42 protein-coding genes (1 of these 42 running past the window's edge) are annotated in these 47,929 nt (G+C 34.9%); 20 read left to right on the forward strand and 22 right to left on the reverse strand.

Annotated features, from left to right (window positions below):
• The 3 genes from AC061C_RS00530 to AC061C_RS00540 all read left to right on the forward strand — a co-directional run.
• Positions 1–224, forward strand: the end of a protein-coding gene (locus tag AC061C_RS00530; RefSeq protein ID WP_478289575.1) for a bifunctional aconitate hydratase 2/2-methylisocitrate dehydratase. Its footprint begins 2,548 nt before the window's first position; only the last 224 of its 2,772 coding nucleotides appear in the window; its start codon lies off the left edge, out of view; its stop codon occupies positions 222–224.
• Positions 225–365: 141 nt separating this feature from the next.
• The gene (locus AC061C_RS00535; RefSeq protein WP_478289576.1) at positions 366–2,633 is read left to right on the forward strand and encodes an aconitate hydratase; all 2,268 of its coding nucleotides are present in this window, start codon (positions 366–368) and stop codon (positions 2,631–2,633) included.
• Positions 2,634–3,344: 711 nt separating this feature from the next.
• Entirely contained in the window at positions 3,345–4,799 is a 1,455-nt protein-coding gene (locus tag AC061C_RS00540) for a LysM peptidoglycan-binding domain-containing protein (RefSeq protein WP_478289577.1), read from the forward strand.
• A gap of 63 nt (positions 4,800–4,862) precedes the next feature.
• On the opposite strand, the gene AC061C_RS00545 is transcribed toward AC061C_RS00540, so the two are convergent.
• Positions 4,863–5,372, reverse strand: coding sequence for a pyridoxamine 5'-phosphate oxidase family protein (locus AC061C_RS00545; RefSeq protein WP_309755710.1), 510 nt, complete (start codon positions 5,370–5,372; stop codon positions 4,863–4,865).
• A gap of 366 nt (positions 5,373–5,738) precedes the next feature.
• Entirely contained in the window at positions 5,739–6,818 is a 1,080-nt protein-coding gene (locus tag AC061C_RS00550) for a glycosyltransferase family 9 protein (RefSeq protein ID WP_478289578.1), read from the reverse strand.
• A 380-nt stretch (positions 6,819–7,198) separates the two neighbouring features.
• Between AC061C_RS00550 and AC061C_RS00555 the strand changes: the two genes are divergently transcribed.
• The gene (locus tag AC061C_RS00555; protein WP_478289579.1) at positions 7,199–7,426 is read left to right on the forward strand and encodes a CDGSH iron-sulfur domain-containing protein; all 228 of its coding nucleotides are present in this window, start codon (positions 7,199–7,201) and stop codon (positions 7,424–7,426) included.
• Between the two features lie 117 nt (positions 7,427–7,543).
• On the opposite strand, the gene AC061C_RS00560 is transcribed toward AC061C_RS00555, so the two are convergent.
• From AC061C_RS00560 to AC061C_RS00570, 3 genes are all read right to left on the reverse strand, one after another.
• Positions 7,544–8,410 (reverse strand): NAD(P)-dependent oxidoreductase, encoded by an 867-nt coding sequence (locus tag AC061C_RS00560; protein WP_478289580.1) that lies wholly within the window; start codon positions 8,408–8,410, stop codon positions 7,544–7,546.
• Between the two features lie 797 nt (positions 8,411–9,207).
• Positions 9,208–9,393 (reverse strand): hypothetical protein, encoded by a 186-nt coding sequence (locus tag AC061C_RS00565; RefSeq protein WP_478289581.1) that lies wholly within the window; start codon positions 9,391–9,393, stop codon positions 9,208–9,210.
• A 359-nt stretch (positions 9,394–9,752) separates the two neighbouring features.
• Positions 9,753–13,613: a PAS domain S-box protein gene (locus AC061C_RS00570; protein ID WP_478289582.1), complete on the reverse strand. Its 3,861-nt coding sequence runs from the start codon at positions 13,611–13,613 to the stop codon at positions 9,753–9,755.
• Between the two features lie 653 nt (positions 13,614–14,266).
• On the opposite strand from AC061C_RS00570, the gene AC061C_RS00575 reads away from it, so the two are divergent.
• From AC061C_RS00575 to AC061C_RS00585, 3 genes are all read left to right on the forward strand, one after another.
• A complete protein-coding gene (locus tag AC061C_RS00575) occupies positions 14,267–16,492 on the forward strand; it encodes a DNA cytosine methyltransferase (protein ID WP_478289583.1) in 2,226 nt (741 codons plus the stop codon).
• Between the two features lie 7 nt (positions 16,493–16,499).
• On the forward strand, positions 16,500–17,684 hold the full coding sequence (locus AC061C_RS00580; RefSeq protein WP_478289584.1) for an MvaI/BcnI family restriction endonuclease: 1,185 nt from the start codon (positions 16,500–16,502) through the stop codon (positions 17,682–17,684).
• Positions 17,685–18,133: 449 nt separating this feature from the next.
• On the forward strand, positions 18,134–19,540 hold the full coding sequence (locus AC061C_RS00585; RefSeq protein ID WP_478289585.1) for an APC family permease: 1,407 nt from the start codon (positions 18,134–18,136) through the stop codon (positions 19,538–19,540).
• 325 nt (positions 19,541–19,865) lie between these two features.
• Here AC061C_RS00585 and AC061C_RS00590 read toward each other — a convergent pair whose 3' ends face one another.
• Positions 19,866–21,314 (reverse strand): glyceraldehyde-3-phosphate dehydrogenase, encoded by a 1,449-nt coding sequence (locus AC061C_RS00590; RefSeq protein ID WP_478289586.1) that lies wholly within the window; start codon positions 21,312–21,314, stop codon positions 19,866–19,868.
• A gap of 161 nt (positions 21,315–21,475) precedes the next feature.
• The gene (locus AC061C_RS00595) at positions 21,476–22,876 is read right to left on the reverse strand and encodes a trypsin-like peptidase domain-containing protein (RefSeq protein WP_478289587.1); all 1,401 of its coding nucleotides are present in this window, start codon (positions 22,874–22,876) and stop codon (positions 21,476–21,478) included.
• Between the two features lie 137 nt (positions 22,877–23,013).
• Between AC061C_RS00595 and dapF the strand changes: the two genes are divergently transcribed.
• The 5 genes from dapF (at position 23,014) to AC061C_RS00620 (ending at position 27,214) form a co-directional block, all read left to right on the forward strand.
• Positions 23,014–23,817: a diaminopimelate epimerase gene (gene dapF / locus AC061C_RS00600; protein WP_478289588.1), complete on the forward strand. Its 804-nt coding sequence runs from the start codon at positions 23,014–23,016 to the stop codon at positions 23,815–23,817.
• Positions 23,818–23,890: 73 nt separating this feature from the next.
• Positions 23,891–24,424 (forward strand): GNAT family N-acetyltransferase, encoded by a 534-nt coding sequence (locus tag AC061C_RS00605; protein ID WP_478289589.1) that lies wholly within the window; start codon positions 23,891–23,893, stop codon positions 24,422–24,424.
• An 87-nt stretch (positions 24,425–24,511) separates the two neighbouring features.
• The gene (mltG, locus tag AC061C_RS00610; RefSeq protein ID WP_478289590.1) at positions 24,512–25,552 is read left to right on the forward strand and encodes an endolytic transglycosylase MltG; all 1,041 of its coding nucleotides are present in this window, start codon (positions 24,512–24,514) and stop codon (positions 25,550–25,552) included.
• Positions 25,553–25,554: 2 nt separating this feature from the next.
• On the forward strand, positions 25,555–26,469 hold the full coding sequence (locus AC061C_RS00615) for a DUF2279 domain-containing protein (protein ID WP_478289591.1): 915 nt from the start codon (positions 25,555–25,557) through the stop codon (positions 26,467–26,469).
• 97 nt (positions 26,470–26,566) lie between these two features.
• Positions 26,567–27,214, forward strand: a complete 648-nt coding sequence (locus AC061C_RS00620) for a peptidoglycan-binding protein LysM (RefSeq protein ID WP_417945232.1) — start codon at positions 26,567–26,569, stop codon at positions 27,212–27,214.
• Positions 27,215–27,396: 182 nt separating this feature from the next.
• Here AC061C_RS00620 and scpA read toward each other — a convergent pair whose 3' ends face one another.
• The 6 genes from scpA to udk form a co-directional block, all read right to left on the reverse strand.
• A complete protein-coding gene (gene scpA, locus AC061C_RS00625) occupies positions 27,397–29,535 on the reverse strand; it encodes a methylmalonyl-CoA mutase (RefSeq protein WP_417945230.1) in 2,139 nt (712 codons plus the stop codon).
• 32 nt (positions 29,536–29,567) lie between these two features.
• Positions 29,568–29,867 carry a type II toxin-antitoxin system RelE/ParE family toxin gene (locus AC061C_RS00630; RefSeq protein WP_473094354.1) on the reverse strand — a complete coding sequence of 100 codons (300 nt, stop codon included), beginning with the start codon at positions 29,865–29,867 and terminating at the stop codon, positions 29,568–29,570.
• The gene (locus AC061C_RS00635; protein ID WP_447119484.1) at positions 29,854–30,087 is read right to left on the reverse strand and encodes a hypothetical protein; all 234 of its coding nucleotides are present in this window, start codon (positions 30,085–30,087) and stop codon (positions 29,854–29,856) included. Before AC061C_RS00635 ends, AC061C_RS00630 begins: the two co-directional genes overlap by 14 nt.
• A gap of 71 nt (positions 30,088–30,158) precedes the next feature.
• Positions 30,159–31,523 (reverse strand): methylmalonyl-CoA mutase subunit beta, encoded by a 1,365-nt coding sequence (locus tag AC061C_RS00640; RefSeq protein WP_478289592.1) that lies wholly within the window; start codon positions 31,521–31,523, stop codon positions 30,159–30,161.
• Between the two features lie 127 nt (positions 31,524–31,650).
• The gene (locus AC061C_RS00645) at positions 31,651–31,974 is read right to left on the reverse strand and encodes an FtsB family cell division protein (protein ID WP_417969332.1); all 324 of its coding nucleotides are present in this window, start codon (positions 31,972–31,974) and stop codon (positions 31,651–31,653) included.
• A 140-nt stretch (positions 31,975–32,114) separates the two neighbouring features.
• Positions 32,115–32,723, reverse strand: a complete 609-nt coding sequence (gene udk, locus AC061C_RS00650; protein ID WP_309757548.1) for a uridine kinase — start codon at positions 32,721–32,723, stop codon at positions 32,115–32,117.
• A 149-nt stretch (positions 32,724–32,872) separates the two neighbouring features.
• On the opposite strand from udk, the gene AC061C_RS00655 reads away from it, so the two are divergent.
• The 4 genes from AC061C_RS00655 (at position 32,873) to AC061C_RS00670 (ending at position 35,265) form a co-directional block, all read left to right on the forward strand.
• On the forward strand, positions 32,873–33,454 hold the full coding sequence (locus AC061C_RS00655; protein ID WP_478289593.1) for a Crp/Fnr family transcriptional regulator: 582 nt from the start codon (positions 32,873–32,875) through the stop codon (positions 33,452–33,454).
• A 90-nt stretch (positions 33,455–33,544) separates the two neighbouring features.
• Positions 33,545–34,297 carry a pirin family protein gene (locus AC061C_RS00660; RefSeq protein ID WP_478289594.1) on the forward strand — a complete coding sequence of 251 codons (753 nt, stop codon included), beginning with the start codon at positions 33,545–33,547 and terminating at the stop codon, positions 34,295–34,297.
• Between the two features lie 46 nt (positions 34,298–34,343).
• Positions 34,344–34,874 (forward strand): YceI family protein, encoded by a 531-nt coding sequence (locus tag AC061C_RS00665; protein WP_478289595.1) that lies wholly within the window; start codon positions 34,344–34,346, stop codon positions 34,872–34,874.
• A 70-nt stretch (positions 34,875–34,944) separates the two neighbouring features.
• Positions 34,945–35,265, forward strand: coding sequence for a response regulator (locus AC061C_RS00670; RefSeq protein ID WP_478289596.1), 321 nt, complete (start codon positions 34,945–34,947; stop codon positions 35,263–35,265).
• 73 nt (positions 35,266–35,338) lie between these two features.
• Here the strand turns inward: AC061C_RS00670 and AC061C_RS00675 are convergent, their stop codons facing one another.
• The 5 genes from AC061C_RS00675 to dnaA all read right to left on the reverse strand — a co-directional run bounded on the left by AC061C_RS00675 (position 35,339) and on the right by dnaA (position 40,272).
• The gene (locus tag AC061C_RS00675; protein ID WP_478289597.1) at positions 35,339–36,220 is read right to left on the reverse strand and encodes an SDR family oxidoreductase; all 882 of its coding nucleotides are present in this window, start codon (positions 36,218–36,220) and stop codon (positions 35,339–35,341) included.
• An 80-nt stretch (positions 36,221–36,300) separates the two neighbouring features.
• Positions 36,301–37,431 carry a methionine aminotransferase gene (locus AC061C_RS00680; protein ID WP_478289608.1) on the reverse strand — a complete coding sequence of 377 codons (1,131 nt, stop codon included), beginning with the start codon at positions 37,429–37,431 and terminating at the stop codon, positions 36,301–36,303.
• 155 nt (positions 37,432–37,586) lie between these two features.
• Positions 37,587–38,306 (reverse strand): SAM-dependent methyltransferase, encoded by a 720-nt coding sequence (locus tag AC061C_RS00685; RefSeq protein ID WP_417969324.1) that lies wholly within the window; start codon positions 38,304–38,306, stop codon positions 37,587–37,589.
• Positions 38,307–38,369: 63 nt separating this feature from the next.
• The gene (locus AC061C_RS00690) at positions 38,370–38,837 is read right to left on the reverse strand and encodes a low molecular weight protein-tyrosine-phosphatase (protein ID WP_478289598.1); all 468 of its coding nucleotides are present in this window, start codon (positions 38,835–38,837) and stop codon (positions 38,370–38,372) included.
• Positions 38,838–38,844: 7 nt separating this feature from the next.
• Positions 38,845–40,272, reverse strand: a complete 1,428-nt coding sequence (dnaA, locus tag AC061C_RS00695; protein ID WP_309757359.1) for a chromosomal replication initiator protein DnaA — start codon at positions 40,270–40,272, stop codon at positions 38,845–38,847.
• Between the two features lie 183 nt (positions 40,273–40,455).
• On the opposite strand from dnaA, the gene AC061C_RS00700 reads away from it, so the two are divergent.
• Positions 40,456–40,860, forward strand: a complete 405-nt coding sequence (locus AC061C_RS00700) for an acyl-CoA thioesterase (protein ID WP_309757357.1) — start codon at positions 40,456–40,458, stop codon at positions 40,858–40,860.
• A gap of 29 nt (positions 40,861–40,889) precedes the next feature.
• Here the strand turns inward: AC061C_RS00700 and AC061C_RS00705 are convergent, their stop codons facing one another.
• The 3 genes from AC061C_RS00705 to ribD are packed head-to-tail and all read right to left on the reverse strand — an operon-like array spanning position 40,890 to position 43,168.
• The gene (locus AC061C_RS00705) at positions 40,890–41,519 is read right to left on the reverse strand and encodes an IMPACT family protein (RefSeq protein ID WP_478289599.1); all 630 of its coding nucleotides are present in this window, start codon (positions 41,517–41,519) and stop codon (positions 40,890–40,892) included.
• A 10-nt stretch (positions 41,520–41,529) separates the two neighbouring features.
• On the reverse strand, positions 41,530–42,132 hold the full coding sequence (locus AC061C_RS00710; RefSeq protein WP_478289600.1) for an HAD family hydrolase: 603 nt from the start codon (positions 42,130–42,132) through the stop codon (positions 41,530–41,532).
• On the reverse strand, positions 42,125–43,168 hold the full coding sequence (gene ribD / locus AC061C_RS00715; RefSeq protein ID WP_478289601.1) for a bifunctional diaminohydroxyphosphoribosylaminopyrimidine deaminase/5-amino-6-(5-phosphoribosylamino)uracil reductase RibD: 1,044 nt from the start codon (positions 43,166–43,168) through the stop codon (positions 42,125–42,127). The genes AC061C_RS00710 and ribD overlap by 8 nt, the downstream gene beginning before the upstream one ends.
• Before the next feature lie 138 nt (positions 43,169–43,306).
• Between ribD and AC061C_RS00720 the strand changes: the two genes are divergently transcribed.
• Together AC061C_RS00720 and prmC are read left to right on the forward strand one after the other, a co-directional pair.
• Positions 43,307–43,792, forward strand: coding sequence for a GNAT family N-acetyltransferase (locus AC061C_RS00720; RefSeq protein WP_478289602.1), 486 nt, complete (start codon positions 43,307–43,309; stop codon positions 43,790–43,792).
• A gap of 70 nt (positions 43,793–43,862) precedes the next feature.
• A complete protein-coding gene (gene prmC / locus AC061C_RS00725) occupies positions 43,863–44,717 on the forward strand; it encodes a peptide chain release factor N(5)-glutamine methyltransferase (protein WP_478289603.1) in 855 nt (284 codons plus the stop codon).
• Between the two features lie 71 nt (positions 44,718–44,788).
• On the opposite strand, the gene AC061C_RS00730 is transcribed toward prmC, so the two are convergent.
• The gene (locus AC061C_RS00730) at positions 44,789–46,033 is read right to left on the reverse strand and encodes an ABC transporter permease (protein ID WP_478289604.1); all 1,245 of its coding nucleotides are present in this window, start codon (positions 46,031–46,033) and stop codon (positions 44,789–44,791) included.
• A gap of 349 nt (positions 46,034–46,382) precedes the next feature.
• On the opposite strand from AC061C_RS00730, the gene hisS reads away from it, so the two are divergent.
• Positions 46,383–47,753: a histidine--tRNA ligase gene (gene hisS, locus AC061C_RS00735; RefSeq protein ID WP_478289605.1), complete on the forward strand. Its 1,371-nt coding sequence runs from the start codon at positions 46,383–46,385 to the stop codon at positions 47,751–47,753.
• Positions 47,754–47,929: the final 176 nt, after the last annotated feature.

Genomic DNA, 47,929 nt, shown 5'->3' on the forward strand with positions numbered 1-47,929 from the left:
CAGCCAAAGGAGATACGGTGATGGCAACCTCTACGCGTCTTTTTCAAGGAAGAGTTGTTGAAGATTCAGAGGGTAAAAAAGGAGAATCCTTGCTTTCATCAACACCAGTTGTGGTACTTTCTACCATTTTAGGGAGAACGCCAACGATTGAAGAATACAAAGCTGCCGTGAAAGGAATTAACCTAACTCAGTTTGCGCCTTCTCACAAATTATTGGCAAATTAGCAAAATAGTAAAATAAATAATTCTAAAAGCCTAAGTCTGTATAAAAGACTTAGGCTTTTTTTATGAGTATGCCTTCTCTATTTTTTGTACCTTGTAATGATTCAATAATTACTAACGTGTAGCAACAAAAAACAATTTGATATGGCTTTTGATATAGAAATGATTCGAAAAGTGTACGACAACATGACCACTTGTGTAGATAAAGCACGCGAAATAGTTGGGCGTCCGCTTACGCTAACAGAGAAAATTTTATACAACCACCTTTGGGATGGAATGCCAACTGAAGCTTTTATGCGAGGTGCAGATTATGTAGATTTTGCTCCAGATAGAGTGGCGTGCCAAGATGCAACGGCTCAAATGGCCTTATTGCAATTTATGCATGCAGGAAAATCTAAAGTGGCAGTTCCTACAACAGTGCATTGCGATCACTTGATTCAGGCCAAAGTGAATGCAGTCACTGATTTGGCTAGAGCCAAAACTCAAAGCAACGAAGTGTTTGAATTCCTTTCTTCCGTTTCTAATAAATACGGAATTGGTTTCTGGAAACCAGGCGCCGGAATTATTCATCAGGTGGTGTTAGAGAATTATGCTTTTCCAGGCGGAATGATGATCGGTACCGACTCCCATACTGTAAATGCAGGTGGTTTAGGAATGGTAGCTATTGGTGTTGGTGGTGCTGATGCGGTAGATGTTATGTCAGGAATGGCGTGGGAATTAAAGTTTCCTAAATTAATTGGAGTAAAATTAACGGGTAAACTATCGGGGTGGACTGCTCCAAAAGATGTAATTCTTAAAGTTGCTGGAATTCTTACCGTAAAAGGAGGAACAGGCGCTATTGTTGAATATTTTGGCGAAGGCGCAACCGCTATGTCTTGCACAGGAAAAGGAACAATCTGTAATATGGGTGCCGAAATTGGCGCAACGACTTCTACTTTTGGTTATGATGCATCTATGAGTAGGTATTTGCGTTCTACAGATAGAGCTGATGTTGCAGATGCTGCAGATAAAATTGCATCGTATTTAACTGGCGACGCTGCCGTATATGAAAACCCAGAGCTGTATTTTGATCAAGTAATCGAAATCAATTTAGACGAATTAGAACCACATTTAAATGGTCCTTTTACGCCAGATCTAGCAACGCCAATTTCAAAAGTAAAAGAGGAAGCCCTCAAAAACAATTGGCCTTTAAAAATTGAAGTAGCTTTAATTGGCTCTTGCACCAATTCATCCTACGAGGATATTGCGCGAGCGGCTTCTATCGCAAAACAAGTTACCGATAAAAATTTAAAAATAAAATCCCAATTTACCATTACACCAGGTTCTGAAATGGTTCGCTACACCATAGAACGTGACGGATTTATTGATGTTTTCGACAAAATGGGAGCAACTGTTTTTGCAAATGCTTGTGGACCATGTATCGGAATGTGGGATCGTGAAGGCGCAGACAAGGAAGAACGCAATACAATCGTACATTCATTCAATAGAAACTTCTCAAAAAGAGCTGACGGGAACCCTAATACGTTGGCTTTTGTAGGTTCGCCAGAACTAGTTACTGCTTTAGCCATAGCAGGAGATTTAAGTTTTAATCCATTAACAGATACATTAATAAATGAAAATGGAGATGAGGTAAAACTGGATGCACCATCAGGCGACGAATTACCACCAAAAGGATTTGATGTTGAAGATCCTGGATTTCAAGCACCAGCTGCAGACGGTTCTGGAATTCAAGTTTCAGTAAGTGACACGTCAGAGCGCTTGCAATTATTAGCGCCATTCTTACCTTGGGACGGGAAAAATATTTTGGGAGCTAGAGTATTGATCAAAGCATTTGGGAAATGTACCACAGATCACATTTCAATGGCAGGTCCGTGGTTGCGCTTCCGTGGGCATTTAGATAATATTTCTAATAATATGTTAATCGGAGCCATTAATGCCTTTAATCAAAAAACAAATTCTGTTAAAAATCAACTTACCGGCACCTACGATGCGGTTCCTGCTGTTGCGCGCGCCTATAAAGCGGCCGGAGTTCCTTCTATTGTTGTTGGCGATCACAATTACGGTGAAGGATCATCTCGAGAACATGCCGCCATGGAGCCTCGTTTTTTAGGTGTCAAAGCCGTTTTGGTCAAGTCATTTGCACGGATCCATGAAACCAATCTAAAAAAACAAGGCTTGCTGGGATTGACGTTTGCAACAGAATCTGATTACGATAAAATTCAAGAAGATGACACGATCAATTTTATAGATTTAGTCGATTTTGCTCTAGGAAAACCACTAACATTAGAGTTCGTGCATACTGATGGGACTACAGATAGTATTTTGGCAAATCATACCTATAACGAGGGTCAAATAGGTTGGTTTGTTGCCGGTTCTGCCTTAAATTTAATCGCAGCAGCGGGAAACGCATAAACCAAGCCAGCTATTTTATACTCAAAACGCCTTAGGAAACTAGGGCGTTTTTCTATGTATGGTTCCTATTTTTCTAAGGAGCTATTTCCTGCTGAGCGTTTCAAGCTTTTTCATCCAATTGCTTTTTTCCAGCGCATAAAGGAGCTTTTTTCAGTCGCTCTTTATACTCAGGAAAAAAATAGCAATTGGATTTCAAAAGGCTTTTCACTTTCATCAGGGCTAAAAAGAAAGGAATAAAAATGACGTTTTGATAGACCTCAAAAGCCAATGCCTACAGTTGCTTTTGACCGTAAAATCATCGATAAAAGTCAAAAAAAAGCGTTAAAGTTTGTTTTTTGAGCGTTAAAATTTGAAAAAGTCTGGGTATTTTTGAATAAATGATATATATTAGCTTTTTAAATAAAATAATTGTCAGAAGAGTATCGGATAAATTTATTCCCATCTTCTCTCTCAAATTTTATTTCAAAAGCAATAATCCAGTCGGAAAATAGTGCTTTATTATTTCAACTGCTAATGTATTTGAAATAGAAAATCAATCAGAATTTAAAATGGACACATTCCGAATTTCTTTTTTTTGAAAGAGATTAGGAACATTTTTACAATTTTTTAAAAAGAAAAGTAAAAAAGCAAAACCAGAGCGAGATTTAATAATTATATCCCGAAATCGCTGTGTAGAATAAAAATGGGGTAAGTAATTTGAAATAGATGAATATGAGTTTAAGATTAATTGTAACATTGTTTGTATTAAATAGTATCGTTCTTTTTTCACAGGAGAAAACCACTAAACACACTATCGCAAAAGGAGAAACAATTTCAAGTATTGCAGAGAAATATGACGTAAAACAGAGTGCTATTTTTAAATTAAATCCAAAATCAAAAAATCTTTTAAAACTCAATTCCATTTTATTAATTCCAGTTGCCGCTTCAAAAAAGTCCAATGTAAAATCTAAAATTGCAACAAATTATACCAGTAAAGAGCATGAAGTTTTAGCCAAAGAAACACCATACGGAATTGCTAAACGATACGGAATCTCGCTGAAAGAATTAAACGAAGTCAATCCAACATTAGAAGCCACTGGATTAAAAATAGGTCAAAAAATTATACTTCCGGCTCAAGCATCTTCACCTGAAATAGCAGTTGCCGCAAAGTTTACTGAAACAGGAAATTTCACTGCAGAGCAAACTACAATTGCCGTTTTGCCTAAAGAATCCAAGTATTCAATCGCCAGAAAATACGGAATTACAGTAAAAGAATTAGATAGAGCCAACCCAACAATAGGAACTAAAGCACTTCGAGTTGGTCAAAAAATAACAATTCCAGGAAATGGAAATCTATCGAGTGAAACAATTGTTGCTGCTTCAGAAAATAAAGAAGTGTCAACTCCAGAAATGGTAGTTGTTGCTGAACCAGTCAAAGAAGTATCAAAATCAGAAGAGGCAGTAGTTTTAGAACAAAAAACAGAGCTGTTTCAACCAAAAATCATTGCTATTACTGATGTAAAAGAAACCGAGACTGAACCTTCCGGTATTGTAACTCGGGAAGTTTTACCAAAAGAAACTAAATACGGTATTGCTAAACAATATGGACTAACGGTAAAAGAACTAGAAAATCAAAATCCAACCGTTAAAAACGGACTTCGCGTAGGAGATAAACTAAGCATTCGTGCTAATAATGAGCCCATACAAAATAATGTAATTGTTAGCGCAGATCAAATAAATGCCGCTCCTATTGAGAATACTAAAATTGATTTTAACAATGGATTAAAACCAACATTTAATCACGATTTTCTGGATCAATTGATTCAGCGGGCTTCAGAAAATATAGGAACTCGATACCGATCTGGAGGAACTTCAAAAGCAGGATTTGATTGCTCAGGTCTTATGTGTTCGACTTTTGAAGCTTTTGACATAAAATTACCAAGGACATCGAGAGAACAATCAAGTATTGGTACAAGAATTAATACTGAAGAAGCTCAAAAAGGAGATCTTATATTTTTTAAAACAAACGGCCGAAGCCAAATTAATCACGTAGGTATGGTGGTTGAAGTTTGTGAGGGAGAAATAAAATTCATTCACTCTTCGGTTAGCAACGGTGTGATTATTTCGTCTACTAAAGAAAAGTATTACGAGAAAAATTTCTCTCAAATCAATAGAGTATTACAATAATTTGGTGCCTTGCCTTCCGTATTATTGCAAACGCTTCAACTACTGAAGCGTTTTTTATTACTACTAAATTTTTATTTCACCTGAATTCCCACCTACTAAATTGGTGCCAGTGACTACAGAGGCTGCCATTTTTAGAAAATTGATCATTTGATTGCCATCAACGTCCCAAAAATAGGCACTAGTCGGTTTGACTTTAATGACGGATACGTTGGGGTCTTTTTTTCCTTCCTTAAACCAAATGTTCACTACAGGAGTCCACAACTCTTCAATTTTTGCTGGATCAGTATTGATGCTGGCTTCACCATTTACTACCATATAACTCCCTTTTCCAGGATGGGCAAAAAATAGTTGAACAGCAGCATCGTGTTCTATTTCTTTATTCTTGTCGCTATTTTTCTCACTAAAAAACCAAATGTTTCCCTCGTCACATACATCAACTACACCCATTGGTCTTGCAGTCGCTCCATCATTCTTTTCCAGATTAGTACAAAAAAGACAGGTATTGATATCTTTAACAAGGCTCTTAAGTTTGTCTACTCCTTCAACTGTATATTCATTTTTTGTATCGCTCATAATCCTAGTTTTATATGAATTGAATTTTGCTGTTTTGTTTTACAAAGATGGTCAACAAAGGCGCGAATCGCATTATACAATTAAGAAGAAAAGTTTCATTTTTCACGTATTAAAACGGTAACATTAGGTGTTTTAAAGCGTATTGTGGTGAAAATTTACAAGAACCACTCTTTAGAAAGATCGAAAAGTAAAAATTGTTTTTAATTTGAAATACGTTGGATAAACCAGTCAAAAGGAACGATCAGATTTTTCGAAAACGGCTAGTTAAATATGGTCTAATAAAAATTATAATTTTTTTACTGCACTTTAAATGAATTGAAATTGGATTTTTTGGTGGAGTAAGTAGTAATTCAAAGTAAGTAAACTTTAGAGTTGTTTTAATTTCTGTTGTAATAACTGTTTTACAAGAATATCTCTTATTATTTTGATGGATGTTTCGGTTGAACTGCTATTCGTATTTATAGCGGTACTATCATTATTATAAGGCGCATAAGTAACTTGATTGGGTCTTGAAAATAAACCTACTGTAGGTGTCAAGGAAGCACTAGCCAAATGCATAATCCCACTATCAGCGCCAATGAAAATTTCAGTGTTTGCGATTACGGCACCAATTTCACGGATGTCTTTGCTATAAAACGTAGGGGATTTAAATGCTATTTGCGAAACATTTTCGACGGGTAAAATTTCGATGATGTTGTAATCGGTAAATTCTTGTAGTAATGCAGTGTAAAAATCATTCCACCAATCAGTTGAATAGCATTTGTCGTCTGTTGCATAGGTAAAAATGGATATTGTTTTTTTGGCTGCAGGAACAATTTCGTCTACCGTTTTTTTACCGACTCCTAATTCATTAGCACTCAATTTTAAGTCTAATGATGGAACCGAATTTGTATTTTCAGGAAAACCCAGTTCGGTCAAAAAGCGTCTAAATTCATAAACCGGATACTTTGCAATGTGACCATAATCGCTATGTTTCGATTGTAAAGTACTATTTTCTGCTCCAAAGAATTTATACTTGGCATTAGCGAATTGGGCAGATAATCTTCCAGATGATGAGTTTTTATTTACATTGATTACAATATCATATTTGGCACTTTTTAGTTGCACCCAAACCTTAAAATAAGCAATTAAATTTTTAAAAGGTTTTTTAGGAAGTTCAATGATGGTATCTATGTTCTTGTAGTTTTCAAAAATAATGGGCGTTAAGCCACCTTTTACAAACAAATCAATTTTGCAATCTGGAAAAGTAGCACTTACATCTTGTACGAGCGGGGTAATCAATAAGAGGTTTCCCAATCGATGATTGGGTCTAGAAATTAAAACTCTTTTGATTTCAATTTTTTGGCTTAAATCTATGGTTTGATTGCGATGCGAATTACCAATATTCTTAGTCAGACTTTTGGTTAAAATTCTGCGGTATACATTTACTGTTTTTAAGATGCTCATGCTTTTATGATACTATATGGTACTGAAATGGGTGTTGATCTAAAATTTAAATCGGTTTATATTCTTTTGGCAGCAACTGTCAGCAGTTCTACTACTTCATAAAAATTTTAAAGGAACAAAGATACAATTTAGAAACTAATAAATATTTATGGGGTTTTGCCCTATACTATTGTGATAGATATCGGCTGCTTATTTCGGAGTAATTTACAACAGTTTGAAAACAAAAGGATTACTCAAAAATGAACTAGAAAAAGCGAGGTTTAAAACAGCGCTTACAAAATAGAATTGATGTAAATTAGACTTTTGTATCATAAAAAAGGAGCGTTATGCGCTAGGATTCTAAAATATTTATAACCTTTGACATCTAAAACAATAGTATCATGAGCATGACTAAATTAACAATTAATAAGAATGGTTCGATAAAAATTGAAGGCGATTTTGAAATTACCGATTGCAATGGTCAAACCTACGGTTTAGAAGGAAGAACTGCTTTGGGTCTTTGCCGTTGTGGTTTATCTGCCAACAAACCTTTTTGCGATGGAGCACACCGCAATGGCTTTGAGCATGAACCTGCAGCATTTGACTTGCCACCCGTAAAAACGAAGTAGTATCGTTTTTTAATTCGATTATATACGAAAAAGCTAAATCTTTGCGGATTTAGCTTTTCTTGTTTATTTTTTAAACCAATTAAATACACTGTTTTATTCACTGAATTTACTAATATTCTAAAATGATTTATCCTTCAAACTACTAATAATTGCCATCACATCTTGATCGCCCAATCCTTCTTGTTCCGCTGCAGCATAACTGTCATACAATGGATGAATCAGCGGGGAATCGAGACCGGCTTTTTTGGCTAGTCTTAAATCTTTCACTAAATGTTTCAAAGCAAATGCGGCAGGGAAAGAATCGTTAAGGATAGAAGGTGTTTTGATATTCGTAATGCCGTTACCACAGGCGCCTTGATTGATGATGTTGAGCATGTCTTCCTTGCTTACGCCGTTTTTCTCGGCAAATAAAACCGTCTCAGCTACTCCTTGAAGATTTAATCCCAGTAAGTAATTGATGGCTAATTTAGCTGAACTTGCCACACCAGGTTCGCCAACGTGAATGGCAATTTTACCCAAAACGTCAAATATGGGTTTTGCTACTTCAAAATCTTCATTTGAAGCACCAACAAGAATGACCAAAGTTCCGTCTTGTGCCGGTTTTACACTTCCAGAAACGGGAGCGTCTATAAAATGTACTTTGTGTTGGTTGCAAATGGTGTTTAAATAACGCGAGGTTTCCGGTGCAACCGTACTCATATTGATAATGGTTTTTCCAGCAGATGCTACAGACAATAAACCTTTTGGTCCCTCAAAAACTTCTTTGACAGCTGCGTCATTAGATAACATGGTCAAAACAACATCACAGGTTTCCATCAGTTCTTGTAAACTGCTTGCTGATTTTGCTCCTGCAGCCAGTAAAGGTGCTTCTTTATCTTTAGTACGATTGAAAACCGATACTTCAAAACCTGCTTGGAGTAGGTTCATAACCATTGGATTTCCCATATTGCCAAGACCTGTCCATCCTAATTTTAATGTATTCATGATTTTTGTGTTGTTTATATTATTTGTTCATTATGGGTACAGTTTTCAAAAATGCGCTACCAATTGTTGTATATCAGCTTTGTCGGTATCGAAGTCATTGCGAGGAACGAAGTAATCGTATTTAGTTTTTTAATTTACTCCTATTTGTAGGTTATGAATGCTTAATAAAGTTGTAATCGCGTTTCAAACGCTACGATTATGCTCTAAATTAAAATTGGCACTCGTGGAAAACGAGCGCCAGTGGGTAATTTTAAAATAAGGGACTTAACTTCTTTATCTTTTCAGCAGTGTACAATCACTGAGGTTTTAACTTGTATTTTATATCGTTTAGTCGTTATAATTATTAAATCTTTTCTTTGAGAGCAAAAGAAATATCATTATGACAACAAAGTGAATAATAGTATTAAAATAGGTCTTTCCAGTCAAAAAGTAACCAGATATTGTAAGAATAATTGGTAACACAACAGTTAAAATCAAAAGTCCATAGTACAAACTAGAGGTAGATTTTAACTGTTTGTCCGTTTTGTTCGAGTGTTCTTCTTTTTGCATATTTTTAATTTTTTTTTAAATAGTTTTTTCACAGCCTGACGTTCTGTGGCTTGTCTCAGTGGCGTCCTCTCACCGAACAATCATAAATATAGACCAAACTTTCAGTTATCACTGTGTTTTCTAAAGACTAACATAATTAAGTCATTGAGGCAAACCGCTGTTGTTCGTTTGTGCTTTTTGGTTCGATCCATCTTCTTTCGCTCTCAAAATATTATTTCCATATTTTGACTTTGGATTTAAACGTAATTTTATTGAGCAGTTCTATATTTGCCAAAAATTATTGCCAATAATAACATTCCAATTCCAATTCCAAAAAATAAACCTTTTGTTAAATCAGGTAATTCGACAAAATGAGAAAAGATTTGCGAAACTGCGATTATGAACATTCCACTTGACATTAGAATTACTGATTTTCTATTTATTATTTTTTTCATTTTCTTCTTTTAAGAATTACTATTTAGAGGGCAATAATTAGTATCAAATTTTATTAATTGTTACAAGTAGTTATTGTATTCTCCTCGGTCTTGCAGATTGATGCACAAAGTTATGCCACTTTAAAATGGCTGGAAGTTCGTAACCGCTTAATTTTCTAATTAACTAAAAACTTGATGCGAAACGATAATTCCACTGCATTTCAGCTAGCTCAAGGCTCTTATGTATTAGCTTTTTTTCTAGTTGTCATTTTCGCTCAGTAATTCTTCTGTTAAATTGTAGTCCGAAATAAGTTTTAATACAATTCCAAATGTTTAGGATGTTGGAGAATATTTGTTCTTCCTTAAAAAGTTAAATTTGCTCATTCGGTTTTTTGGAGAACGTCAATTATTTTACTGTATAGTAGTTGTTCATCAATGGGTTTAGAGATATAATCGTTCATTCCCACAGCGCGGGCTTTGTCTGCATCTATTGTAGTAACATCTGCAGTTAGCGCAATAATGGGAATATTGGAGTTCATCGTGTTGCGCACGAAGGCCGTGGCTTCAAAGCCATTCATTTCGGGCATTTGCAAATCCATCAATACAAGGTCGTACTTCTTTTGTTGTAGTTTTTCAATCGCAATTTTTCCGTTTTCGGCAATTTCGATCTCAAAACCAAAGTCAGCGAGTATTATTTTTATTAAAAGCTGGTTGAGTGGCATGTCTTCGGCAACCAATACTTTTAAGTTTATTATCTCGGCTTCCTTGTTCGAGACCCGTTCCGTTTCGTGTTTTATTTTTTGGTCCGTTTTTGCAAAGCTTAATTCAAAACTAAAGGCAGATCCTTTCCCCAATTCACTTTCCACGCGTATCGTGCCACCCTGTTGTTCTATTAATTTTCTAACGATGGGTAGTCCCAGACCTGTGCCACCATACAGACGCGAGTTTTCGTAAGCAGCCTGTCCAAAATCGTCAAAAATATGTTCCAACTTATTTTTATGAATGCCTATGCCAGTATCGGTTACTGTAAATTCGAGGGTTACTTCCTCCGCATCCTGTTTAAGTAGAGCAACACCCATAGTTATTTTGCCTACTTCAGTAAATTTTACAGCGTTGCTCACCAGATTTAAAATTATCTGCCGCAAACGAGTAGGGTCACCTAATATAATTTCGGGTATTGCTGTGTCAAGTTGTTCTGCCAGTTCTAAATTTTTCTCTTTTATTTTAATATCGAACAAGAGAAGCATTGCCGAAAGAGAAGTAGCTAAATTGAAAGGTATTTGTTCAAAGGTCATTCTGCCAGCATCTACTTTGGCAAGGTCGAGAATGTCGTTAATTAAAACCAGTAGGGCATCGCCCGATACCTTTATTGCCGTTAAATATTCTTCCTGCGTTTTGTCTAATTTCGATTTCAAGAGCACATTGGTAAACCCTATAATGGAGTTCATCGGGGTTCGTATTTCGTGGCTCATGTTACTCAAAAATTGTTGTTTTGCCTGCATTGCTTCTTCTGCTTTACTCTTTGCTTCTTTCAACTCATGAATATCGGTTTTGCTTCCCACCCACGTAATTATTTTGCCTGTTTCATCTTTTACAGGAACAGACCTGCATAGGTGCCATCTATACGCACCTTCTTTGTTTTTGATGCGACACTCTACGTCAAAAATATCCCCTGTGGCGACAGAGTGTTTCCAACTATTTACCATGGGTTGTAAATCATCGGGGTGTATCGTTTTTACCCAACCGCCGGCCACTAATTCGTCAAATGTGAGGCCTGTATCTTCAAGCCATTGTTGATTAAAGAATATAATATTGCCCTCGGCATCGGCATTGGTAATTTTTTGAGGCATATTGTTGGTTAAAACACGAAACTTTTTCTCGCTTACTTCAATAGCTTTTCTAGCATTTACCTGATCTGTTATTTCGTCTGCTAACACCATTACGCCAGAGATAGTTCCATCGACTTCACGCAATGGCTCATATACAAATTTTACAAATACATCTTCCAATCTACCGTTCCGATTGATGGCGAGTGGAAGTTCTTGGGATACAAACCGATTGCCTGTTCTATAAACAGTATCTAAAAGTCCTTTATATACTTGGCCCTTCACCTCAGTAATAACCTCAAAGAGAGGTTTGTCCAATGAATCTTCAATCTTCCTATCCAACAAATTAGCCATTTCTTGGTTTAAGGTTTCAAATATAAAATCTTCTCCTCGCAACACACAAATAGCTACTGGTGCTTGCATTACCAAAAGTCTGAACCGTTCTTCACTTGCTTTAATTTTTTCAGCTACAGTTTTTTGTTCATGTATTTCTGTGGTAACACCTATCCACATTTTATGTATTCCATTTTTATCTTTTATAGGCGATGCAATGTTTAAATGCCATACATAATCACCTTGTTTATTTTTTAACCGCATTTCCATTACTAAGTCATTTCCAGTTTCGGATGCTTTTTGAAAACGCTGCTGAAATTCTTCCATTTCATCTGGATGCATAATTTGGTGGTATCCAAAATCTCTTAATTCTTCAAAAGTATATCCGCTGAAATCTAACCAGTGTTTATTAAAATAGGTAACACTACCATCTGCTGATGCATTGCTGATTTTTGCAGGCATTAAATCAGCCATTAGGCGTAATCGCTGTTCGTTTTCTTCAATCTTCCTTTTTGCAATTACCTGCTCGGTTACATCATTACCAATAATAGTAATACCCGAAATAGTTTCGTCGGCTTCCAAATAAGGTTGGAAAACAAAATTGAAAAAATACTCTTCCCTTAAGTCCCCATGAAGACTTTTAGGGCTTTGTACTTCATTACCATGAAAAGGGATACCGGTGGCACGTACTTCATCAAGTAAAGCTGGGAAGCTTGTGTTTTTAAGATCGGGCATAAGTTCAAGGAGCGATTTGCCTTCTATATCATTCCCTATTCCCCAAACTTCTTTGATCCGGTCGTTTGCAAGGTCAATGATAAGGTCTTTGCCTTTTAGTACGGCAAAAGTAAATGACGAATGCTTTAGCATCAGGTTATACCGCTTATCGCTTTCTTCAATTTTTTTTCTTGCGAGCACTTTGTCAGTTACATCAATGGCAACATTAATTACTCCAGAAACATTTTTATTGTAGTCAAATATTGGATGATAAATAAAATCAAAATATCCCTTGAATTCATTGCCATGTTTCAAAAAGTGAACAGGGAATTCGTTTCCCTTGAAAGGAATGCCAGTAGAAAATATATCGCTTAAAATTTTATCCAATCCCTGGGTAGCAGTTTCGGGAAACGCATCAAATAATTTTTTGCCAAGTATTTCACTTTCTGATTTTCCTATAATTTCGCAGAAAAGTTTATTTGCAAGTGAAATCACCAATTCTTTTCCTTCATAAATATTTAAAGCAAACGGGGCTTGCATAAAAATATTCTGAAGTTGCTGCTGACTATCTTTAATTTTTTGTTTTGCATTCACTTCGTTCGTTACCTCAATGGCAATGATAGTAACCCCCGAAATAGTTTCGTCTGCTTCCAGATAAGGCTGATAAACAAAATTGAAATAAGCGTCTTCCAGTTTACCATTACGCAAAATCGGGGCAAGCAACTCATCGCCGTAAAACGGAATACCGGTGGTGTACACCGTATCAAGTAACCCTGGAAAAGCGGAGTCTTTTAGTTCAGCTATCACATCAAATAATGGCTTTCCTTCTACGTTATTTCCTTTTCCCCACATTTCTTTTATGGAATCGTTGGCAAGCGAAATCACCATATTTTTACCTTTGAAAATAGCAAAACCAAAGGGCGATCTCATCAGCATCATGTTGTAGCGCTTTTCGCTGTCTTCAAGCTGCTTCAACGCTTTTTGTTCTGCATCAAGTCGCGCTACTAGTGATTCATTTTCAGTAACATCCTCGGAACGCTGAATGATATATTTTACGTTATTGTTTGCGTCAAGAATAGGGGAGTTTATGATTTTCCAATATTTTGATTCAAATCCGCCACCTTCCGATGCCCGTTTAGGAATATCGTATCTTACAATTGGCAAGGTATCGGCGGTTTTATTTTTGATGACCCAATTAAAAGAAGCGCGAATCTTACTTTCTCCATCGCTAGTTTTATCCTCAGGGTTAAGAGGAAATGCTACAAAAATATCGCGCCCTGTAATGCTCGCACGCGTGGTTTTAGTTTTCTTAATAAAATCGTCAGAAGCCGCAACTATGGTAAAGTTGGTATCTATAACTAGGACCAATCCCTGAGACTGCTCGAATAAAGCTACATAATCTATTGTATCCATAAGTTTCGATATTATCAGATAAAAACACTGATTGATGAATTAAAGAGCTTGTCGATGATTTGATTTTTATCCTGTATAAAAGTAACTATTTGTAAATTTATATCATTTTTATCTGAATTTTGTCTAAAGTGAAGCACAACGTTCTGGTACTGCAGCGGGATTGGTACTAAATTAAAACCTTTCTTCATATTTGCCACCCGAGCGATAGCGAACAGGCGAAGCAAACCCAAATATAAAACTAACTTTCCAATAAGCCAAATGCCCAAATCCGTTGTAGCTGTTGGCAGAATTCTATTTTATTCGAGTCAATATTAAATTCCGCGTATTTCATTTTGTTATATGTTTTTTTGTAATGTTTTGTAGCTTTGAAATGAGGTAAGGTTCGTGACCGCTAAATTTTCGGCTTAACGAAAACTTGATGTAAAATATAAATGTTAATTAGCAGCAAAATTATCAATCTTGTAAAACTTCTATTATAAATTGCACTTGTTATTTATTTCAAATCTACTTGTTTAATTCATATTTTTCTAAAAAATAAATCCTTTTTTATTGTGCGTTTTTAAAATTTGTCCGTAAATTTGTCCGTATCCGTAAAAATGTCCGTAATTATGATAAACGTAAAATTCTATTTAGATAAAGCTGATAAAAGTAAAAGATTTCCAATTCATCTTGTTTTGCGCCAAAAGGACTTGCAAATTAAAGTTGCTACTGGCGAAAAAATAATGAAAAAGGATTGGGATAGCACAAATCAATTAGTTTTGGATTCTGAATATTTACACAAATCAGTAAATAAATTTTTAAAATTTTTGAAACAAGAAGTTGAGAAATATTTTGAAAATGAACCACATACAAATTTTACAGACAAAAAAATAAAAGAAAAGATAGCTTCATTGGTTAATAGTAGAAAAGAAAATACAGACATAAACATTGTTTCGGAACCGTCAACAGAATATGAAACAAAGTCTAAAGTAACTTTTGTTGATTTATTTGCTGGAGCAGGAGGTTTTAGTGAAGGATTTCTTCAAGCAGAATATGGAAATAAGTTTTACGATTTTAGATTAGCAAGCGATATAAATGAAAATTGTGAGCTTACACATTTGGCAAGATATAATTATCAACTTGGTTTAGATGCAGAATTTCTTCGTCAAGATATTACTGAGCCAGATTTTTTGGATAATTTTTTAAAGAAAATTGGCAATAAAGAAATCGATATTGTTTGTGGTGGTCCGCCTTGCCAGAGTTTTAGTTTGGCTGGTAAAAGAAAAAAATTTGACAAGAAGGATGATTTATTTGCACATTACTTAAAAGTGATTAGACAGTTGCGTCCTAAATATTTTGTTATGGAAAATGTCAAAGGAATTTTGACAAAAGAACAAGGCAAAATTAAAGATATGATTTTGCAAGAAATTAGGTCAATTGTAGATTTGAAAGAATTCAATCAACTTATATTTTTTGTTGCACAACTAAAGAAAATAGAAATTGAACAATCTTTTATTATAGAATGTTACAATTTACGTTTGCAATTTGAAAAAGCTACTGATAAAGAATTAGATAATTTAAAGAATAGTTATATTAATAGTTTAGAAAACAAATTTAGAATATTAACACCAAAAATTGTTGATTATAAAACAAGTAAAACTGACAAAAACATCAGCACAATTCGCCACGGTTTTAATCTTTTAAAACGTGTTAAAGAGCTTGAATATATTAGAAAAAAAGTAATTAATGAAAAAGCATTTTCAAATGTAGATAATGATTTTTTTGCAGATAATTTTGATTCTTTTTTAACTTCAATTGAACCAGAAACAATCATTGAAAAAATACATACTTCTTTTAACAATTTAAAACCAAATGAAAATTTTTCTGATGAAGTAAAACAAATTATCACAGCACTTGAAATATTTGATTATTCTTTTGATGAATGTGTAAAAGGTTTAAATTCATTCGTTACAAAAGCTAATAAAGTTAAAGAATTTGAAACTATATTATCTAAAATCAGATTGTATAACATTGAGCAACCTTTTGTAGCATTAGCATCAGATTATGGTGTTCCTCAAAATAGAGAAAGAGTTTTGTTTATTGGATGTAGAAAAGACCAAAAAATAATAAATGATGTTCCTGCAACAGTAAAACAGAACGAAAAGGTTAATGTATTTGAAGCTATCTATGATTTAGATTTTGTTGGAAATGATGATGAAAGATTTGATTATGAAAAAATTAATTTAAAAGCACAATATAATGGTTCTACTGAAAAAATGAAATCATTAATTCAGAAAAGAAATATTGATGGCAAACCAAATGAAAATGATGGATTAAGTTATTCAGAATGGTCTAAAATAGGGCGTTTAAATGGGCGTTTTGCAAATGCAAAGAATCCATTTTATGTTAGAAGTTTCGAGGAACTCGAAAACACTTTATCCCATTTAGTTGCACCATTACAAAATCATAAAACCAGCAAACAAAATAATGATGTTGTTAAAAGGCTGGATGTTATTTTGAAATCAGGAAATTACGAATCTGCAAAGGCCAGCCTTAAAGCAATTGGCTTAGAATCCGATAAAAGAAGTTATACGGTTTTAAAACCTGAAGGACAAAGTTCTACAATTATGACTATTGCTGACGATTACATTCATTATTCAAATCCAAGAGCATTGACTGTTCGAGAAATGGCAAGACTTCAATCATTTGATGATTCTTTTGTTTTTCAAGGAAAACGTTCAACAGGAGGAAATAAACGTAAATTTGAAGTTCCACAATATACACTAGTTGGGAACGCAGTTCCACCACTAATGGCTAGAGCGGTAGCTCTAGAAATATTGAAGAACATCAAATAAATCGTTTATGAGACAATTAACATCTATTGAAATTGATAGAATAAAGATTTTAACAGAAAATTCAGTTGAACTATGTCTAATTGAGCCAACTGAAACAGGGTTAGTAAAATCTATAATGGATGCAACTGGTTCTGTTAGAAATTTCTTAAAATCTAAAAATATTCACGATTTTGGAGTGCAAAATCAAGGTCAAGAAAGCAAAGTGCAAATTGCATCAAAATTAATTAATTTTGATAAAATTATAAATTCTGTTGCATCTTTATATCGTCCAAATACGAAAAAAGGTGACCCAAGAATTTGGTTCAAAGGTTTGGGTAATTATTCGAAAGCAAATGATATTCTTGCAATAATTGAGTTTGATGGAATATTATATGTTTTAAATATTACACAAATTGATTTAGAAAAATTGTTAAACTCAAATATTCATAATCCTTTAAAAGAGTTGATTGAGGAAATTAATCATATTTCGAATGAGGTTGCCGATGAATTATTAATTTTGTTAAACAAAATAGCGTCACAAGGACCTGTTCCCGCAATGCTTAAAGCGGACACTGCAATTGGAAGAACACTTGAAACACTTTTAGGAATTGATATTAATTCTTCAAAAAAGCCAGATTATAAAGGAATTGAATTAAAATCCTATCGGGATAAGAAAGGTAATAGAAAGAATTTATTTGCACAAGTTCCAGATTGGAGTTTAAGTAAATTCAAAAGTTCCGCAGAAATATTAAATAATTTTGGTTACAAAAGAGGAGAAGATTTTAAACTTTATTGCACTGTATCTGCATTAGTTAAAAATTCACAAGGATTAACTTTAAAATTGGATTCTAAAATAAACCAGCTTCTAGAGAATTCAGACAAAGCTAATATTGGAGATTTTATTGCATGGAATCTAGAAACTTTGCATAATCGTTTACTTGAAAAACATAATGAAACTTTTTGGATTGCTGCGGATTCAATTATAATTGACACTAAAGAGCATTTTCAATTCAAAAAAGTTGAGCATACAAGAAAGCCTATTGTTACTCAATTTGACATTTTGTTAGAACAAGGGATTATTACTTTAGATCACTTGATAAAAAGAAAGCCAACAGGAAGTGTAGTTGAGAAAGGACCAATATTTAAAATAAAACCAAATGCCTTGAATTTACTATTTCCTCCAAGTCAATCATATTCTTTAACTATAAAATAGCGAAATTTAAACTTCTGTTTTTAATATTTTGCGGTTGCTTATAACTATTAAATAGTTTAATAATCTTTTGAAAATTAAACTACATCTTGTAGATTCCCAATACTTTATTTCGTTTTTATATTTTCTCAAATATATTAAAATTTTCTTACAATTTTTCTTGAAAAGAATAAACGTCATTTTTATTGTGGTTTGCGTGAGGGAGGGAAGCGGCATCCTTTATTTTCTTTCTTTAAGAAAATAAAGATACAGCGTACCGCCCGACCCAAAGCAGCGAGGAGGAACGACAAAGCTGCTGCAGGGTCACGCCCAAAGGAACAATATCACGCTGCACCACTCACTCACCACCATTCACTTTTTTGTCACTTTCCCCATCCTTTTTATGAAATTTCTAAAAAAAGTATATCTTTAGCCAACTAAAACCAAAACCCCAAAACCAAAACCCCAAAAAAATGGAAGACCAAAAACCAGACGATTTTAAAAGAGAATTAGGATTACTTGACGGAACCATGCTTGTGGTGGGTTCTATGATAGGTTCCGGGATATTTATTGTAAGTTCGGATATGGTTCGGCAATTGGGATCGGCCGGCTGGTTGCTTGCTATGTGGGTGCTTACAGGCACTATTACGGTGATTGCCGCCGTGAGTTATGGCGAGTTGAGCGCGATGTTTCCTAAAGCGGGTGGTCAATATGTGTACATTAAGGAAGCGTATGGGAAATTGATAGGCTTTTTATACGGCTGGAGTTTTTTTGCCGTGATTCAAACCGGTACTATTGCTGCTGTGGGTGTGGCTTTTGCCAAATTTGCCGCCTATTTGTATGCGCCTTTAAGTGATAAGAATATTTTATATGAGATTGGGGATTTTAAACTCAATGCGGCTCAGATTGTTTCTATTTTCACCATTATATTGCTGAGTTACATCAACAGTCGTGGAGTAAAAAACTCGAAAATTTTACAAACGGTGCTCACGGTTATCAAAATTCTATCGTTGGCAGGGTTGATTATTTTTGGTTTTATGGCTGCCAAAGCGGAAGTTTGGGACGCGAACTGGACCAATGCCTGGACTTCGCAAACGCTAAATGTAGAAACGGGTTCGTGGTTGCCTATTAGCGGAACGGCTTTGATATCTGGAATTTCGGCTGCATTAGTAGGTTCGATGTTTTCTAGTGTCGCATGGGAAGGGGTAACTTTCATTGCTGGCGAAATTAAAAATCCAAAACGCAACGTGGGATTGAGTTTGTTCTTAGGAACCTTAATTGTGAGTGTGATTTATATTTTGGCTAATATCATGTATTTGGCAGTTGTGCCTTTATACGATATTGCTACAGCCGAATCGGATCGTGTGGCTGTAGTGGCTTCGCAAAGTATTTTTGGCTCTGTGGGAACATTAATTATTGCGGTGATGATTATGATTTCGACTTTTGCCTGCAACAACGGATTGATTATGGCAGGAGCCAGAGTGTATTATACGATGGCGCAAGACGGTGTTTTCTTTAAGAAAGCCGCTGAATTGAATAAAGCCAGTGTTCCGGCTTGGTCTATCTGGGCGCAGTGTATCTGGGCTTCGGCTTTGTGTCTGACAGGGAAATATGGTGATTTATTGGATTTTGTGGTGATCATCGTTTTGATATTTTACATCTTGACTATTTTAGGAATCTTTATCCTTCGTAAAAAAATGCCAAATGTGGAAAGACCGTATAAAGCATTTGGATATCCATTTTTACCTGCTTTGTACATAATCATTGCTTCAGCGATTTGTATTGCGTTATTGTACACTAAAACAAGTACGAGCGGCTGGGGTGTGGTGATTATGCTTATTGGGATTCCAGTGTATTATTTAACGAAAGCTAAGGAGTAGTTTTTTTTAATTATGAATTATGAATTATGAATTATAAATTATGAATTATGAATTATGAATTATGAATTTTCGGATTATAAATCGAATTTTCAAATAAAACTTTTTTAGAAATCAATTAAAACCTTTTTAATCCGCTTCAACTGCGTTCCAATGAGTTTGAACATCAGAAATTAATAACAAAAAAATCCGTCTCGTTATCATCACGGGACGGATTTTCTATTAAATTCAGGTTGGTTTGTGGTTGTTTTGAATCTAAATAAATTAATTGACTAAAAACTAATACCTAAAAAAATACAACTACAAGCTACAACCTGTAAACAGTATGCTAGTAGTACGTAAAACGTCTTACTTTGGCAATATACTTAGCCAATCGAATTACTTGGTGGCTGTACCCATATTCGTTATCGTACCAAATGTATAAGACAATGTTTTTTCCATCTTTAGAAACAATAGTTGCATTACTATCATAAATGGCAGGTTGCGAAGTACCAACGATATCTGAGGATACTAATTCGTTATTTAAGGAATACTTAATTTGCTCTACTAACTCGCCTTCCAACGCGTATTTTTTCATGATAGCATTGATTTCCTGAACCGAAGTTGTTTTTGAAACTTCTAGATTTAAAACTACTAATGAACCATTTGGTACAGGTACCCGAATCGCATTTGAGGTCAGTTTTCCTTCTAATGACGGTAACGCTTTTGCAACAGCACTTCCCGCACCTGTTTCGGTAATTACCATATTAAGTGCTGCGGCTCTTCCGCGACGGTATTTTTTGTGCATGTTGTCAACCAAATTTTGGTCGTTGGTATACGCATGGATTGTTTCTAAATGTCCTTTGACAACGCCCAAGGTATCTTCAACAGCTTTCAAGATTGGCGTTATAGCATTTGTAGTGCAAGATGCCGCCGAGAAAATATTGATTTCATCGGGATTATATTCGTTGTGGTTTACGCCATGTACAATATTTGGAACTCCTTTTCCGGGAGCAGTAAGCAGTACTTTATCAGCTCCTTTTGAAACCAAATGACGACTCAACGCTTCGTGTGTCGTAAATGCACCCGTGTTGTCAATTACCAAGGCATTATGAATATCAAAGAGGGTATAATCAATTTCTTCTGGTGCGTTTGCCGTGATAATATGAACCGTTGTTCCATTAATAATTAAGGCATTATTTTCAGGATCCGCAGTTACTGAACCTTCAAAATCACCATGAATAGAGTCATAACGTAGTAAGGAAGCTCTTTTTTCAAGAGAAACCGCATCGTTTTTGTCACGAGTTACAATGGCACGTAAGCGTAACTGACTCCCTTTTCCTGTTTTAGACATTAATTCTCTGGCTAATAAACGACCAATACGCCCAAAACCATACAATACAACATCTTTCGGTTGAATTTCCTCGGAGTCTTTTGCGTTTTTTAGTTTGTCAATAACAAAATATTTGGCATCTGGATATTTATCCTCTTCCAAACCATATTCATAAGTTAGTTTTCCAATATCTAATTTAGCGGGAAGCAAGTTCAATTCTAAAATGGCTTTTGCAATCTTAACGGAATCAAATACCGAAATTGGTTTACCCACAAATTCAGCTGCATATTCGTGTAAGTTGATGATGTCACTTACATTTCTGTCCAGCAATTGATTACGGAATAACACCATTTCAATGGATTTATCATACCATAAATCGCTGATGATTTTTATGAGTTTTGCTCCTGCGCGTCGCCTGTCAGCTTGTAAAGAAACTTCTTTTTCGTATAAAGTTGTAGTTGCCATTTTGAAAATTTAAGGAAAATAAAGAGTTGTATTTTTTTTAAAATTTGCGCAAAAGTACCCATTTCAATCGATTTCGTAGCGTGTTTTATGAATTATTTACGAAATAAAAAAGCCATCTTGTTTTTTCAATATGGCTTTCGTAAAAGAAAATAGAGAATTTTTTAAAGAATAACGCGCATAATTTCTCCATTTTTATTAATCATTTCTATTCGGATCGATTGGGTTTCTTCTTTTTTACTTAAAAGTTTAGAAACCGTTTCTACATCGGTCGCTTTTACATTGTCAATGCTTAAGATAATATTACCTATCAGTTCGTCTTCGTATTGCTTCAAGTTTTGACTACTGATGCCTTTAATGCGCACACCGTACTCAATTTTAAATTTCTTTTTATCAGCAGCTTCAATATTCTCTAATTCAATTCCTTTGAATTCGGCATTAAAAAATTCATTTTTGCTTAAAAATACAGGTGCTATTTTAGTTTTTCCATCGCGTATAAAAGTTACTTGCACTTTGTCATTTGGTCTTTTGGTATTTATGTACCCGGAAAGATCAGCAAAAGAGCCAATATTTTGTTCATCTAATTTGACAATCACATCGCCTTTTGTAAGGCCTGCTTTCTCCGCTCCGGAATTTTTAGTAACCTTGTTGATGTAAAATCCTTGGGTTAAACTAAGGCCGTATTCTTTAGAATTCATACTGTTCAATTCACCACCTTCAACACCCAGAATTCCACGTTGTACATTCCCAAATTCCATTAAATCTTCGATTATTTTTCGGGTAATGTTCGAAGGAACTGCAAACGAATAACCTACGTATGAACCGGTCATCGATGAAATCATCGTATTGATTCCTATTAGTTCACCACGCGTATTAACTAATGCACCACCACTGTTCCCGGGATTTACTGCAGCATCAGTTTGTATAAAAGACTGGATACCGCTGGTGTCTAAATTTCTGGCTTTTGCCGAAACGATTCCCGCTGTAACCGTAGAAGTCAAGTTGTAGGGATTACCAACAGCTAGAACCCATTCGCCTACTTTTACCAAATCAGAGTTGGCAAATGCGGTGTAGGGTAGTTTTTCATCGGCATCAATTTTTAATAAAGCAATATCCATTTTAGAATCGGTTCCAATAAGTTTTGCTTTGTACGATTTTTTATTATTCAGTGTAATTTCAATTTCTGATGCATCTTTAATAACGTGATTGTTGGTTACGATATAGCCGTCTTCTGAGATAATTACACCAGAACCCGTTCCCACTTGTTCCTGAGATTGACCTCCTTTATACCCATAAAAATATTCTAATATGGGATTGCTTACCGTGGTTCGGGAGACATTTTTTACGTGAACAACAGAATGAATTGTTTTTTCTGCAGCCTCAGTAAAGTCGAGCACCTCAGTAGATAAACCCACTCTTTTTCCAAAGGAATTGGATGCCAAGGTTACTAATCCGCTTTTATCCTTAGAGAAATAACCATTAGTATCAAATAATAACTTGTATGAACCTAGTGTTACTACTCCGCTCAACAATGAAACTAAAAAAAGTGTTGAAATTTTTTTCATAATTAAATTCGTTTATTAAGATATTCGTGCGTAAAAATAAAAATAATAAAGCATGATAAAATACAGTTTAACGCTCTTTAACAATGATTAACATTTCATTAATAGTTGTACTTTTGTGAGACACAATTCAAATTAAAATGCACTTAGAATTTTATAAATATCAAGGAACTGGAAATGATTTTGTAATGATTGACAATCGTTCGGATTTTTTCCCAAAACAAAATACCCAACTCATTGCACATTTATGTGACAGGCGTTTTGGGATTGGTGGTGATGGACTTATTCTATTGGAAAATGACACGATTGCCTCAAATCTCGAAGCTAGTACTGATTTTAAAATGGTTTATTACAACTCAGATGGAAACCAAAGCTCGATGTGTGGTAACGGCGGACGTTGTTTGGTGGCTTTCGCCAAAAAGCTACAACTAATCAAGAATAAAACTACTTTCATAGCAACAGATGGTTTACATCACGCAACAATTGGAACAGATGGTTTAGTTGCTTTACAAATGATTGATATTCATGAGGTAAAAGTCAGTTCTAATCACGTTTTCTTAAATACGGGCTCCCCACATCATGTGCAGCTGGTTGATGATTTAGAAAATTACAATATAAAGGAAAACGGAGCGGCCATTCGATACGGAGATTTATACGGAAAAGCTGGAAGCAATATCAATTTTGTAAAACAAATTGACGAAAATACTTTTTCGTTGCGCACCTATGAACGCGGTGTTGAAGATGAAACGCTCTCTTGTGGTACAGGCGCTACAGCAGTTGCAATCGCGATGAATGTTTTAGGAAAAACGCAATCTTCTTCGATAGATTTGAATGTTGAAGGCGGGAAATTAGTAGTTTCTTTTGAAAAAAAGGGAGAGCAGTTTTCCAAAGTCTTCCTGAAAGGACCAGCGGAATTTGTATTTAAAGGAACGATTATTATTTAATTTCGAAACTCGTACTAAAATCAAACTTAGTGTATCTCTCTGATGCCTTTGTGTAACTTTGTGAAATAATTAAATGAAAACATTAAAAGGCGACAACATCTACATTCGCGCATTAGAACCCAATGATTTGGAGTTTGTGTATGCTATCGAAAACGACCAAAACATTTGGGAAGTGAGTAATACGCATACGCCCTACAGTCGGTTTTTAGTCAAACAATATTTAGAAAATGCCCAGCAAGATATCTATGAAGCCAAACAGTTGCGATTGGCTATTTGTCAGGATCAGGATTTTCCAGCCGTAGGTTTAATTGATTTATTTGATTTTGATCCAAAGAATAACAGGGCAGGAGTTGGTATCGTAATTCAAAATAAAGACAACCGAAGACTTAATATTGGTTCTGAAGCTTTGGAGTTGTTAATCGAATATGCTTTTCACAATCTTAATTTGCACCAATTGTATGCAAATATTGGTACCGAAAATGCAGCAAGTACAGCACTTTTTAGTAAATTTGGATTTGAAAAAATAGGCGTAAAGAAAGATTGGACGTTGGTAAACGGCCTATATAAAGACGAAGCTATTTTTCAATTGATCAATACTAATTTTTAAAATTGAAACTTTGAATCGGTATCGTTTCAAAATCAAATAAATAGAAAGCACATTAGGGACATGTTTCCTCGTAAAAAAATACCACTTATGAATATTAAAAAAATAATTAGCATAGTCTCCGTTGTTGTAATAGCAGTATTAATGATTTATGGTTTGATACTTTTGAGACAAATTTTTTCTGCAAACACCAAATTTTCGGATGATGAGGTATACGTTTACGTTCCTACAGATGCAAAATACGAGGATGTAAAAAAAATTATGACACCTTATGTAGAGAACATGGATCGATTTGAAATGGTCGCCAACAAAAGAGGCTATACTGATAATGTGATTCCGGGTCGTTTTTTATTGACAAAGGGAATGAATAGTTACGCTCTGGTTAAAACGTTGCGACTGAATTCACCCGTAAAACTGGCGTTTAATAATCAAGAGCGCGTAGAAAATTTAGCAGGACGTGTAGGCTCTCAAATTGAAGCCGATAGTGTATCATTGTTGAATTCGTTTAAAGATTCTATTTTTTTAAAAGAAAACGGGTTCAATGAAGAGAATGTTTTGGCGCTTTTTATTCCGAATACGTATGAGATTTATTGGAACATCACCGCTGAAAAGTTCCGTGATAAAATGATCAAAGAATACCGCAACTTCTGGAATGAAGAGCGAATTGCAAAGGCAAAAGCACAAGGTCTAACTCCAGTTGAAGCAACAATCTTAGCCTCAATTGTTCACAAAGAATCTGTTAAAAAAGACGAAAGACCAAGAATTGCCGGAGTGTATTTGAACCGATTGAGATTAGAAATGCCCTTGCAAGCAGATCCTACGGTGATATTTGCCATGAAAAAGAAATCGAATGATTTTAATCAAGTCATCAAAAGAGTTTTTTATAAGGATTTAATAATGCCGCATCCATACAATACGTATATGAATATAGGTTTGCCTCCAGGACCTATTGCAATGCCCGATATTACAGCGTTAGAATCGGTTCTAAATCCTGAGAAAAATGATTTTATTTATTTCTGCGCGAGTGTAGAGCGTTTTGGATACCATGAGTTTGCTGCTACATTGCCAGAACACAATGTAAATGCAAAAAAATATTCAGATTGGATCAATAGTCAAGGCGTAAAAAGATAGTTTTGAGAACTACTCTAGGCTATATATTTTTGTTTCTAGTCGTTTTGCAAATTGGCTTTAGCCAAAGTAAAGCAACTCATTTTTTTAAACCTTCTGATTCTTTGAATCTAAAAAGGCAAAATACGGTTGTTATTACCGAATCAATTTTGGCTACGGGAACTTTAATTGGCTTGAATGAGGTTTGGTATGCGAATTATCCCAAATCTGATTTTCACTTTATAAATGACAATTCTGAATGGCTCCAAATGGACAAAGCCGGTCATCTATTTTCCTCCTATCATTTGGGACGATTCGGAGCTGAGATGCTGCAATGGAGTGGCACTTCTAAAAAAAATCAGGTGCTTTATGGAGCGGGATTGGGCTTTGCTTTCTTAACAGCTGTTGAGGTTATGGACGGCTATTCCGCTGAATGGGGCGCTTCTTCTGGGGACATAATCGCCAATGCTGCTGGAACAGCTTTGTATGTTTCACAAGAATTGATTTGGCAGGAACAGCGCATTACACCCAAATTTTCATTTCATACTACAAAATATGCCAGTTTTAGACCTTCAGTTTTAGGAAGTTCCTTTTCAGAACAAATTCTTAAAGATTATAACGGACAAACGTATTGGCTTTCCATCAATTTAAATTCGTTTGCAAAAGGCTCAAAAATACCAAAATGGCTCAATGTAGCCCTAGGTTATGGGGCTGAAGGAATGATAACTGGGAATAAAGAAGATGTACTTCCAAATACAGCATATAATTCCAAAAGATTCAGACAATTGTACCTTAGTTTTGATGTTGATTTGACAAAAATAAAAACAAATTCACATTTTTTAAAGACCGTTTTCTCTATTTTAAATACTGTGAAGATTCCTGCGCCTACAATCGAATTTGTGCACTTTAACGATATTAAATACCACTTCATCTATTTTTAGATAAGTTTAACTACCTGATTATCAGTATAATTTTTTTTGTTGTATATTTGCACATAGAAATTTCTTAACGGGACAGCGTTTTGAAGAAAAACAATTTATGATAAAGAAGTGGTATTTTTACACTAGTCTAACTGTAATTACAGTTTTTTTGAGCTCCGGTTTTAGACCGTTTAACTTAGAAACCAGCCCTTGGTTTCTTATCAATGAAGAAGAAGGAACACACTACTTATTTCCTTCTGAAAAGCAAGAAGATTACATCAATTCGAACATCCCTTTTACCGGAAACTTTTTCGTAGGTTTCAGAGAAGCAATTGGTTATAGAGAATCTGAAAGTAAATACAGAAAAATTAATTCCTTAGGTTATTTAGGTAAATATCAATTTGGTATTGAAACATTAAAGTCAGTTGGAGTGAGAAGCAGTTCTTCTTTTTTGAATAGTCCTGAATTGCAAGAAAGAGCCTTTATTGCTCTATTAGCAAAAAATAAATGGGAACTGAAAAAGGAAATTGAAAAATATGAAGGAACAATTCTGAACGGAATTCATGTTACAGAGTCAGGGATTTTAGCAGCAGCACATCTAGGTGGTGCTGGATCCGTAAAAAAGTATTTTAAAAACAAGGGTAAGCGTTATTTTAGAGATGCATACGGAACTTCAATAAGAACCTATATGAAGTTATTTGGAGGTTACGATACGTCTTTTATTATTGCAGATAGTAACGCAACTGTAAGAAGCATTCAGATTTAAGAATAAGATACAATATGAAAAAGGCTGTGAAATTTACTTTTCACAGCCTTTTTTTGTTTCAGAACAGTTGATAAAAAATTTGATAGTTATAAGGAATTTTGATTGTACTAATACAAAATCAAAAAACAAAAAAGAACTACTCTTTCGACTAATGCTTTAGATAGATTTAATATTCAATGCGTTTATTCGAAACTTCCCATTAATATTTCTAAAATTTTAATAGCAGCCTCACTAATTTTTGTTCCGGGTCCAAATACCGCAACCGCACCGGCATCAAATAAAAACTGGTAATCTTGTGCAGGAATTACCCCGCCAACTACCACCATTATATCTTCTCGACCGTACTTTTTTAGTTCTTCAATAACTTGTGGGACCAAAGTTTTGTGTCCTGCAGCAAGAGAAGAAACGCCTAGAATATGTACGTCGTTTTCTACAGCTTGTTTAGCTGCTTCTGCTGGTGTTTGAAAAAGTGGACCAATGTCTACATCAAAACCTACATCGGCATAACCGGTAGCCACTACTTTTGCCCCACGATCGTGTCCGTCTTGTCCCATTTTTGCAATCATGATTCGGGGACGACGGCCTTCCTTAACAGCAAAGGCGTCTGCTAATTTTTTTGCTTCTTCAAAACTTTTGTCGTCTTTTATTTCTTTACTATACACGCCGCTAAAAGATTTAATTTGTGCTTTGTATCGTCCAAAAACTGCTTCCAGTGCATCACTAATTTCGCCTAAAGTAGTTCTGTTTCGAGCAGCTTCAACGGCAATTTCCAGTAAATTACCTTCTCCTGTTTGTGCACAAAGTGTTAATTTTTTTAGTGAATTTTGAACTTTTTCGGTATCTCGAGTTGCTTTGATTCGGTCTAATTGTTCTAATTGTTGCTTGCGAACCATTTGGTTATCCACATCCAAAATCTGTAACGGATCTTCTTTTTCTAACCGATATTGATTCACACCTACAATAATGTCTTGTCCGCTGTCAATGCGCGCTTGTTTTCTGGCCGCCGCTTCTTCGATTCTAAGTTTCGGAATTCCAGATTCAATGGCCTTGGTCATCCCGCCAAGCTCTTCTACTTCTTCAATAAGTTTCCAAGCATTTTCAGTAATTTCATTCGTCAAGCTTTCTACATAATAACTGCCGGCCCAAGGATCGACGGTTTTTGTGATTTTAGTTTCTTCTTGTAAATAGAGTTGTGTGTTTCTAGCAATTCTTGCTGAGAAATCTGTTGGTAAAGCGATGGCTTCATCTAAGGCATTGGTATGTAAAGATTGTGTTCCTCCAAAAGCGGCAGCTGCTGCTTCAATACAGGTTCGAGCCACATTATTAAAAGGATCTTGCTCCGTTAAACTCCAACCCGAAGTTTGGCAATGAGTTCGCAAGGCTAATGATTTATCGTCTTTTGGTTCGAATTGTTTGACCAGTTTAGCCCATATCATTCTACCAGCACGCATTTTGGCAATTTCCATGAAGTGATTCATCCCAATCGCCCAAAAAAACGATAATCTTGGTGCAAATTCATCAATTTTCATTCCTGTTGCTAATCCTGTTCGAATGTATTCCAATCCATCAGCGAGCGTGTAAGCTAATTCAATATCAGCAGTGGCTCCTGCTTCTTGCATGTGGTATCCAGAAATCGAAATAGAATTGAACTTGGGCATGTTTTTACTCGTGTATTCAAATATATCAGCGATGATTTTCATGGAAGGAGTTGGCGGATAAATATAGGTGTTGCGCACCATAAACTCTTTCAAAATGTCGTTTTGTATCGTTCCGGAAAGTAACTCGGGTTTGACACCTTGTTCCTCGGCAGCGACAATGTAAAAAGCCATAATAGGTAAAACGGCACCATTCATCGTCATGGAAACGGACATTTCATCTAGCGGAATTTGGTCGAACAACACTTTCATGTCTTCCACAGTGTCGATCGCAACTCCTGCTTTTCCAACATCTCCCACCACACGCTCGTGATCCGAATCATAACCTCGATGCGTAGGTAAATCAAAAGCGATAGAAAGTCCTTTTTGACCGGCAGCTAAATTTCTTCTGTAAAAAGCATTACTTTCTTCGGCAGTAGAAAATCCTGCATATTGACGCACAGTCCAAGGTCGGCGCACGTACATTGTTGCATAAGGCCCGCGTAAATTGGGTGCGAAACCTGCTCCAAAATCAAGATGCTTGATGTTCTCAATATCTTGTTCTGAGTACGTTTGTTTTAGTTCGATTCCTTCTGCAGTTAGAAAAGCATCAGCCGGTGCATGTTCATGCTCCACTTTCAACAGTGTACTTTCTAATTTTATATGTTGTAAATCTTTTCTTTTCATTTGTTTAGTACAAAGATTATATTTTTGAAATTTTAATTCCTTTCAATCCATATTTCAGTATTTCGTGAGGTATGAAAAATAGCTTTGATGACAATTGTGTTCTCGTAGCTGTTGAAATGAATTAAGTATGGAAAATTTTTAATTAAAGCCACTCTGGTGTTGTCATATCTTATTTGAAAAAGAAGCGGATTTGACTTGATTATTTTTAAACTTTCCTTGAAAGAATTGGAAAACGTATCACCCAATTTAGGTTGAATGCTTTTGTACCAGTCCAAAGCTGTTATGAAATCAAGTTTCGCTTCCTCAACAATTACAATTTTATAACTTACCATCAATAGCTTTTAGAAAATCATCAATATCTTGCGCTGAAGAAGGATTCTTAAGATATTTCTCAGTTCTTTCTCTAACTTGGTCCATTTGCCATTGAGGGATTTCTACATTATTCGACTTTGGAAGAATAATCACTTCAACTTCATCAGCAGTAAAATCATCTGGCAGTGTTATACTTATTTTGTGGTTTTTCACCTTAACGATTTGTCTGATGGCTTCCATTATTTTATATTTTAGTAAAGTAATTATACTCTTTTCCAGTGGTGTTAAGTTAAATAACAGAGTTAAGCTGTTTATTCAAGATTCAATCGCTCTTGTTCTATTTTCTCTGCAAGACGTTTTTCGATTATTGGTGTAATCAAGGTTTTTCTTGGTTTCACTTTTACAAAAGGAAACAATTCTAAATCATGTTTCATTTTATCCTGTTTGTTAGGATGTTTGTTTGTGCCTAATAGAATTTCTTTCCCAGAATCAAATAATTCTTGACTTGCATCAGCACTTTCCTGAATTTTCCTTTTGATTATTCCATCGTTAAGTTGTTTCAAGAAACCACCATTTGCCTCGATATCTTTGAATAACGTTAATGCTTTCTCAGCTAATTGATTCGTAAGCGTCTCAATGTAATAACTGCCGTCAGCTGGATTATTCACCTTGTCAAAATAACTTTCATTTTTGAGAATCAACAATTGATTTCTGGCTATTCGGTCACCAAATTCATTGTCTTTGTGGTACAACGCATCATAAGGTAAATTGGCAATAGCATCTGCACCGCCAATGATAGCACTCATACATTCGGTAGTGGTGCGTAACATGTTTACGTTATAATCGTATATTGTTTTGTTTCGTTTTGTAGGCGAAACGATGATGTTGCAGTCTATATTGTGGTTGTATTCCTTTGCGATTGTTGTAAAAAGTAATCGCAAAGCTCGGAGTTTTGCTATTTCAAAAAAGTAATTGGTCCCAACGGCCACTTCAAAAACGATGGGTTTATTGATCTGCTCAACTCTATTAAAATACTCATTCGCGTGACCTAAACTATAAGCAATTTGCTGGACTATAGTTGCTCCTGCATTCTGGTACAAGGCACTATTAATGCTCAATAAAGATACCGTAGAAATCGTTTGAGAAAGTATATTTAAGGTATCAAAATTACTTTTTTCTGAGGTTGTGAACCAGTTTCCTTCTTTGGCTAATTGCCCAATTGGATCTAAATTACAGAAAATAGTAGTGTTATTTTTCTTGGCAAATGCATCTATTTTTCTAACGAAATCGATTGAAATAAATCCCAGATTAAAATAAACGGTAACTTTTTCCAACGGTAATTTTTCTAATAGATTGGTCACATCAATCGATTCATTTTCTATTGTAAAACGAAGGCTGTCAGCACCGCGACTCAAGGAATCTTGTGCTCGTTCTATTGATTTTTCAATATCAAAAACAAATATATTTTGACAAATACTGAAGTCAGTTGCTTTTGTAGCAATAGGAAAAGATTTGGCCAGCTCATCTTTATGATAAAAAGGCTTTACTTGAATGTCCTCTGGAGAATTCCAAACTACCGTTTCATTATAATCCGCTCCTTTTAGTTCAAATTGGATTTTTTGTTTCCATTGTTTGGAGGAAATGGGATTGAAATCATCGAAAAGGTTTGTAGCCATTTTGTTTGTTGTTTTCCTCACCCCAGCCCTCGCAAAAGGATTGGGAGCCGAAACTTGGTGTTATGTTTTTAATAATTACTATAAATTTCACATTTCATTCCCTTAGCGAGGGGTTTGAGATGGAATTTTATTTTTTTTCAATCGTGTCGCCTTCAAATTCGATGATATAGATGTCTTCACTATCTTTTTTCATATAATATTTCTCTCGGGCGTATTTTTCTATCTGTTCGGGATTCTTTAATTGTTTGATATTCTTTTGGTCTTTTTTTATTTCTTCCTTGTAATAGTTCGCGTTGTCCTCTAATTCGTTGATTTGTTTGTCTAAAACTCGGTGACCGAAGTACGAATAATTGTCTAGAAAAAGCATCCAAGTGACAAAAAACAACAAAACCCAGACATATTTATTGCTTAGAAATTTAAACCAAGGTTTGTCTTTGTATGGATTTGTCATTTTTATTTTTTTTAGCCCCGATTACAGTGTAAATCCTTTTAGTAGGTGATACTGACGAAGGAAGATTCACCTACTAAAAGATTGCAACGGAAAGCGGGAAATAGCTCCTAATAATTGGATGCTTTAAAATTACAACTAATTTATAAAATTTTTTGGTTTATTACTGCTCGAACCACATCTATGGCTACGGTGTTGTATTTGTCGTTTGGTATAATGATATCAGCAAAAGCTTTTGTTGGTTCAATAAACTGTTCGTGCATGGGTTTGAGTGTGTTTTGGTACCGGTTGATTACCTCGTGCATGTCGCGGCCACGCTCAACGATATCTCTTTTCATACGACGGATTAATCGTTCGTCAGAGTCAGCATGTACGTATATTTTTACATCAAATAATTCTCTTAATTCTGGATTTGCAAGAATCAAAATTCCTTCTACAATCATCACTTTTCGGGGATGTGTAAAAACGGTATCGTCTGTTCTATTGTGCGTTACAAAGGAATAAACGGGCTGGTGGATATTGTTGCCTTCTTTTAATTCTTTCAAGTGTTTTACCAATAATTCAAAATCAATGGCGCGCGGATGATCAAAATTAATTAATGCTCTTTCGTCAAATGAAAGTCCATGATTTTCTTTGTAATAGGAGTCTTGAGAGATAATCCCTACTTCTGTTTGTGGTAATTCATTCATGATTTGATGTACAACAGTTGTTTTTCCGCTTCCTGTACCACCTGCAATTCCTATAATGAGCATACTTTATTTGTTATGTTTTTATCGGGACAAAAATAGGAATTTAATTGGGAGTGGATTTTATTTTTTGAGGAAATATTGCTAATTAAATTTGTTTATTAGTCGTAGTTCATTCTCCTTTTTTCTATCTTTAGTTTCTAAATCATATTATCTTGTATTCACAAATTAATACCAACATCAGTCGCTATGTCACGTTTGAAAAAAAAGAATTAGAAATTTTCAATTCTTTATTGGAATATCGTACGGTTTCAAAAAAAACAATTTTAGTTCATGAAGGTGAAATGTGCAATTTTGAAGCTTTTGTAATTAAAGGTTGTGTCCGGAAATATTATATTGATGCCAATGGTTTTGAAGTTATTCTGCAATTTGCCATCGAAAATGCTTGGGTGAGTGATATTTCGTTTAGCATTTATGAAGAAAAACCAAGTAGGGTATACATTGAAACATTAGAAGATTGTGAGTTTTTTATGTTTAGCCCAGAAACTAAAGAAGAATTATTCGTTAAAGCACCAAAATTTGAACGTGCTTTCCGAATCCTCATGCAACGCAGTCTTGCGGTTACTCAAGAGCGTTTATTTAATACTATTTCTAAAACTGCCACCGAGAAATACTTAGAATTTCTCGACCATTATCCCACACTTTCGCAGCGCGTTGCCCAACATTATATTGCTTCTTATTTGGGTATTTCGGCTGAGTTTCTTAGTAAGATAAGAACTAAAATCGCCAAACACTAAATTCTCGTTATTTTTCATTTCTTGTCCTAGTTCAATGCGAGCGCTTTTTTTTTGACGCAACTTTGTACCACAATAGTAAAGAACAAGACAATGGAAAATACAGATAAAGTAATAGAAAATGCAATTACGAATTCAGTTTTGCATAAAGCAAATACCCGCGGTCATGCTAATCACGGCTGGTTAGAATCCTATCATACTTTTAGTTTTGCAAATTACCACAATCCAGAGCGTATGAATTTTGGTGTGTTGCGCGTTCTGAATGATGATAGAGTCAGCCAAGGAATGGGTTTTGGGAAACATCCGCATGATAATATGGAAATTATTTCTATTCCGCTCGAAGGTGATTTAGAACATCAAGACAGTATGGGAAATACTACCGTAATCAAGGAAGGTGATATTCAAGCGATGAGCGCCGGTACGGGGATTTTTCACAGCGAGTACAATAAAAATAAAGATCAGTTGGTTAAATTTTTACAGATTTGGATTTATCCGAATCAAAAAAATGTAACGCCTCGTTATGATCAAATTACTTTAGATTTAAATGATCGGCACAATAAATTACAGCAAATTTTATCACCAAATCCAGAAGATGAAGGTGTTTGGATTCATCAAGATGCTTGGTTTCATATTGGGAAATTTGATCACGATTTTGCTACTTCGTATGAATTGAAAAAACCTGAAAACGGAATTTATGCTTTTGTTTTAAAAGGGGATTTCACGATAGGAAACATCGCTTTAAATGAACGTGACGGATTAGGAATTTGGGATACCAATGGAATCGAAATCGTCGCTAAATCATCCAATGCCGAAATCTTATTGATGGAAGTTCCAATGAAATTGTAATTAAATAAACGCATAATAGAAATAACTAATAAAACATAATAATACCATGTCAACAACAAAATGGGTAATTGACCCAACACACTCAGAAATTGGTTTTAAAGTGAAACACATGATGTTTACAAATGTTTCAGGTAAATTCTCAAAATTTGATGCCACCATTGAAACAGAAGGTGCTAATTTAGAAAACGCAAAAATTGAATTTACAGGAGCAATTGATACTGTGACAACAGGAAACGCAGATAGAGATACACATTTATTGAGTGCTGATTTTTTTGATGCTGCTCAGTTTCCAGAAATTAAATTTAGCGCAACTTCTTTCATCAAAATTAATGAAGGTGAATATGAATTGGTTGGTGATTTAACATTACACGGTGTTACAAAATCAGTAAAATTAGCGGCTGATTATGGAGGATTAATGAAAGATCCATGGGGAAATACCAAAATGGCACTTGCATTAGAAGGAAAAATCAACAGAAAAGATTGGGGATTAAACTGGAATTCGGCGCTTGAAACTGGCGGTGTTTTAGTAAGCGAAGAAGTTCGTTTGAATATCGAATTGCAATTTTTGCAACAATAATTGTATAGTAAATAAGCACAAATCGCAAAGAATTATTTTCTTTGGGGTTTGTGTTTTTAAAAATAGAATGATGGAAACCATACATATTTTATACATAGGGAGACATCCGGAAATTCTAGAAACCGTCATCCGATTGATAAATGCAAACGAGAATTGGAGTGGAGTAGGTGTAATGAATGATGAGGAAGCGAAGGAAATTTTTCTAAGAAAATATTTTTCACTTGTATTGTTGGGTTCTGGAATTCAAGAAGAAAGTGAATCTGAATTGTGCACTTTTTTCAGAAATCAAAATTCCGATATCAGTATAGTACAACACTATGGAGGCGGGAGTGGTTTGCTTAAAAGTGAAATTTTGCTTGCCCTAGAAAACATTAAAATATTAAACCATTAGGAAAGTAAAGTGTATTAAGTGTTAATTCTTAATTTTTCTAAATCTCGTAATGGTTTAATTTTTTTTAAAACTATTATTTGTTCTTCTTTGCTTTGATCATCATTTCCAGTTGATCCCAAAGTTCTTCAGGAATTGCTTCTAGTAAATTGAACTGTCCAGCGCCTTTCAACCATTCACCACCATCAATTGTAATAACATCACCGTTGATGTATGCTGAAAAATCAGAAACTAAATAAGCCGCCAAATTGGCTAATTCCTGATGATCTCCCACACGTTTTAACGGTACTTTTTTAGCCATATCAAATTTCTCAGCTAAATCTCCTGGTAACAATCGGTCCCAAGCGCCTTTAGTTGGGAATGGTCCAGGTGCAATTGCATTCGAACGGATTCCGTATTTTGCCCATTCTACAGCAAGACTTCGTGTCATGGCTAAAACTCCAGCTTTTGCAGTAGCACTAGGTACCACGTAAGCAGAACCAGTCCAGGCGTAAGTCGTAACAATATTCAAAATGGTAGATGATTTTTGTTTGGTGTCAATCCAATGTTTTCCAAAAGCAAGCGTACAGTTTTTGGATCCTTTTAAAACGATATCAATTACAGTATCAAAAGCATTTGCAGATAATCTTTCAGTAGGAGAAATGAAATTTCCAGCAGCATTATTCAGCAAAACATCAACTTTACCAAAAGTTTTCAAAACTTCTTGTAGCATATTTTCCACTTCTTCATAATGACGAACATCACATTGAATTGGTAGGCATGTTCCACCTGTTTCAGTTTCCAGTTCTGCAGCAGTATTTTTAAGTTTTTCTATATCTCTGGAAGTAATGGCAACTTGCGCTCCTAATTCCAAGAAATATTTAGTCATTGCTTTTCCTAAACCGCTTCCTCCTCCGGTTACGACAATTACTTTGCCTTTTAGGGCATCGTCGCGTAACATTTTATCTGTATAGCTCATATTTTGATATTTTTTTTATTGTAAATATAATAAAATTAAATAGTATGCACGCATAATAAAAATAAATTTCAATACCGATTTTAGATGGCGCACAATCTTTTAGCGGCTTCTTCTAGCGTAGCATTGTCTTTGGCAAAGCAAAACCGAATTAATTTCAGGTCTTTTCCATCGGCATAAAAAGTAGAAATAGGAATAGCAGCCACGCCATGTTCCTTAATAAGTCGTTTGCAAAAATCAACATCATTCTCATTTGATATAGCTGCATATGACGCCACTTGAAAATAAGTTCCTTCGCACGGCATGAGTTCGAATCGGCTGCCTTTTAATAATTGTCTAAAATAATCCCGTTTTTCCTGATATAATTTACCAATTTCAGAAACAGAAACAATATCTAAATACTCACTAATGGCAACCTGACAAATACTATTGACACTGAAAACTAAAAACTGATGTACTTTTTTGATTTCTTTCGTCAAATATTCGGGCGCTACTAAATAGCCCACTTTCCATCCCGTAACATGGAATGATTTTCCGAAAGAGGAAACCATCACAGAACGATTTAATAGTTTCTCCCGTGTATGAGCTGAAATATGTTTCTCCTGGAAAGTAATGTATTCATAAACTTCATCAGAAAGAAGAACGATCTCAGGATATTTTTCCAATAGGTTTTCCAAGGCTTCAAAATCAGATTCCGATAAAATTTTCCCCGTTGGATTATGCGGATTGTTGATGATTATCATTTTGGTTTTTGAAGTACATGCCTTTTCGATAATTTCCCAATTTGGAGTATAATCATCATTCAGTGCTACCCGAACCGGATTTGCGTTGCACAATAATACGGGTGCTTCATAGCAATCATAACTTGGATCTAAGATAATCACGTCGTCATTATTTTTCACCAAAGCTGTTATGGTGGTAAAAATGGCTTGTGTAGCTCCGGCGGTAACTAGTAATTCCGTTTCCGGCAGAATGGTTCTTCCGTAGGAGTGTTTAACTAGTGTCGCTATTTTTGATAATAATGGTACATAGCCAGACATAGGCGTGTATTGATGTACATTTTCTTTGGCCAGTTTGGCAACAATATTCGTTAATCGTTCGTCAACAGGAAAGTTTGGAAAACCTTGAGAAAGATTGATGGCATTATATTCAGCTGCCAATTGCGACATAACCGTAAAAATACTCGTGCTAATATTGGGTAGTTTACTCATAATAAAGACATTATTTCTTTGTATAAAAATAGGTATTTTTATTAGAATTGTCTTGTATTATATGCGTTTTAAGATGATTTAGTATTGTAATATGGTATAAAATTAATTGAATACATTCAAACAAGTTCAAACTTTTTAAGTTTTTGATATTAACAAATTTACATCTTATGAATGATGAAAATTGTGGGGCGTTTGTGCAAATCGATGGTTTCTTTTTTCCAAGCCGCAATTTTTTTGGTTTTGATGTATTCTGTAGGTAAAGTAATGTCCGTAGCAATACACAAATGCGTTTCGGGATGCAAGGTTTGCATTAAATCCTCTAATAATTTATTGTTTCTATATGGAGTTTCAATAAAAATTTGAGATTGGTTTTTCTCAAATGAGATTCTTTCTAGAGTTTTAAAGCTTGCTTTTTTTTCGTCTTTTTCAATAGGCAAGTAGCCATGAAAAGTAAAACTTTGTCCATTCATTCCGGAGGCCATCATTGCTAAAAGAATAGATGAGGGTCCAACTAAAGGAATAACTTGAATGCCTTTTTCATGCGCTAGCTTAACGATTACAGCACCGGGATCAGCCACTCCTGGACAACCTGCTTCGCTCATCAACCCCATGTTTTCTCCAGCCAACAAGGGTTTAATAAAATCTAAATGTTCTTTGGTCTCGGTGTGCTTGTTTAAAATAAACAGTTTTAAATCTGCTTGTTTTTTTTCTGGATTAACAATTTTGATTGATTTCCGAGCTGTCTTGTCGTTCTCAACAATATAGGAATCAATGAGGTCGATACTTCTTTTTATAGTTTGCGGCAACACATCCATGGGATCACAATCGCCCATTGTTGTAGGTATTAAATACAGTTTTCCTAATATTGTTGATGCCATTGCTGAAGTATTGGTAAGTAAATTTTTCTATTTGTTTTCTAGGAAAATTTTATAGCTAAAATTTTAAGGATGTTTATTTATTAATTTTGTTGCAATTGCATCACAAACTTCATCTAGCATAGTATACACTATTTGAAATCCATTGGGTAAGCCAAAATAAGGGTCGGGAACATCTACTTTTTCGTTTGGAAATAATTCATCCAAAATTAGTTTGACTTTTTGTTTCTGTTCCATATTCTCAGCAAGTTCAATTACTGTAGTGTAATTTGAATTGTCCATTACATAAATATAATCAAAAGCATCAAAATCAGATTTATTGAATTGTCGTCCTTTTTGATCTGAAATATTGATATTATTTTTTTTTGCTACAGCAATGGATCGTTCATCTGGCTTATGGTCAATGTGCCAGGAACCAGTTCCGGCTGAATCAACTTTGAATTTATTTTTTGGGAGTTTAGAAGCTAAAATACCTTCTGCCAATGGAGAGCGGCAAATATTACCTAGACAAACCATTAAGATTTTCACAGACATGATGAGCTTACAACGTTAATTTTTTATTGATGTCCTCTACAAATTTTTTGAATTGTTTGTCGGTTGCAACTAAATTATCAACGGTTTTACAGGCATGCAATACTGTTGCGTGATCCCTGTCTCCAATTTGTGAACCAATATTTGCCAAAGATGCTTTGGTAAATTTCTTAGCAAAGAACATGGCCAATTGGCGGGCTTGTACAACGTGTCTTTTCCTTGTTTTTGATTGTAAGGTTTCTAGATCCAATTGAAAATAGTCTGAAACAATTTTTTGAATGTAATCGATTGAAATTTCTCTTTTTACATTTTTCACAAATTTTTCAACAACACTTTTGGCAAGCTCTAGCGTAACTTCCTTTTTGTTAAATGAAGATTGTGCAATCAACGAAATAATGGCACCTTCAAGTTCTCTTACATTTGATTTAATATTGCGAGCGACATATTCTATAATTTCCTCCGGAATTTCGACACCATCTCGATACAATATATTTTTAAGTATAGAAATTCTAGTATCGTAATCAGGTTGGTGTACTTCAGCAGACAAACCCCACTTGAAACGCGACAACAAGCGTTGCTCAATATCCTGCATGTCAACAGGTGCCTTATCAGAAGTCAAGATTACCTGTTTTCCGTTTTGATGCAAATAATTGAAAATGTGGAAAAACACATCTTGAGTTCCTGATTTACCAGAGAGAAATTGTACATCATCAATAATTAAAACATCAATTAATTGATAAAAATGAATGAAATCGTTTCGGTTGTTTTTCTTAACCGAGTCAATATATTGTTGTGTGAAAATTTCAGCAGAAATGTATAAAACAGTTTTCTCAGGATATTTGTCTTTTATCTCAACCCCAATTGCATGGGCAAGGTGGGTTTTTCCTAATCCTACCCCTCCAAAAATCAATAACGGATTAAACGAAGTTCCTCCTGGTTTGTTGGCCACCGCCATACCAGCGGAACGCGCTAATCTATTAGAATCTCCTTCTAGAAAATTATCAAAACTGTAATTCGCATTCAATTGGGATTCAATCTTCAAATTACGAATTCCTGGAATTACAAAAGGATTTTTGAGTTCTGGGTTTAAATTTTTGAATGGAGCATCCACCTCTTGAGGTTTCATAGGAACTCTGTTGGCACTTGGTAATTGTTCCGTAAACGGTTGTTTGTTACCATAAGTGTTTTCCATTCTAATTTTATAAAGTAACTTTGCGTTTTTTCCAAGTTCTTTGGTAAGTGCCACTTTTAATAATTTAACGTAATGTTCTTCTAGCCATTCGTAGAAAAATTTACTTGGAACTTGAATGTATAATGCGTTATCGGTAAGTTCAACTGATTTGATCGGTTCGAACCAAGTTTTGTAAGCTTGATCCTGAATGTTGTCTTTTATAAAAGACAAACAGTTTTCCCATACTGATTGTGCAGTTTTGTTCATTTCTTTTTTGAATTATTTATATTTTGGTAACTATTATCTTACGAAAAAAAGAGGTTATTTTATTGGTTTTCGGGGGTAACAAATATGTGAACAATTTTCTGTAAAAAAAAATTTAATGGAAGATAATTTCTAATATAATTATTGTAAGGAGAATATAAATTTTAAAATTTTAACATATAATTAATGAAAGATCATCAAATACAAGTGCGAGTACGATACTCAGAAACGGACCAAATGGGAGTTGTTTATCATGGAAATTACATTCCTTATTTTGAGATGGGAAGAGTGGAATGGCTTAGAAACAAAGGGGTTTCGTATAAAAGTATGGAAGAAAATGGCATTGCGCTTCCCATAGTTTCTATGAATATCAATTATAAAAAGTCAGCCCGTTATGATGACTTGCTTACGGTACGTACTGTATTTAAAAGTCAGAGTTCAGTGAAGATAGAATTTGATTGCGAGATATACAATGAATTGGACGAGTTATTAACAAATGCTCAATTTATTCTTGTTTTTGTGTCCTTAAAAACAGGTCGTCCTACTGCTCCACCAGATTATATTTTAGAACTCTTAAAAAAAATAGAATAAAGTAATGAAAAGACAATTTCAGATGTAAATTAGAGTTGTTTTATATCGATTTCAAACATTGATTTAAAAATGTCGAATATCATTTCGGCATTTTTTTTTCGTGTTTTTATTTCGATTTTACCTATCGGTAATCCTGAATCTTTCTTTATTTCCATTTCTTGGCCTACGATTTCTAACTTTTTTTCCTTAATAATGCGCATCACTTTATTCATATTTACATAGTCAAAAGTGATTGTAAAATGAACATCGATCGTTTTTTCGATAATTTCGCAGGTTTCAAGAACCATTTGTGCGGTTGTTTTATATGCAGCGATTAATCCTCCAACGCCTAATTTGACTCCCCCAAATATCCTAACAACAACAATTAATACATTGGTTACTGAAAAAGAAAGGATTTGTCCGTAAATAGGAATGCCAGCACTGTTACTTGGTTCTCCGTCATCATTTGCTCGATACGTCGTGCTTGTTGTACCTATTTGATATGCATAACAAAAATGCCCAGCATTAGGGTGAAGTTTTCGTAAGCTTTCAATGAATGGTTTTACTTCTTCTTCAGATTGAATTGGAAATGAGTAGCCAAAAAATTTACTATTTTTTTCTTTGAATAATACTTCATCGCTAGCCAAATCTATCGTGTTGTAGGTGTCTTTTATGTCCAAAAGGTAGTTTCTAAATTATTTTTTTATCAAATAGTTGTACCACATCTTCTTTGCCTACTTGTAAATTCCAAACTTGAAATCCCAATGCAAGGGCTGCATCTGTATTTTCTGTTTTATCATCAATGAATAAAGTACGTTTTGGTATTAACTCATGCTGCTTTATCAGGTAATTGAAAATGTTGGCTTCGGGTTTGCGCATGCCCAATTCAAAAGAAAAATAAACTCTTTCAAAACATTCATAAAATTCTCTATAAAAAGTGGTGCCCGCTACATGCTGAAATCGATTGATATGAATTGAATCAGTATTGCTAAGCAAGAACAAGCGGTATTTTTGCGAAAGCATTTGCAAAAATTCAAGTCGGTACAATGGGAAATCTAATAAAATGGTGTTCCAAGCACTTCGAATTTCTTTTATTGACACATCAGGCATTTTTTTCTGAAAGCCTTCTATGAATTGAAGTTCTGAAATTTTCCCTTTTTCAAAGGATAAATTGAGTTCCTCCAAATCCTCAGACCATGTTTTTAAACCTAGTTTCGCGAAGGCAACACGAGGCGCTTCTTTATCTAAGTTGATAAAAATATCGCCAAAATCAAAAATTATAGTATTAATCATAGTTTCTTGATACTAGTAGTTGATCGGTACCAATGGCTTGTTTTTTGAATTGACTTCTACCAAGTTTTGGTGCCTGAGTTCCTGTCTTTAATGTCATATTACCAACAAATATTCTAGCTTCATCCCAAAGATTCGCATCAATAAAAGTCTGTAACGTTTGTCTTCCGCCTTCTATAATAATCGTTTGAATCTGATGTTGATACAGGGATTTGATTATTTGAGTTACTATATTTTGTTCAAAATCAAGATACTCAAAGATACCATTTTCTTTTTCAATAGTTTGATTTGATCTAGAAAATAGGATTGTTTTAACCTTATTATCAAAGACATGACTGTCTTTTGGGATGCGGTTTTTTTGATCTAAAACGACTCTAATGGGGTTGCTACCAAACCAGTCGCGTGCGTTAAGTTTTGGATTGTCATCAATTACAGTCTGAGTTCCTACTAGAATGGCTTGTTCTTCAGTGCGCCATTTATGGACTAATTGTCTTGAATATTGATTGGTAATCCAGACCGGTTTTTTTTCTGATTTTTCTTTTGGCGCGATAAAACCATCCTGACTTTCGGCCCATTTTAAAATAATGTAGGGTCTTTTTTTGTCATGAAACGTAAAAAATCGTTTATTAAGCTCATTACATTCGTCTTCTAGCACGCCTACTGTAACATTTATTCCCCCTTCCAATAGTTTTTTAATTCCGTTTCCTGCCACTTTTACATTAGGATCAACAGTTCCAATAACTACATTTGGAATTTTATTTTTGATAATCAAATCACAACAAGGGGGTGTTTTTCCAAAATGACTGCACGGTTCTAGACTTACATAAATTGTAGCTTTTTTTAGCAATGATTTATCTTTTACAGAATTCACAGCGTTTACTTCGGCGTGTGGCTCTCCAGCTTTTTTATGCCAGCCTTCGCCAATGATTTTGTTTTCATAAACAATAACGCTTCCTACGAGCGGGTTTGGATAGGTAGTTCCCAAACCATTTTTGGCTAATTCAATGCAGCGACGGATGTATTTTTCATGTGTTTTCACCTAGCAAAAGTAGTTGTTTTTGAGATTAGCCCCAATTTCGACTTGAAAATTTAGAAATAGAAAGGTATTATTTTTTAAACTCTCTCAAATAACACCAAACAATTTCTACTTTTGTGTCTAAAATTACGTAGTATAGAAATGGAAAATTACAGTATTAGAAAAATTAAAAAAGAAGATAATCCGTCTGTTGCAGCATTGATAAGAGCTGTTTTTGATGAGTTAAACATCCCAAAAGTAGGGACGGCTTATGAAGATCCGTATTTGGATTTAATGTTTGAAGAATATAGTAAGCTTAAATCAGTTTATTTTGTAGTAGAAAAGGAAGGTGAAATTCTGGGTTGTGCGGGTATTGCACCACTTGAAAATGAAGCCGAAACAATCTGCGAACTTCAAAAAATGTATTTTTTACCAGAAACTAGAGGTCTTGGAATTGGGAGCCAAATGATGGCAACCTGTTTGCAAAGTGCAAAAGATTTTGGCTTTGAGAAATGCTATTTAGAAACTATGCCGTTTATGCTTGATGCTCAAAAATTATACAAAAAAGTAGGATTCGAATACATTTGTTCTCCTATGGGAAGCACAGGCCACACGAGTTGCCCTATTTGGATGCTGAAGAATTTATGATTTTGTTGAGTCTCGACTGCGCTCGACTTGACAAAACGATAATAAACCAAAATTCTTCCAAAATAAAACAATGAAAATAAAAGATTATAGAACTCAATTTATCGACGTGCTCACTCCAATTTATGATGCGGGTGAAGCAGAAAGTTTTTTTTATTTGATTTTGGAAGAAAAACAAAAACTCAAACGAATTGACTTGGCGTTGCAGCCTGATTTGCTTTTTTCTGAAGAAGAAATTGTCGTTTGGAATTCGATTCTTGAGGAACTAAAAAAGGAAATTCCCATTCAGTATTTATTGGGTTCAACGAGCTTTTATGGTTTGGATTTTGAAGTCAATCCAAATGTCTTGATTCCAAGACCTGAAACCGAAGAATTAGTAGAATGGATTATTAGAAATAATTCAAAGATTGAAAAATTCAAAGATTTAAAGATTCTTGACATAGGAACGGGAAGCGGTTGTATCGCTATTTCATTGGCAAAAAACCTTCCAAATGCCACAGTTTCTGCCATTGATGTTTCTGAAAAGGCTTTGGCAACAGCCAAGAAAAATGCACAAAATAATTCCGTAAACATATCTTTTATCAATCAAAACATTCTCCAAGCAGACGATTTAAAACAGCAATTTGATATTATTGTCTCGAATCCACCTTATGTTCGGAATTTAGAAAAAGAAGAAATCAAGAAAAACGTTTTAGACAATGAACCTCATTTGGCACTATTTGTAGAAGATGAAGACGCTCTTATTTTTTATAAAAAAATAGCGCAGTTAGCGCACAAAAACCTCACTACAAACGGAATGTTGTTTTTTGAAATAAATCAGTATTTAGGACCAGAAACAGTCGCTTTACTTGAGGAATTACAGTTTAAAGATATTGAATTGCGCAAAGACATGTACGGTAATGATCGGATGATTCGATGTTCGATTTAATACATTTGATTGCTATAAATTAGATATCAATTTTCATATTTTGATCAAAGTCTTATCCCTAAAATTCAAATCTATTCGTATCGCAAAGCTTCTATAGGATCTAGTACTGCAGCTTTGATTGCAGGGTACAGTCCGGAGGCAATAGCAACTATAAAACTGGTGATGAAGGCAGCCATGATTGCGCTCCAAGGAATTACAAAAGCGAAATCCATGGCAGTGGCGATTCCAAAACCAATTAGGATTCCAAAAATAATACCTACGAGTCCGCCCATTTGTCCAATCAATAAGGTCTCTATAAAAAACTGAATAGCAATTGTTGTTTTCTTAGCTCCTAAAGCTTTCCGAACGCCTATTTCGCGCGTACGTTCAGTTACCGATACGATCATAATATTCATCAAAGCAATAGATGATCCCAGAACAGTAATCACTCCTATTAACCACGAGGCTAATCCTAAATATTTTGTAATTCCTAGAATTCGGTTGATTAAATCATCGCTTCGTACCACACCAAAGTTGTTGTCTTTCACAGGGCTCAATTTACGAACCCTACGCATGGTACTTGTTGCATTTCCTAAAGCTTGCTCCAGCAATTCCTTTTTAGCTACCATTACACTTACCGTATAATTGATGTTAGGCGCTGTAAATAAAGAACGTGCGAGTTGAATAGGGATTAAAACGCGTAAATCTTGACTATTGCCAAACGTAGATCCTTTCTCCTTCAAGACACCAATGACTTTAAATTTTGCCCCGCGAATAGAGATTATTTTATCAATAGGATTTACATCTTTAAGCAACCCTTTTTCAAAATCAGAACCTACCACGCACACATAGGCATTGTTTGCGATATCAAATCCAGTAAAATTTCGCCCAGAACTTGTTTCTAAACCAGAGTTGGTCATGAAAAATTCGTCTACACCCACAATGGCATTTTCAGGATCTGTTTTAGTCGCTTCATATTTTATTTCGGCAGCTGATGTAGCGGTAAACGATAAGGATGTTTGGGTAAATGGATATCCATATTTATTTTTGAAAGCGACTGCTTCAGGATACGAAATGATAGGATTGATGATCAGTCGTTCATTTCCACCGCGATTCCTAGTCGTATTTTCATATTGTTTCAGGTTAAACGTATTGGCTCCCATCGATGCAAAATCAGAGGATATGGTGTTCTCCAGCGCCGAAACAACCGTAAGAATGCTCACCAAAGCGGTGATGCCAATAGCAATAATTAGCACAGTAAGAACGGTTCTCAACAATTGTGTTCGGATGGAACCGAGTGCAATTCGAATATTTTCTTTGAATAATTTTAACATCATAGCAGTTTGACACGAAATTACAATTTTTGTTACAAATTTTCTTTAGCTAAAAACTAATTTATTGTAATCCTCCTTATTTGAAGCTATTTCCCGCTTTTCGTTACAATCCATCAGCAAAAATAATCTGTTTTCAATTGCCGCAAAGGAGCTTCCTGCGGTCGCTCTTTCCAGCAATAAAACAGTATTATTTTTCGCTTTTGTATTTTCACTACAATCGGGGCTATGCGTTCTGTAATAAAATGACAAAATTTCTAAAGAGAATAATTTTAAAAATAAGATATTTGCAGGATTATTTAAGAATTTACAATTTAGATTTTAGAAAGCTAATATCAGAAACCATATAGCAACAATGGCATCAAAACCGAGTATTCCAAAAGGGACTAGAGATTTTTCACCAACCGAGGTGGCAAAACGAAACTATATTATCCAAATCATAAAAGGTAATTTCGAGAAATTTGGTTTTCAACCGATAGAAACACCTTCATTCGAAAACTCCGACACGCTGATGGGCAAGTATGGTGAAGAAGGCGATCGTTTGATTTTTAAAATATTAAATTCCGGAGACTATTTGGCGAAAGCCAACCCCACCCATTTAGAGAATAAAGACAGTACAAAACTAACAGCGAGTATTTCTGAAAAAGCATTGCGTTACGATTTAACCGTTCCTTTTGCACGTTATGTGGTACAACATCAAAACGATATCGAATTTCCATTCAAGCGGTACCAAATTCAACCGGTTTGGAGAGCAGATCGTCCGCAAAAAGGACGTTTCAGAGAGTTTTTTCAATGTGATGCAGATGTGGTGGGATCTAAATCTTTGTGGCAAGAAGTTGAACTGGTGCAATTGTACGACACTGTTTTTACTGCGCTTGGTGTAGAAGGCGTAACGGTCAAAATCAATAACAGAAAAATATTATCGGGAATTGCTGAGGTCATTGGCGCATCTGATAAATTAATTGATTTCACGGTAGCGCTTGACAAACTCGACAAAATAGGCGAGGACGGCGTGAAAAAAGAAATGATAGAAAAAGGTATTTCTGAAACGGCAATACAAAAGGTACAACCCTTGTTTAATTTTACAGGAACGATTTCTGAGAAATTAAATCAACTTTCGGTTTTGTTAGCAGAATCTATCGAGGGAATGAAAGGGGTAGAGGAGTTGCGATTTATATGTGACAATGTTGCAGAACTTGGATTATCAACCGCAATTTTAGATTTGGATGTAACCTTGGCTAGAGGATTAAATTATTATACTGGTGCTATTTTTGAGGTGGCTCCGCCTAAATCAGTTGCAATGGGATCCATTGGCGGTGGCGGTAGATATGATGATTTGACTGGAATTTTCGGATTAAAAAATATGAGTGGTGTGGGAATTTCTTTTGGTTTAGACCGCATTTATTTGGTTGTCGAAGAATTGAATTTGTTTCCTAATACTGTAACCGCTACTTCTAAAGCGTTGTTTATTAATTATGGCGATACCGAAGCATTTTATGCGATGAAAGCGATAAAAGAATTAAGAAATGTTGGGGTAAAAGTCGAATTGTATCCCGATGCTGCAAAAGTGGCAAAACAATTCCAGCATGCAGATAAAAGAGGTATTCCGTTTGCTATAGTGGTAGGAGAACAAGAGATTGCTGGCAACACATTTTCGCTCAAAAATTTAAAGAGTGGCGAACAAGTTTCACTAGATTTTGAGGGTCTCAAAAAAGCGTTGTTATAATTCTGTTTTAAAACCATTAAAAAAGCTTCGTCTACTAAACGAAGCTTTTTTAATATAAAACAATGGTGAATTAATAATATGAAGGAATTTCAATTTTAGAAATCAATTCTTTTAGCGTTGATTAATAAATCAAATTTATTGAAAGTATAGCCAGATAATCTTAAAATTATATTAAA

This window comes from Flavobacterium sp. GNP010, assembly GCF_056428945.1.

Coding starts and splice junctions, on each gene's coding strand:
- AC061C_RS00535 (WP_478289576.1), top strand. CDS start 366: ATGGCTTTTGATATAGAAATGATTCGAAAAGTGTACGACAACATGACC.
- AC061C_RS00540 (WP_478289577.1), top strand. CDS start 3,345: ATGAGTTTAAGATTAATTGTAACATTGTTTGTATTAAATAGTATCGTT.
- AC061C_RS00545 (WP_309755710.1), bottom strand. CDS start 5,372: ATGAGCGATACAAAAAATGAATATACAGTTGAAGGAGTAGACAAACTT.
- AC061C_RS00550 (WP_478289578.1), bottom strand. CDS start 6,818: ATGAGCATCTTAAAAACAGTAAATGTATACCGCAGAATTTTAACCAAA.
- AC061C_RS00555 (WP_478289579.1), top strand. CDS start 7,199: ATGAGCATGACTAAATTAACAATTAATAAGAATGGTTCGATAAAAATT.
- AC061C_RS00560 (WP_478289580.1), bottom strand. CDS start 8,410: ATGAATACATTAAAATTAGGATGGACAGGTCTTGGCAATATGGGAAAT.
- AC061C_RS00565 (WP_478289581.1), bottom strand. CDS start 9,393: ATGAAAAAAATAATAAATAGAAAATCAGTAATTCTAATGTCAAGTGGA.
- AC061C_RS00575 (WP_478289583.1), top strand. CDS start 14,267: ATGATAAACGTAAAATTCTATTTAGATAAAGCTGATAAAAGTAAAAGA.
- AC061C_RS00580 (WP_478289584.1), top strand. CDS start 16,500: ATGAGACAATTAACATCTATTGAAATTGATAGAATAAAGATTTTAACA.
- AC061C_RS00585 (WP_478289585.1), top strand. CDS start 18,134: ATGGAAGACCAAAAACCAGACGATTTTAAAAGAGAATTAGGATTACTT.
- AC061C_RS00590 (WP_478289586.1), bottom strand. CDS start 21,314: ATGGCAACTACAACTTTATACGAAAAAGAAGTTTCTTTACAAGCTGAC.
- AC061C_RS00595 (WP_478289587.1), bottom strand. CDS start 22,876: ATGAAAAAAATTTCAACACTTTTTTTAGTTTCATTGTTGAGCGGAGTA.
- dapF (WP_478289588.1), top strand. CDS start 23,014: ATGCACTTAGAATTTTATAAATATCAAGGAACTGGAAATGATTTTGTA.
- AC061C_RS00605 (WP_478289589.1), top strand. CDS start 23,891: ATGAAAACATTAAAAGGCGACAACATCTACATTCGCGCATTAGAACCC.
- mltG (WP_478289590.1), top strand. CDS start 24,512: ATGAATATTAAAAAAATAATTAGCATAGTCTCCGTTGTTGTAATAGCA.
- AC061C_RS00620 (WP_417945232.1), top strand. CDS start 26,567: ATGATAAAGAAGTGGTATTTTTACACTAGTCTAACTGTAATTACAGTT.
- scpA (WP_417945230.1), bottom strand. CDS start 29,535: ATGAAAAGAAAAGATTTACAACATATAAAATTAGAAAGTACACTGTTG.
- AC061C_RS00630 (WP_473094354.1), bottom strand. CDS start 29,867: ATGGTAAGTTATAAAATTGTAATTGTTGAGGAAGCGAAACTTGATTTC.
- AC061C_RS00635 (WP_447119484.1), bottom strand. CDS start 30,087: ATGGAAGCCATCAGACAAATCGTTAAGGTGAAAAACCACAAAATAAGT.
- AC061C_RS00640 (WP_478289592.1), bottom strand. CDS start 31,523: ATGGCTACAAACCTTTTCGATGATTTCAATCCCATTTCCTCCAAACAA.
- AC061C_RS00645 (WP_417969332.1), bottom strand. CDS start 31,974: ATGACAAATCCATACAAAGACAAACCTTGGTTTAAATTTCTAAGCAAT.
- udk (WP_309757548.1), bottom strand. CDS start 32,723: ATGCTCATTATAGGAATTGCAGGTGGTACAGGAAGCGGAAAAACAACT.
- AC061C_RS00660 (WP_478289594.1), top strand. CDS start 33,545: ATGGAAAATACAGATAAAGTAATAGAAAATGCAATTACGAATTCAGTT.
- AC061C_RS00665 (WP_478289595.1), top strand. CDS start 34,344: ATGTCAACAACAAAATGGGTAATTGACCCAACACACTCAGAAATTGGT.
- AC061C_RS00670 (WP_478289596.1), top strand. CDS start 34,945: ATGGAAACCATACATATTTTATACATAGGGAGACATCCGGAAATTCTA.
- AC061C_RS00675 (WP_478289597.1), bottom strand. CDS start 36,220: ATGAGCTATACAGATAAAATGTTACGCGACGATGCCCTAAAAGGCAAA.
- AC061C_RS00685 (WP_417969324.1), bottom strand. CDS start 38,306: ATGGCATCAACAATATTAGGAAAACTGTATTTAATACCTACAACAATG.
- AC061C_RS00690 (WP_478289598.1), bottom strand. CDS start 38,837: ATGTCTGTGAAAATCTTAATGGTTTGTCTAGGTAATATTTGCCGCTCT.
- dnaA (WP_309757359.1), bottom strand. CDS start 40,272: ATGAACAAAACTGCACAATCAGTATGGGAAAACTGTTTGTCTTTTATA.
- AC061C_RS00700 (WP_309757357.1), top strand. CDS start 40,456: ATGAAAGATCATCAAATACAAGTGCGAGTACGATACTCAGAAACGGAC.
- AC061C_RS00710 (WP_478289600.1), bottom strand. CDS start 42,132: ATGATTAATACTATAATTTTTGATTTTGGCGATATTTTTATCAACTTA.
- AC061C_RS00720 (WP_478289602.1), top strand. CDS start 43,307: ATGGAAAATTACAGTATTAGAAAAATTAAAAAAGAAGATAATCCGTCT.
- prmC (WP_478289603.1), top strand. CDS start 43,863: ATGAAAATAAAAGATTATAGAACTCAATTTATCGACGTGCTCACTCCA.
- AC061C_RS00730 (WP_478289604.1), bottom strand. CDS start 46,033: ATGATGTTAAAATTATTCAAAGAAAATATTCGAATTGCACTCGGTTCC.
- hisS (WP_478289605.1), top strand. CDS start 46,383: ATGGCATCAAAACCGAGTATTCCAAAAGGGACTAGAGATTTTTCACCA.